Raw genomic sequence first — 52,798 nt, 5'->3', positions numbered from 1 at the left:
GTATTTTGAGGAAAAATACCACGTGCACCTTGCTGTATCTAACGCCATGATACGCTGCCTGAACGCTAACGACCAAAAGACCGTTGTCCCCAAAGCACGGGGAGAAGCCGCTATCAACGGCAAGGAACTCTTCGAACGGTGGAGAACCAATAACCTTAACAAAAGAAAGGAGCACTAAGCATGGGAGAGGTAATCAAAGCCACGGCAACCGAAAAACGGCAGGTGCTGAAAGAAATTGAGCAGTGCGCAGAAGCAGAATTGTACCTGGGTTCCAAAATACTGAGGATGCCTATCGAAGAATCGGCAGAAGACAGGCGGCGCGAAACAATGTACACAGAAAGACGTCTGACAAAGGAAACGCTTGCAAAGATGATGGGGATCCCGGCAGAGGGAATCACCGAAGCGCGCAAAAAAGGCTACGACAGAGCCAACGAAACAGTACAGGAAGCCGACAACAACGGCTGGTGGGATTAAGAAAGGAGTGCAAATCGTGCTGAACGCAGAAAAGGCAATAGAACGGCTGGAAGAGTTACGTAAATTCATCACAGACTGCCCGGAAAGCCAGCTGGTTCCGGTCTGTGAAAACGAAATCAAAATGTTGGAAAAAGAACTGGAAAACTACGGATGGTAAAAGAAAGGAGACCATAGCAATGAACGGATTAGAAATCAAGAGAATCATGGACGAATACGGAGGAAAAAGACAGACCCGGTACAAAATGGTAAGCGATAGCCTTGAATACCTCATCAAAGACCTGCAGAGACTGAAAGAAAAGGTAGACAGGGCAGTGACCGCAGAACCCGATGAATGTGTCAACGTATGGTCGCACCAGTTACCGGAAAACGGACTGAAACTGGTTCGCGACAATATGATATACGCGGAAAAATGTAGCGAAGTCTTGAGTGTGCTGAACGACATGCTCCCGGAACCTGACGCAGAGTAACGTAGCCTTCGGGCTTCGGTAATGCGGTTAGATAATCTTGTATAGCCTATTGTAAAATCAAGATAATATTGGTAAAATGAAAGGAGATTCACTATGTATAACGAAGTAATCAAAAGCACCGACGTAAACGCCACCGAGAAACTGGAAGCTAAAATTGCGAAGCTGAAGAACCTGCAAGAGCGCATGAGGAACGCCAACAAGGCCATTCGCCTGAAGGACGTGGAAAAAGGCAATGCACAATTGAAAGAACAGGGATTTACCGAACAGCAGATTAAGGACCTGCGCACGCCTGACTTTTGCGGGCGTCTCGGCTTCCCTTCCTACGCATTGCAGAACAACAACGCCAATATCCGCCGCCTGGAAGAACGCCTTGCGGAAATCCGGAGAACGAGAGATACGGATACCGAAGCACTGGAAAGGGAAACAGACCTGTACCGCTTTTTCGTGGACGATAACCGCTGTCAGTTTGAGTTCGACGGAAAGCCTGAAGAAAATGTGCGGAGCCTGCTCAAAAGCAATGGCTTCAAATGGTCGCACACCCGCTCCACGTGGGTACGGCAGTTCAATGATAACGGGATGCGCGCTTCCCGGTATGTTATGAGCGCACTGGACGCAAAGGCAGGTGCATGAAAGGAACGTGAGGAACCATGACCGGAAAAAAGAAAAACAAGAAACAGACGTATAATCCTAACTGGGGAGGGCCACGCCCGAACCAAACCGGCAGACCGTCAGACGGTCAGAGACGCCACACAAAAAGTTTTTGGGTAACGGATGCAGAAGCCGAAGCCCTGCAAAACTTCCTGGACGAGTTACGGAACGGCAAGCCCGTGCCTTCGGACGAAGAGTAAAAACAAAAAAAGCCTACCGGGAATATTACCCGGTAGGTAATTTTTTTATGTCTTTTAATAAAGTTTCCCAAACGGAGATATCAGGCCAATGTTGTAAGCATACTGGTGAGCATAAAACAAGATGCTGGACCGTGTGGTATAATATGTGCCTTTCGATATACGTGGCACATGTCTCATACACGTCTGCCGCCAGTTTTCCATATAATCGCCCATCAGGTAACGGCTACGATATATATGTTTTGTCACGCCATCCGCGCAGTCGTCATAGAAGCGTTTACGCGTCGCCGCTTCTACCAGTAACCACTTCTCCGGTTTTGGAATATACCGTTCGTCACGTTTGTTATTGATTGCCGGTCCATATGGGCAATGGATATAGGCTATCGGTTCCACAGCCCGGATAGCTTTCAACGCCGTCGGATCCGATACCCGCATGTGCCCGGTAGTCCCGCCGCCGGTATGGCCATGTCCGTTGTCGTCTTCCCTCTTCTGCTCCACGCAGACTCGGATATCTTCTGCATGGCACAGAATAAATTCGATTAAAGAATCTATATCCTGCTGGTATTCCAATTTCTTATCCTGCCTTACTGTGAGAGCAGATAGTTACTTCTAAACGGGGCTGTTCGCTATAATACTTGTGGCAACTCATATCTACGATACGTGCATCATCTGTCCACAAAATACCGTTGAGCGCGTCCAAAACGCCTTTAAGGTAGTTATCCCCGTCCGGGCGGGTAGTCGGCCTTATCAAGGCCGCCAAGGCCGCTTCCCTGGCTTTTTTGGAAAAGCTTTTGGGGATATTGCGGAACACATTCACATTGATGCTAATAGCATCGTCGAACGGTTTGAAACTCGGCATGTTGGCGTATACGTCTTTGGTATATGCCTTAATCAGGTTCTTATAGTCTACACTCTTCTTCGGGTCAAACGCTTTTACAAATCCACCGTGCGAAGAGAAGCGCGGCCTGCCTTGCGGTACAGGTTCTCCGTTGACAACAAGAGTGATTGTCATGCCCTGTTCGTTGGAAGCCACCGTAACCATTTTTGTCACCTCGCAATCCCTAAAAATTATCCAGTTCATCCATAGGCATTTCCGTACCCATTGCGCTGAATCCGTCGCCCTGCTGTGTCTGCTGCTTGTTCTCCACGAAGTTGAAATCATCCACGTACAGCCGCAGGGCAGATTTGTTCTGACCGGTCTTCTTGTCCTGCCAATGCTCCGTGCGCAAGGACCCTTTAACCAATATCTTGTCTCCCTTGCCGAAGTTATTGCCTATCAATTCCGCTTTCTTATCGAACGCAACACATGGGATGTAATCAGCATCATACTTGCCTTGCTGGTTCTTATAATTTCTCGTCACGGCGACAGTAAAACCGGTCACGGCCTTTCCGTTCTGCGCATACCGCACATCCGGGTCTTTCACAAGTCGGCCAAACTCGATACATTCATTCATTCCCTTTTGTCTCCTTTTCGATGATTTTTGCAATCACCTTCCCGATAATGTCAGGCCCCATCTTTTCAAAATCTTCCTTGCTGATTGCGAAAACTCCGACACTTCCCTGTTTCTTCGTTTCGCAGTCGTCACAACAGCATTTGCACTCGTTTTCTTTTGCACATGCTTCGTTTGTGGCTCCTTCGCGCCGTTCTTTGTCGGCATCTATCATAATCATGCCGATAATACTGTAAACGACGATATCGCCCAGGCTCTCCCTCACCTTCTCGCCGTCAATGCAGTTGTTGTAAACGTGGGCAACATGCTTATTCATATAGCCCTGAAGTACTTTGTACATGCCGGGAAAATCTGCCGGTCCGTTCGGGTACATAATCTGTGCGCCGGTTTTAAAATTAGCCAGTGCGTCCATATCCCCGTATTGCTGATTCTTCTTTTGAACCAGTTCCCACATATCATCCAAAATCTTTCTGAACTTGTTTAAAAACTCGTCTTTTCTCATATGCCTTACCACCTTTCTTTAAAATAATCTCTGCTCAAATGTAACCTTTGGGTTTAAAAACACTATTTCTTTTGCGCTGCCGCCTGCGTTGGTAGCGACTTGCATACACTTTTTATCCCAGTCTGATAATGCGGCTTCATAAATGGGATCATCATAAGCACTAATGATGCAGGGTCCCTTGTGCTGTAAACATAACTCTAAAAGCTGTTCATGTTCACTTACCGAAGAAAACTCGTGCCGGTAATGTAGGTTTGTTCTGTCTCTTTTCAGGTATGGCGGGTCCACATACAAAAGAGTGTTTTTGCTGTTGTACATGGGAATCAGTTCCAGCGCGTTCATGCACTCTATCTGTACTTGTTTCAGCCTGGTTACTACGTTTAAAATCCGGTCCGGTAATATCGACCAGTATTTTGGCCTGAATACTAAATTGGTTCTGTCGTGCGCCCATGATGCCTGCCGGTTTGTTTTGCCGCCAAAGCCCTGCCACGTTCTCACCAGGAACCGGCGGGCTGCTTCCACCGGGTCCACATACTCTAACGGTTCAAGTGACGCAAGATATTCATCTCGGCCATACGGAGTCATTTCAATGCGCTTTGCCAATTCTTCCGGGCAGTCCCGGCATACGGAAAACAGATTTATGATTTCCCCGTCAATGTCATTTATGGTTTCGGTACCGGACGGACTTTTATTAAAAAATACAGCCCCGCTGCCAAAAAACGGTTCCAAATATACTTCGTGCCGGGGAAACATGTTTACTATCCACGGCGCAATTCTCCATTTGGCTCCTGGCCAGCGTAATACCGGTTCTATCATGCCTGTTTCAACCTCCGCAGCCGTTTCTTCACGTACAGTAACCATCCGAACGGAAGCGGGTTCTCTTTATTGTCACTGGCCTTTACCCATTTCCGGTAGCATACCTTGTCACGTTTCAGAGGGCATAGCTTGAGAATCTGTGCATTGCGCCTGGTGTTTTGCATTTTCTTCCTCCCGTTTCATTTCCACCAACACATGAGCGATACGTTCAATCGCCCGCTCCATAAACTTATGCTTCAAGGAATTTTCATCTTCCGGCGCAAACGGTAAGAAGAGCGTGTGTAACAGTTCGTGCACAAGCACCACTTCCATATCATACGGGCATTGTCTTCCTCTTGCGTCTGCCGGATCCAAAAGGTTAATTGCAGCATCCACGCTTTCTATGCTGTGCCATATCTCGCCGTCGGTGTCCTCGCTGTCCATTCTGTTTTTAGGCAAAATATTCACGTTGATATTCCACTCCTGGAGATGTAACCTTTCCTGCCATTCCGCGCACAGCGTCTGTAATTCTTGTAACCGAGTTTCAACCATCACCAAAATCCGCCTTTCGCTAAAACGTAACACTCAAAAATGTTTACCAATGTGTGAATCACAAGATTTAATTCAGCTTCTTCTCGCTGTTTCGCAGCTTGTATGAGATATTTTTCCTTGCTTTGCGTCATTCTCATGCAACCAGCAGTAAATTGAAAAAGTATCATGCCAAGCATAAGCCATTGCGGCCAGTTCCAATTACTCATCTCCCACCTCCGTAACACTCTCAATAACAAAATCCTCTTTTTTGTAGTGCCGGAATATCAGGTCATTGAACACTATCTTCTTTGCTTCGTCAGCGTTCTCCGCCAAGACCGGCGTAACCGTCCTGCCTGGAATCTTTGGATGTTTCACTGTCACATTAAAAGTCTTCATAATCATCACCCGGGAAATCAAGACACGTGAAATGTAAAACAACCGCGAACGCCGCAATAGCGCCAAGTCCGTACACAAATCCTGTTGCAAAGACTGTAATGAATTTAACCAATAAATCCATCATCATTGTTTTCCCTCCAACTGTTCTAATAAATAATCTACTACCTTCATCATCTTCGGTTTTGTTAAAGACGTTTTAGAAACACTCTTCCAGGCTACCCGAATCGCTTCCAGTTTTTCCTTGTCCGTGTATTTGCTGGAAGAGATGTTTCCGCAAATAGATATTGCATCGTGGATCCGCATTTCTATTCTCCCCTTCCCTTTACATTTCGGGCACTCATAATCCACAAACCCGTTTATGACTGTTGAATAATATCCATAAAGCCCGCTGCCGTGGCATGTTGGGCATCTTATTGTCTTTTGCACGTTCTTTTCACCACCTCAAAGCTGACATTGCGGGTGCTCGGCGGAGTAAATCATATTGTCAATTTGTTCCGGTGATTCTTCGACGTAGAGATCCGCTTCGCCGGTATGGTTAAACGAAATATAACTTTTAGCATTAGCATAGTGTTTATCGTAGTAACTGCTACCGCTATTGCTAAACCGTTTTGACCCAAAACTGCATATTTTATCGGCATTCACATAGATAATCCTGTCTTTTAACTGCCTGTTGTCCGGCTGGTATGCGTTTGTGACTGTAATTATTGTCGCCATGTGCATCACTCCTTTCTTTAAAACAGACTGATGTTATCAATTTTGTTTTTGCGTTTCTGTTCCCTCTGCACATGCGGTTCGTTGTTCTCATTCATCCCGCAATAATCGTAGTATTTGCAATTGTTCGGGCGATATATGGACTTTTCTGACATCGTAACGCCCTTGTGGTTACAATACACGGCATCGCCCATACAGAGATTTGCGCAGTACCGGCAGTATTGTCTCATCTCTTCCACTTCCTTCTGAATCGCCAGTTTGGCCATTGCTTTCTGGGAACAAACACATGAATCAGTCCAGCCCGTAATGTTTCTTTCCTGATAAGGGTTAGTATCGTTTTTGTTCGTAGCGCCTCCTGCATAAAAAACTCTTCTCTAAATTTCCTTGCAATAGCCTGTTTTTTTTCTTCCTCCGCTCTTAATTGCTCGGCGTATGCTTGCCGTTCTTCGCACGTTTTTTCGTCACGCCACGCCTTATTCCATTGCAGGTATCCTTCGGGGATCGTCGACGTGGTGGTTTCCATGTGTGCGCCGCAGTTTTTACAAAAATACTTTATTTTTGCCATGTATGGCAGCATGACTTTCTTTGTTATGACCGGCATATCAGGATTTATTCCGCAATGGTTCAGACACATCACTCCTTCTCTTGTCGCCTGCGTAGCATCAATGACCATTTCAAAGCTGCCACATTTCATGCAGCGCGGTATTACCATCACGTCAGAGAAAAGGCATTGCGCCCGCAAAATTCGATTATCCAAAATGCTTTCGTAATCAATGTCCATTGGATTCATTGGAGTCATGGCATCCACTTCTTTCCGGTCAATTTTTCGGCCACGTTATATTTTTCACGTTCGGCTTCTTTCTCTGTGCAAAAACAGTTTTCACAGTATTTGTTCAAATAATCTATTGTGTAACCGTGCCACGTTAAATGTCCAATACACGGTTCTATATCATCCGCAAATTTAACAAACCAATAGGTGTCCCCTTCTTTTGGGCTAAAAGGTAATTTTATAATTTCCACGCAGTCACAAACCATTGCGTCTATTATGTGTGACATTCCCCAATTTAATAAAACATCACGATTATTTTCGGCAGTTACAAGGCGGTCTTTTTCAAATTTGTAAAGATTATCGTATTGAAAAACTCCGCTTTTATCTTTTACTCTAAAAACTTCCCCTATTTTTACGCCCAGCTTTTCGGCGATAAGCGGTATTAGGTTCATAATTTTTCCTCCACTTTGATATCGTCAAACACTACCGGAATAATCTCCTGAAACTTTTTCAGGATAGGAATTGCGACTTCCCGCATCTGCGGATGTGCGGCAGGACTGCAGCGCACTTTAAAGAAGTGTCGCCACTCTCTGATATTCATGGTAACGACGATCTCGGTTTTCAGGCTGTTCGGTAAAATGGCCCTGGCTTCTTGCGGGGAAGCGCCCAACTTTATTAACCGCATGTAGGTTTCCTCTGTCAGCTTCATGTGGCACAACCATGCTTCCATCTTTTCCGGTTCGTCGTTCCAGTAGAACGGGCGGATAAATGTCAGTTCGTTGCCGAACTTATCGTTGGCGTAGTTACAGTACCGGGTGCTTTCCTGCGAATAACTGGCAATACGGTGCCGAACAATCTCGTGGGTAACTCCCCGGTCGCAGATGATACGGACGGTAATCTTCTCATGTTCGATTACTGACTCGTGCCCGCTTTTGATGATGCCGGCGACAAACTTCCGGGCAGAATCAGCAGTTATTTTATCCTCGCTTTTGTAGCAGGTACGCCCTGCACGTTCAATGTTCTTCAGGATTTCTTCGCCGTTTACCGGCATAACTTCAAAACTCGGCTCAATGATTCTCATTTTTTCCCTCCTGTTCCAACTCATCAAATACCCAAAAATGTTCTTTCCCTGTCAGGCAGTTATAAGGCTTATTCACGTCGTTTTCTTCGTCATATTCACCTAATGTTTCCCAATTATCAGCATTTACGCTTGTTTGATTCCACCCTACGGCGATAATGTCAGGCTCACTTAACATTTTTTCTAAAATGTCAGCCTGTTCCGGTAGGCTGGTTTCCCCGCCAAATTTCCGAAATGCTTCAATGACATCAGGGATGTTTTCGCGCTTGACCAATGCCTTGTCAAGTGTCGTATATAAACAGATTCTTTCGTGCAAGGGGATTTCTTTGTTGTGTTGTAGTGCCCAAATGTCTTGCATTGGATCTCTTTTGGACTTAAAATGCGGAGTACAACGTGTTGGGCGAAAACCTATGTGCCGTATCATATCCTCGTCTGTCATCCCCGGCCTGTACCAACGTGTTGCGTCTACCCATTCAGGGATGTACATAGGCAAATGCCTTTCTTCCAACAGTTGCCAAATTGCCATTCCACCGCGCCACGCGTTTCTTGTTTCGCTATAAAGATAGGCGTACCCATCTTTTCCAAAAGCATAAATCTCTGTTGTACTCATTCTTCGCTCTTTCCCCCGTACTTCGCCCGGATAATCGGGCAGTTAAATTCCCACAGGTCGCAACCATCATCGCTGATGCCCTTTTCGCATTTCATGCAGTGTTCGTCCCGTATAAACTCTTGCACGTCGTCCCATATGAATTCTTGTTCTACCTCGGCGCAGTAGTGATCTAACATTCCCCGGCACGGAACACAAAGGATTCTCACGAAAAAGTCTCCGTTCCATTTCCCGGATTCACGGCTATACCGTTCGCCTTTTTGGATAACCTTGCCGCAGCACTCGCATTTGTATTCTTTGTGTGCTGTATGATAGGTTCCGTTATAAAACTCCATCATGTGGATGTGCTCCTCTCTCGCTTCTTTCTTTTAACCACTCCGCAATTATCTTATACACATCTTTCGTTAAAACGGCACCATCTTCATCACGAGGAATTGCGGCAATTCTTTTATGCAGATAATTTGCGTTAAGAGCAATGTTTAAAATTTCCTCTACTAACTCCTCGCTGGAACAATGCTGAATGTATTCTTCCCTGGTTTGGATTTCACCAGTTCCATTGCACCAACCGCACTCCGTATAATCACCGAAAATGGTTTTTCGTTTTGTGGTTCCATGACATACCGGACATTTCATTTTTCCCATTCACACTCCTCATTAAGCCAGCGTTCCATTTCTTCGTAATCGTCTGCCGGTGGATATTCGTTGTATTTATAGTGTCCAACATTACAACGTACATCTATCAGAAAATCAGCTAAACTGGCAGGCGATTCCGTTATTACTTCAAAGCGTGTTTTCTTTGCGTTTGCAGCTTTTTCTGCCATTTCCATAAGTTTTTTATGAAATGCTACCGCACTCTCGCCTTTTGCAATGACTGTGACATCTTCTTCCTGCCCGACGGCCTTACTTTCCATTTTCTTTCGTCACCCCGCCTAATATGTGTATGTTGTAAGCGTGTTCGATGCGTTCAAGAATTTCTTCCCTGTTTTCCTTGACTTTAATGAAAATGCCGCTGTCCAAAAGGATATCCGTTCTTTCGGGATGGGGAATAATAGCAGCGATTTTTGATACCGTAACACTGAACGGTATGTTTTGAGGGAAAAATGTCAGTTCCAAAAACGTATCAAAGTTTTTGTTGTTAAAAATCAGGTCTGTTCTCATTCTCTTACCTCTTCTTTCTTCCGTTTTGGCTCGATAGCCGCGTTTAAATCCATGGCACGAGTAATTTGTTGTATCGGCTCCTGTAATCGCTCTGAAATGGAATCAGGGCCTTGCAACAGGTTTCCATTTTTTCCTTTTGCGGTATCAAGCACAAAATCGTTAATTGCTTTTTCCTGGCTCCGGGCACAGGCGTCCTCGTAATAGCGGCGTAACTGTGCGTATGCCGTTCCCTGCCCTTCCACCGTGACTTCAAACAATTCACGCCACCCAAAAACCTTTACGGCGTATGCGATTTCCGGTGTACTCCATTTCGGAGGTTGTTCCGTAGGGTATCCGTTTTCAACACCCTTTTTGATTTCTTCCTTCGCTTCGGCCCATGTTTTCGTTCGTGTTCCGTTCGCTTCGCCCATGAGGTTGCGTCCGGCTTCTACAATTTCTGCGATACTGGGCAGAAACTTGTTTGTCAGTACCAGCTTATTCAGCACGGCTTTTAAAACGTCTATCGGTATGTTCTGCAGTTTCAGTTCATACGCTTCAATACGTCTCGTTTCTTTTTCCTGTCCGTACAGCAGGAAGAAATACTCCAAGGCATTGTAGTGCCTTGACTTCGTTTTCTTTTCCGCCATTACTCCTCCTAAAACGCTTCCGAGAATGGCAGGGCTTCTTCATCCTTGATTTCTGTACCGTCCCTTGCAAGGTAGTTGCCTTCCAAAACCTTCTGAAAGTTGTTCGGACGGACGAACCAGTCAAACGTGATCTGCCACCCGCTTTTATTGTTGCCAAGTAGGAATGGCGAGTTTTCGATATTGTGTATCGCCCGCATTACCTGTTCTTCGCCAAATTCTTTGATACGCGCCGTCAACGCTGCCTTTCTCTTCCCCCTGATGCTTAGTATGTTAGGCAAAGGAAGCCTGTTCCATACACTGATTATTATGCTGTCACTATAAAGCCTTACTGGCTGAGGTTCGCAGACGCCGGGGATTTCTTCTTGTACTTCTTCTTTTAATTCATCTCCATTATCATTATCATTGTCATTATCATTATCATTATCATGTACATTTGTATTCATATTGTCTTTTTGAATACAAATGTTACTTTTGTATTCATTTGTATCATTTGTATTCATATTGTCGTTTTGTTCGTATCTCGTATTTACTGCTCTGCGCCTTTTTTCCCCGACGCTATAATACGCCTGCGTGTTCTCATCCATGTATGGCTTGATTACGCCTTCCCATGTCAGCCAAATGGAATCATCAGAAAATTCCGGTTCCGTGCCGTCAATGTCATAGCGCAAAATAGCTATTGCCAACTCCGCAACAGCTTGTGTTTTTCCTTTTTTCGCCAGCGCGTCAAATATCGGCAGGAATTTATGGCTGACCAGGGTATCTTGTTTTTCTCTCTTAGCCATAGCAGCTTACTCCCGTTCCCTACCCCGGCAACATCCTGATGTGCTGCCGGGGTTTTCTTCCGATTCCAAAATTTATTTATCAGCAGGAACTCCTGCGAACATATCTGCGGGCATTGCGTCCATTTCCGGCATTGCCATCTCTGTCGGTGCAGTGTGCTCGGGAATCTGATTTACGTCTGCTGCTTCGGTGTCGATCGTCGGTGTTTCTTCGTCTCTCGGTGTTTCGTCAGGAACCAACGTCATATCGTCAGCGATATTGTTCTTAATCGTCGAATCGGAAGCAACCTGACGTTGGAATTCAGATTTCAACGGAGCATATTTCAGAGCAGCTTTAAGGACGGTTTTCTTTGCCATAGCATCAAAATCCGTCTGCCACGGTCCGTTGTTGAACGCTTTGGACTTGTCCTGCGCAAACTGAATAATGTCCTCTTTGCTGGCTACTTCAAAGCCGTACCCGCCACTGACTGTATGGTAGATGGCGTAGTAGAAAATAACCTTTCCACGGTCCTTGCGTGCCGGAACATGGCGGCAACTGGGATTCAGCCCATACTCATATTCGAACAGGTCATTTTCCCGGACTTCGTGCGCTTCAATGCTTTTAATCTCTCCTGAGCGCCATGCAAGGCTCATCAGGCCCTTGTATCCCAATTGGAACTGGCACTCGTAAACGCCGCCTTTTTTGTTGTTTTTATAGGGGATCAGATACGCTTCCCCTAACGGCGTATTGGGTTCAAGGCCCAGCTGCGCAGCGTTCAGGACAGCGCCCAAGAACGAGAGCGGCGTACACAAGCACAACTGCGGGTTAGCAGACAAAGCGGTCATGCACATGCGGGCGAAGCGTTCCGGCGTGAGCACGGACGGTAACGCTCTTGAAATTTGCTCTTTGTATTTATCCAACAAAATCTGCATCTGCAGTTTACCGGATTTCACTTCTTCATTCCTTTTCTGCGCAACGGTCATTTTCGTTACGCCTGTTTTTGTACTTGCCATATTTATTTACCTCCGTAAACTCCCCAGTCTTCCGCAAGCATATCTGCCTGTGATGCTAACCAGCCTACCTGCGTGCCGGACGTTCCTACAAACGCAATGGCAGCATTGCCCATGTCCTTATGGTCAGAATTAACAACCTTACCGTCCTGATCTACATAAGACAGGCAATTCACAACAACGATATACTGATTCTTTCCATTCCAGCCCTTCCGGGACAGCCTGAATCCTTTTTTAAGAAGCCGGATAGCATTGTCAAAGCCAAACTCGCCCAGCGATTTCGTGGCCTCCGGGTCCTCGTTCACGTTGAAAATGAAATTGGTATCTGCTTTGTGATACGCCTTTTCAAATACGTCTTTCGGGGACCATGAAGTATAACCGTCCGGGTACTCAACCATATAACCAGGTTCGCCCGTTTTGTGTTCGCCGTAATCGTGCGGTGCCGGAGCTTTTTCTGCTTTAATGATTTTTGCTCCTACATACAATTCCATAATTATCACTCCTTACTTGCCCCGGTGTACTTGTCCATAACAAAATCCATTTCCGGCAGGTTTACCTTTTCAATTTCGGCTCGGAGTTCCAAGTCGTACAAATACTGACCCATCAAAGATTTCTGATGTTTCAGCAATTCCAAAGAGCAGTTCGGCGTGAAGTCCAGTGTACCGGCTTCATACTTCACAACCATGTTATGCAGCTTAATGTAGCGGATTTTCGTCTGCATGTATTCCGCAACAAACCGCTCCTTGTAATCAGGGCTGTTCATCAGCGATACTGTTTGCTGTAATGTAATCATAAATTGCTCCCTTCTGTAATCTTGTAGTTTTCCCATTTTTTGTAAACGTCAACATAAGTTTCGCCCTTATCGCCATTGTGGGTGATTTCGTAGTACATGCCGTCAGAAACGGTGGTGCTAACCAGGGCTTTCCAGTTTTGCAAAGTTTTGCTGAACCACACAACGTAAACGTCGTCCATGGTGATCTGCTTTTTGTCGGTCACGTCAACGTGCGCATTAAAGTAGTCCATAACGATTTTCTTTGCTTTGTCCATAAACTCATTGCTGGTAATCATTTTTCCTTCTCCTTTTTATTTTTGATTTCAAAGCGTCGGCTCGGTGCTCCGACTTTCTTGTACTGCTCGTACACATCAGGCATTTCCTTCTGCAGTTTCTTTCCGTCAATGGTCGTCCTGCCTTTTACGTTCTTCCATGTGATCTTGTGCTGTGTATCTCCGTCTCCTACAATGCAGACTTCATTATCGCCCATCAGCACTTTGAGCCTGTTTTCGCACTCGGTCTTCAGCAGTTTGGAATCTTCGATTATGGCATCGTACCGTTCGTAATCGGCGAAAATCTTTTCCAGTTCGTCCGTGGACGGTAACTGCAATACGCTGTCAGCTTTGGCCTGCGGGTACATCTCTGCCAGTGCTTCGCTTGTGCTTTTCATACCGTCAACGTCCGGCATAGTGCGTTCCTCAACAGACTTCCAAAACTCCTGTTCTGCTTCAAACAGCATGGCAATAAAATCTTCGTTCCGGGGAACTTCTTTAATGATGCCCTCGTTGCCGCCGATTAAAACGGCAATGTACCACATGGGGAATCCTGTAACCAACATGTAATGCTGGCACTGGGCGTAATAAGCGTCAGGCACTTCGTCACCCTTCCATAATTCGTACTGGCTTACTCCAGCTGTCTTGATTTCAAGGCCAGCCTGTTCGCCGTCAACAAGGCGGTCAACATTGGCCAGCAGCCAGGGAAATTCCCCGTGTTGCATGGTGCCACAGCGGCGGACGTGCTTGCCCGTCTTCTCACAGAAATAATCTGCAATATTCCCTTCGTTTTTCACTCCCCAATAGACGCGCTCATTGTTGGAGAGGTCTTCCGGTTTGGCCTGTCCGGTTTTTTCCAACCATAAGGACAGCAGGCTTTTATAAGGATTCAGCCCCAAAATTACACCTGCGTCGCTTCCGCCTATGCCCTGATTACGGACTTGCAGCCATTTCTCGTGATCCTTTTCCGCTTCTGCCACGGTAAGGATTAAGTTGGGTTTAGTCATGTGTCTTTACTCCTTTCGTGATTTATGTTAAAATGTGAGTGACATAGCCAAGAGTTTGTTGGGTTCGGCTTTTGGCATGTTCCTTTCGTGAGCGGTTCTGCGTGCCAGCGCAGGGCCGTTTTATTTTTTCGGGAACATTACTTCCCTGCCATTCAGAAAATAATCCAGTGTGATGTTGTCCATTGCCACAAGGAAGGGTAAATCTATTACTGGAATTTCCTTGCTTCGCGCTATCAGGACTTCTATTTGGCAGCCTCTGCTTTGCATCCATTCCCCGGTCACTACCATAGCGTCACACCTGGAAAGTAACGTGATGCAGTGGCTCATGCCGTTAAAATATTCCTCTTCCGTGGTGTTCTCGTCGTATGCTTCGCGTATCGCATGTATGGGCGATACAAAGCAGTGCTCCGGGAACCTCTTCTGTAACATCCTTGTAACCACGTCGGCTGCAACCTCATTTTCTTTTTTGCCGCCGTAAGGATGTGCAACATATATCAATTTCACAGTCACGCAACTCCTCTAAATCTTTAATGGCTTCTTGAATCTGAACCTTAACGTCCAGCACCGACGGCCAGTCCCCTATCAGTCCGTTGTAATCGGTTTCCAGTGCGTCTGCCAGTCTTTTGAGATACTCCAGGCGTGGTGTGCGTATTCCCTTTTCGTATGAGTTGTAGACTTCACGTGTGATACCGGCCTTTTTAGCGACCTGATCTTGTGTAAGTCCCGCCTTTTTCCTTAACATGACCAGGCGCTCGCCGAACGTCATTTTCTTTGTCATATTGTCAACTTTCCTAAAGTACAAACGACCTGCATGGTTCCTGCCTTTGCATATTTGCAGCGGAAACAGTTTGTTTTCGGCGGCGGGGAACCTTTTTTATAGCGGGAAGTGTGTTTGCACGGATAGTAAACGCAGTCTTCGCAGTGCCGGTCGATGGCACAGCTTGCGTTTTGGTTTGCCGGACAGAGTTCCATGATAATCACCCTTCCACAAAAACGATACTGATAATGCCTAAGATGTACGGAATAGCAAAAAATACCAAGGCCAGCAGGAATCCGGCCAAATAATCATTATGATCTACCTGGTATTCCATCCACGCTCCGAACCGGTCCAGCCTTTCCCATATCCAGCCGGTTTTTTCTTTCATAAAATCAAAGAATACCCAGCAGCAGGCGAAGATGTAAGCGTAGATGTTCTCAATCCTTTTTAGCATCTTTGTCCTCCGCTTTCTTTACTGAGTCCGTAACTCTATTGAACATCATTTCGAAAAGTTCTTTAACACACTGCGCAATTTCTTCTTCGTCGGGTTTGTAGTCATCAAATTTTTTACCCTTATAGATAACATCAATTCTGATGTCCGGGCCGAACTCGCCTTGAATTGAATCGAAGCCAGCCGATAACTCCAAAGCCGTAGCAAATGCCGGTTTGTCGTCTTTAAAAAGTTCCATCAAAAGCATGAATACAGATTGTTTTAATAAGCCTTTTGGGCCATTGACCAAAGCGTGCATATTGCCCCCGTCGGGAGTGCAAATGATAACCGGTGTTTTATCATCCTGTAATTGCACCTTTACTTTTCCGATTTCGATTTCTTTCATTTTCTCTCTTCCTCTCTCCAATTTGGGTGTTCCTTTTCATACTTTTCCTTGCCGCCGTTCTCGAACCACTCCTTGTAAATCAGGTCGGCGAACCGCATCGCCATCATCCTGTACTGCGCTTCCGACGGAACCGGCCTTTTTGGTTTCATTCTCTTCTTCCCTCCTTTCACCACTTATTTTTGAATATGTATTTTGCTGCGGCATATACCAAAGAGTACATTGTAACCATTAAAATTACACATGCCGCCGTTGACATGATTAAAACGTCCTTAAACATGATTACTACCCCGGTATTTTTCTTTGCAACAGGCTTTCAGCAGCCCCCGCCGCCTTGCCAACCCGGCAGCTATGTGTAAGGAGGGGAATCGCCTTATGCCAAACGAATTCACTTTTATGTCACATGCTTCTTATCCGCCTAAATAATGTGCACGGAAACGGCGGAGGGAACCGGAAGCGACAGGGGCTTGTGAAAACCTGTTGCAACACTTCTTGTAAAGCATTACACTTTAATGCCGCCGCGCTTCATTGTCCGAAGCATTTTCGCTTCCATGCGGGCTTCCAGTTCTTCGTCAGAAACTTGTAGAACGATTTGCATCTGTTTACACATAACGCAAACATCAGCGAGTTCTTCGATGAATTTTTCTTGCCGTTCCATTCCGCGAAGCACCTTGCACGCTTCTTTAACCAGTTCGGCGCACTCTTCTATCAGAATTACGCACTGCGGACCATATCCCCATTTTGCAACGGCAAGTTCGCACATCTTTTGGATTCTCTCATTTACACGCACTTCTCTCACTCCTTCCCTTCTGTTGTCAGTCATTTGTTCATCCCGCTTTCTGCATCTTCACCGGCATCTTCATACTCCAATGGTCTTTCTACCGTTGCAAGTTCCGTTTTTAGCGTTTGGGCTGTCAGAGCATCCATGTTCACGTAAACAAACAATTCTCTACCACCGGGAGAATCACAGCCGCCGCGCTCACTTAACAAAATGTGTGTGACTTCAGTGTTCAGTATCTGTTGCGGAATGCTTGTCTTGTCAACATCCCATCCGTCTTCCCAAACTTTTGGTTCTTTTCGTTTTAGGCGATTATGTAAATTTATTTTCCGGTCAATAATGCTTAGTTCGCCTTTCTTCCTACTGTGCCATTGGTGGTAAGTTTCTTTTATACCTTCGCCAAAAATCCACTCATGCTGTAGCCGGTAGTTATCGTATGCCCATACTTCTAATTTCGTAACATCATGCAGAATTTCAAGCAAATCTCCAAGTATTACCATCTCACACCACCTTTGCTTCCGTCCCTTCTGTTGTCTGTGAACCATCTACGTGAATCACTACAATTTCCGATTTACCATCTGACATATGCAGCGTTACCGGAACGTCTTCTTTCTTATGCCTGGCCTTGCTGGCCGCCATACCCATGAGCGTCATCACGTTTTCCGACTTTAAGTGCCTGTTGCAAATTACTACTTCGGCACAAATCGCCTTCCTGATCTGCCCGCCTTCTTCTGACAGTTCCACAGGCTCGCCCTGTACTGGGAAGTGCTTATCCTTTTCCTTCTCCATTTCCGGGAATTGCTGCTGGTATTCAAACAGTTCTTCCGTATAGAGCGGTATGGTTTGTGCGGTTCTTATGAAAGCGCTTGTAATGCCTTTCGCTGATTTAATGAATTTTTTATCGGAGATTTCTTTGTAATGGAATCTGATAATCAATTCGCTAAACCGTCCCGGCAGCGCTTCCCGGGTAAACTTTTCCTGCTCTATTGTCTTCGGAAGCTGTACAAGCATTTTCTTCAGGAAAAAATAACGCTTTCTCCAATTCCATTCCCGGAGATATTCAAGTACGCGTTCCCCTGGGACGGAAGTAAGGACGGCATATATTCCTCTCTTCCCCTGAAAGAAAGGTACAATATCATCTCTGATTTCAGGGTATTTCTCTAAGTCCAGCCTGTAATTTACTTTCTTTGCGAAAAGTTTGTATTCTGTCACGGCCTGTTCAATTATGGCGTTAGCAAGCTTCTCGTAAGGGTCTATGCTTCGTTTTGCCATAACCAGTTACCCTCCAAACACATAGCATCCGATACGGTAGACTAAGTAAATCGCCAGGGCGACAAGTCCGTATTTCATCACCAGTGCTACAAGAGTAGTACCGATAACGATAAGAGTAGCTACCAACCACGTAAGTAGTTTGATTAAAAACTCCATGTTACACCCAACTTTCTCTTACCAACCCAAAATGAAGGCTACACTCACGTGAAACAATATTGATAATTTATTGATTTTCTCATATGGAATATTTTTGATTTTACCGCTTTCGTAGCGCTGGACAGTAGCCCTTGTAACGCCTATCGCGTTACCAACGTACTCAAGCGTGTAACCGGAACTTTTTCTTAACGCATGAAGCCGACAACAAACATCTTTAGGCATGTAAACGCTCCTTTCTTTCGTGCAGCCTTGCTTTTAAAATAGAATTTAATTCTATTTTTTAGCCAAAAAAAATACAATCGACGGGCATTTTGTACGCTTCGCTAATCTTTTTTTGAAAAATAGGATTAACCAAACCGGAGTTCTTTTCCCATTTAATTAGCGTATCCTTGCCTATGCCGATTGCTTTACATGCCTGTTCAATTGTCATTTGCGCATTGACGCGGGCGGCTTTTAGTGAAATTTGCACAGTCATGTTCCTGCTCCTTTCTTTTGAATTTTATAACCACTGTTATTGTAATAGAATTTGATTCTATTGTCAAGAATAAATTTCTATTTTAACAGAAATTTTGTTGCCTTGTTCAGAAATTTATTCTATAATTGTCTTGCAAGATTGGAGGACTGCTAAAATGACTACAAAAGATTATGATGACATGAAAACACTGTTCAGTAAAAGACTTACTGATATTATGGAAAAGCGCGGAAACGAAAATCAAAAGGAACTATCACAGGTGTTGGGCGTAAGTGAGTCAACAGTAGGAAAATGGTTATTAAAAAAAGCTATGCCGCGTATGGGTGTTATTCAAAAAATTGCAGACCATTATGGTGTAGGAAAAAGCTATTTTTTAGAGCAAAACCCTGTTGCCTATGAATATATCCTTTCAAATGAAGAAAGAATGTTGATTTCCGATTTCCGCAGGCTCAACGAACAAGGGCAGGAAGCGGCGATAGGGACTGTTCATGCTTATACATTAATGGCAATTTACGCAAAAAAAGACATGTCCGGGGCTGGATCTATATGATGTGCTGAAAGGAGTGTACAATATGACTTATGATGAACTGTCAACTTTATTAGCAAGGTTGGCCTTTACTACTTCTGACCCGGGTAGCAAATCTCTTTATAATGTTGCACCATCTATTGGTGTACAACGTGATACTGTTTTAAAAGAGTTTATTTATTTTAAAGCGTTTCTTGCTTATTACATTTGTGCAAATTCAGCGACAAGTAATAATATACGCGAAGCGGAGCAAGTAACAAAATCCATGCTTTTAAAATTAGGTAATGCTTTTGACAAAGACCCTTTTGGATATGGATGTAATTACGATGAATTAATGAACCGTTTTAGCACTTATTATAGAAATGTAAACATTAAAATAGAATCTTCTTTGACTAACGAGTTTGCAAAACGAGTTCTTTCTTATAATTTCCAAAACAACCCTGGCAAAAAAGTTTTATTGGCAACGGTTATTAAAGAAACAGAAGAATGGATGTTAAGCGAATTACAAAGACCGCAAACTTCCAATATTTCAAGCGGAAGTAACAACGGCAGCGTCTCATGGACAAAAATCATACTGCTTATTGTCGTCTGTATCGCCATCTATCACAGTTGTTTTTCAAAACCGACAGTTCAACAAAAAAAGCCTTACAAAAAAACTTACAATAGATATTCTTTTGTAATCGAAGCCCCATCTCAAACTCGTATATTGAAATGCCTAAATATGCCAAAATAATTGATTAAAGGAGCCAATATGAACGCAGTAATCTATGCCCGATATTCGTCCGTGGGGCAGCGTGACGTTTCCATTGAGGACCAGGTACGGGAGATACAGCACTACGCCTTAACGCACAAGCTGACAATAATCAACGTCTATGCGGACCGTGCAAAAACAGGCCGTAACGACAAGCGTCCACAATTCCGTAAGATGATACAGGACGCAGAAAAAGGCATGTTCAAAACCGTGCTGGTGTATAAGCACGACCGCTTTGCACGGAACCAGTACGACGCTATTGTATATAAGCACCGGTTGAAAGAAGCCGGCGTAAAAGTTATCGCTGTCATGGAACCGCTACCGGAAGGAAATGGCGCTAAAATATTAGAAAGTATTTACCTGGCCATGGCCGAAGAATATAGCGAAAACCTAAGCCAAAACGTAAAGCGCGGCCTGCGTGGTAACGCCCTGAAGTGTATCGCAAACAGTATGCCGTCCTTCGGGTACAGGGTAAATAAGGAAACAAAGAAATATGAGATAGAACCGGAAGAAGCGCCTATCGTCCGGACAATCTTTGAAATGACGCTGGCAGGAAAAACACTGAAAGAAGTACGACAGTATTTAGAAAGTCTCGGCAAACGGCACTCCAATTATTTTGCGTACCGCATACTGCGAAATGAGCGATATATTGGCACATACATCTGTGGCGACGTAAGGATAGAGGGCGGTATGCCGCAAATCGTCAGCAAGGAGGTTTTTGAAAAAGTGAGAAAGATCATGGAAAAACGAAAACATAACCCACAATTACGGCCTTACCAGTACGCTTTTTCCGGCAAAATATTTTGTGGCTATTGCGGAAGCCTTATGAGCGGGGAATATGCCGTCAGTCACACCGGGAAAAAGTATTCCTATTACGTCTGTATCGCCCACAAAAAACGGAAAAACGACTGCGAAGGTTGCCGGGTAGATGCAGAGATGTTGGAAGTGCTGGCCACCGAAGCATTGCGGAATACTATCTTTGTTCCCGATATTATCGAACGTCTTTCCAGTGATGTATATAACTGTCTTATGTCTTCACTGGATATAAAGACCGCTTCCCTGCGTGCGGAACTTTCCGACACAGAATCCAGGATACGGAACATTCAAAAAAACATAGAGAAAGTACCGGACGTACCGGAAATATTAATAGAACGTCTACGTGAACTTGATAAAATAAAAAAAGACCTGTCCGCCAAAATTGAAAGCGAACAGGTCAAAGTTGCTATCCCCATTGATTACATCAAGAGATTTATTTTAAGTTGTAAGGATAAAGGACCGGAAATTCTGCTGGAAACTTTTGTAACAAAAATCACCGTCTTCAGCGACCATGCGGTTTTGGAGTATGACGCCAGCGGTGATAATGAGATAAGTTTCGAGTTCGAACCATATAAGGAGTGGCGGAGAGGGTGGGATTCGAACCCACGGAGGCTTGCACCTCGCTGGTTTTCAAGACCAGAGCCTTAAACCACTCGACCACCTCTCCGAAAGTACAATATGGATTATAATAAAAAAATTAGTTTCTGTCAACCGCCGGCCCGGGAACGACTGAATAAGCGGAGCGCTATGAAGGCGTTACAAGGCCGGACCGGGGATGACTGAATAAGCGGAGCGTGCACCCCGCAGGGGCGCGAGGCTATTGGAAAAGTAATAACCTTTCTTACAGCCAGGCTTTCCTGACAAAACCGCACGCGACAACATCAGTGCAGGCGCCTCGCGTTAGCGGAGCGCTATGAAGGCGTCACCGGTCTGACTATTAAAGTACATCATAGTCTTTCGTCTACTTCTTTCAGCACCTTTGCCTGCAGCGCCTCACCTTCAGAAAGGTGACCCGCAAGCATTCGTTCCGCTTCGTCACGCACAGCCGCATCCTTCACCCCGCCCAGGTTGATGCGCACATTATAAGCCGCCACCTGCTGACAGGCCCGGGCCAGCAATGCCGAAGCCGAACCGTCCGTCACCATCATCTGGTTCCCTTCTGTCACGGTAATATAAGCCAGCTTCATGATCCGGACACAGGCGCCCGTCACTTTCAGGGATCCCACAACCGCCGTCTTGCTGGCTTCCTCAATGGCCTTTGCCCGCTGCGCCGCTTCTTCTTCCGTATTCTTAGGCAATTTATAAGCCTGCAACACCAGGGAATACATATCCGCGTCTTCCTGGGCCATGGCCAGCATTTCTTCCTGCAACAATTTTGTAGCAGTCATAATTTGCTGCATCTTGTCTTCCACGGCAGCGTATTTTTTCTTGCCCGCCGTCATGTGGGCCGACATCCCGGCCAGCGCTGCCGCCATAGACCCACAGATGGCCGCGGCACTGCCGCCTCCCGGCATGGGTTTGGTTGAGTTAAGGTCCTGTACAAAGGCTTCTATCTGTTGTTTCGCAAACTCCGTTGCCATTCGTTCTCTCCTTCTGCCATTACTGTCCGAACCGGTTACACCCGTTTTCCGGTAATGGTCAGTTCCTTTCCTGTGCCTGTCTCTTCCTGTTGCAGGAAACGCCGTACCTGCACCACGGCAGCATACCCGTCCAGTGGCTCCGGCGGCGTCTGCAGTCCCAGCGGGATCAGTCTGCGCCAGCCCTGGGGCGGAAACAGTTCCCAGTACAGTGCCCTGGCTTCTTCCGTAGAGTATTTTTCATCAACCACATGGAGAGGAAATCCCGGCAGGACTTTTTGCAGCCAGCCTATATGTTCTTCGCTGCCGGTTCCGTCACCGATTACAATGGCTTTCAGTTTTTTGCGGAGGCCCCAGGGATTGGATACCTGCAGTTGATCATATAAAAACTTCAGAACACTGTCAGAAAAGGCGCGGGTTCGTACAATCTGCACAGCAAAAACCGTTCCGGTCTTGTCAACCAGTGCCACCCCGGTCTTATCCCGGCCCGGGTCGATCCCCAGGTAATACCCTTCTGCTGTTTCATGTTGCATCGCTTGTATCTGTTTCAATTCGTCTAACCTTACAGATGACACCGGAATACAGGCGCCTCATTGACGTTCCAGCTTCAGACGAAGCTGTACCGGTCCCGCTGTGGTGATTTCCCCGTCTGCATAAGCGGTAAGCAGGAGCTTCCCGCCCATACGCTGCATTTTGTTGACGGTCTCCACCATGGTAACCGCACTCATATTCCCCACTTTTCCGGTCAGGGGATCGGGCAGTACCCCGGCTTTTACCGAGCGTTCATTGACTTCTTTAAGGAATTCGACAAAGAGCTGATCCGGATTCTTGTCTTTCTCATCCATATTAAACTGTTTCTGATGTATCTTTTCACCGTTTTTAAAGATGAGACGATTGGGAATCGCTTCAATCGCACAGAGGACGGGCTGACCTATCACGGTGTTGGCCAGGGAACGCATGCGCACCAGCACGTTGCCTTTCGCTTTATTCAGGATCTGCAGAAGGCGAACAGACTCTTCTTCCGGTACCCATACGAGATTCGCTTTGGACCCGGGATCCAGGTTAATACGATTCATAGCGGCAGTGTTGGCACTGTCCAGAAGCCATTTCACCTGTTTCAGGTTTTCTTCTTCCGAACGGCCAGCCTGAAGGACTCCGGTAAAGACGACCTCCCCGCTGCCGTACATCATCTGTCCGCCTCGCATCACGGCCAGGCCGCGCTCCAGTGCTTCCGTTTCCTGCTTCAGGTTTTTAATGTCTTCATTCAGCTTGTTACGCGCTTCCGTCAGCGAATGCACCTCATGTTGGGCATTGACCAGGGCGCCCTGGGTAGCCTGATACTGCCCGCGGACTTCCGCCAGATGACTGTTGGCATTCTTCAGGCTTTCTTCCGCAGCAGACTTGGCATGATTGGCTTCCTGAATCTTTTTATCCAAATCGGCAATGGCTTCATTCTTTTCTTTTAACGCGTTCATTGCCTTATCATACTCTTTTTCTGCCGTGGTTTTCTCTGTCGTAAGCCGGGACAGTTCTTTCTGCAGTTTTTCCATGCCGAACAACGCCGTGCGGGCGCTTTCCGAAGAAATGGCCAGGATGCCCACAGAGAGCAGGGAAATCAGCACGCCGGAAAGGACCGTCAGCAGCACCGAAGTGTCGTGGGGCCGAAGGCCAAACACACTGAGTTTCTTTTTCCCGATTTTACTGCCCAGCTTATCGGCAATAAAGGCGATGATACCGCCCATTACTGCCAGCAAAAACATTAAACGAATACCAAACATGGATAATTACCTTCTTTAACTATTTTTAACAAACTCTCTTTATGCAAATTGTCTCCACATAAAGAAGGAAAATGGGTTTTTATAACACCAGTACCGTGCAATTGAGGTTCCGGAGCCCCTTATCAATAGTCTGCCCTTTTCAGCATAAAGATGCCAGCAACAAAGCATATGATATTAGGCAGCATAGCCGCCAGCAACGGAGGAATGACCCCACCTTTTCCCAGACCGGTGGTGAAGGCCATAATTCCGTAATACACAAATATGACGATTACACTGATGCCCATACCGATAGAAGAACCGCTGCGTTGCCGCTGGGTTCCCAAAGGCGCTCCCAGCAGCGCGAACACCAAGCTGGCAAGAGGGATGGCAAAACGCATAAAAATTTCCGTCCATAAATCAGAGGTGGGAAGTTTCTGCCGTTCCAGAACCTTGACATAGCCCCGTAGTTCCCCCAGCGTCATCTCGTTTATACTCTTCTGTTCCCAACTGATTTCCCTAGGTGTTATATTCAGCGGGATCACCTGTTTACGGAAAGCAGCCTTACTGGTAACACCGTCTTTCTCATCCACGGTAAAAACGTTTCCATCCTCCAGTATCCAGGAATCATCTTTCCAAGTGGCTTTTTTCGCGGTCTGCACACGTGTCAGCTTTTCTTTCTGGAATTCTTCAATGGTAACTTTACTCATGACTCCTGTGCTTTCGTCAAAGGTCCGGGCGTAAGTGATGCGCTGAGTATCTCCGCTGAGAGTCTTGACGACCACATGATCCTGCGTTTTGGGTTTTACATTACCACGGATTTCCACAGCCAGGATCTGTTTGGCTATATGTTTGGAAGGCGGTACCACTTTCTCTGCCCAGATGACAGAGAAAATACTGACCACAAAGCCGACAGCAATGACAGGCGCTACGATCCGGTAATAACTGACGCCGCCGGATTTCATAGCCACAATCTCGCTGTTGCTGGAAAGCTTACCAAAAGCCATCAGCGTCGCCAGCAACACTGCCATGGGAAATGTATAATTGACAATTTCCGGAAGACTGTAAAAAAACAGCCGGGCCACCACCGGAATCGGAGCCCCATACGTGGTGATGTACTGTACGATTTTAAACAGCAGGCTGCTGGCAATAAAAATACTGGAAAAAGATGCTACACCAAAGATAAAAGGATACAGCAATTCTTTCAGCACATATTTGTCCAATAATCGTAAATGCATTGCTATCCCCCTACATCTTAAAGTTCTCGCCCAGGTAATATTTCCTTGCTATCGGATCGTTGGCAATGCTTTCGCTGTCGCCATGAAGCAGCACTTCGCCGCTTGCCAGGATATAGGCCTTGTCCACAATACTGAGCGTTTCCCGTACATTATGGTCGGTAATTAATATCCCGATGCCCCGCTTGGCTAGATGGGCAATCATTTTCTGAATATCTGCCACTGCGATAGGATCAATTCCGGCAAAGGGTTCGTCCAACAGTATAAAAGCCGGATCTGTAGCCAGGGAACGGGCAATCTCCACACGCCTCCGCTCACCGCCGGAGAGCGCGGTTCCCACACTTTTCCTTACATGACCAATGTCGAACTCTTCCAAAAGGTCCTCCATTTTTTCCAGTTGTTTTTCATGGGGCAACGAGGTTGTTTCCAGAATCGACAGGAGATTCTCTTCCACTGTCATTTTTCGAAAAATAGATGCTTCCTGCGGAAGGTATCCAATGCCCAACCGGGCACGCTGATACATGGAAAGCTGACTGATATCTTTCCCATCCAGAGTCACGGTACCGGCGTCCGGCTTTGCAATTCCTACCACCATATAAAAGGTTGTTGTCTTGCCGGCCCCATTGGGACCCAACAATCCTACGATGGTCCCCTGCTCTACCTGCAGGCTTACATCGTTCACCACTTTTCGTTGTCCGTAAATCTTTACCAGATTCTTTGTTTCAATAATCAAACTGTTTTATCCTCCGTAGCAAAATCATTTTTCTTTACACGATCCAACACATTGGATTCCGGATTAAAATTGGTCTGACCATTTGCCATCAGAACCGCTCCCTCTCCAAAAGCAGGATTGTTGATATTCTCGTTCTCTTCTTTCGGATAACATACAAGCGTTACATTACCCTGCGCATGAGTTTTGCTGTCCGGCCCTGAAACATTGGTAATACGGAGCTTATCCCCTGTTACGGTGTTTCCGTCCTGTGTCGCTTTGGCATTGCCTATCAGCTCTATATACCCTGTCTCATGGGAATTATAAACAGCTCTGTCCCCGGAACCGGTCATTTTCTGTGGCTTGTTTTCCATGGTAACACCGCCGGTCGCATTCGCCACACCGGATTTCATGTCATATACAATCTTGCCGGCAGAAAGCCAGCTTCCGTCAACCGAAGACAGGTGCGCAAACCCTCCCATCGTCTCCGCAAATTGCTTATCATCATGGTAATCCACGCGATGTGCTTTCAGCGTTTTGTCCCCCTTTACCAGAATCGCGTTGCCCACAGCGGAAATAAACTTATCCGTGTAAAAAATCAACTCTTTGCTCTTCAGGTGATTGTCTTCTTTATCTGCCACCACACCGCCGTACAGACGCCCTGTCCGATTCTTGCTGTTAAAGGTGGAGCCGCCTTGCCCAACCGCTACACCACCATCATATTTAATCGTGGTTTTACCGGTGGTCGTACCGTCTCCGCTTTTCATATCATATTCTATTTCTGCAGCATCTACACTGTACTTTGCATCTTTGGCAGGCGCTGCAAAAGCTGCAATACTGTACAGCATAACTACCGTCATACATCCGATCACAATTGTCAGTAACGCTTTATTTTTCTTCATATTTACCGCCTCTTTCCACATGCGCCTTGTCTTTCAGTTTAAAATGCTCCAATTTACTGGAAGTGATGATTTTTTCGGCTGTTGCCATCATGTCCTCTTTAATGACTTTGACTGCGCCGGTAGCTGTTAAAATATCTTTTTTTTGTATCCATTCAACTTTTTTTGCTTTTAAAAATCCACCCTGTTTTAACCGTGCAATTACACCATTGGTTAAGGTAAATTCATTACTTTTGATTTTAATATCGGCGCCATTGGCTGTTACATACATTTCATCCCCATTACTGAGATAAATGGTACCTTTCAGTTGTTTTGCCCTGATCAGGTTATCATTCAGCTGTATCGCCTCGCCAACATTCATTTCCCAGAGACGTTTCCCGTCTGCATCCCGGTGAAGCACTGTATTATGCACAGTCGCTTTCGTTGTATCTGTTTCCACTTTTTTTGTTTTGTCTGTGGGTTCCGGAACCGTACTGCCCCAAAACAGCCAGGCAAATACAAGGAACAAGGCAATGAGCCCGGCTGCAGCCATCAGTATTGTGTTTTTATTTTTCACTGCTATCCTGCTCCTTTTCCTTCACTTCTTCATACGGTGTATTCCAGCGGTGCTGGAACCACAGCCAGTTATCCGGATACGCTTTGATGATCCGTTCTACCGATTGTGTCATCTTCAGGGTCAGATTATAGTCATCCGCTTTCCTGTCGCCGGTGTCTTCGTAGTAAAACGGCTCTTCTACGATTACCTGATGCCCGTATCCATCCGGTTTACGCACGATATAAATCGGAATGCAGGGTGCCTTGAACTTACGGGCAAAGTAGGCCGGGCCGGACGGCGTGGCAGCCATCTTCCCCAGAAACGGAACAAATACGCCCTCATACCCGCCATCCTGATCGGCGATGAGGCCTAACATGCGGCCTTTTTTCATGGCCCGGGCACAGCCTAAAATTTCACTGCTGCCCCGTGCGAAGATTTCCTGCCCTACCCCTCTTCGCAATTCGTTCATAAAATCGGAATACACTCTGTTGGGCTGCGGTTTTTCCACGGCGCTGAGGGGAAATCCGTTCAGCGCCAGCGCAGCTCCCAGCCATTCCCAGTTGTCTATATGGCAGGCCAGCATGACGACACCTTTTTTCTGTTTCAGGGCCTCCCATAAAATTTCCGGATGGTCAAAGGTGACCAGCCCCCGGATGTTATCTTTGTTCAGTGCAGGCATGTACAACATTTCCATGACGGAGATGCCCAGATTGACAAATAACCGCCTGATTGTCTCTTTGGCTTGCAGCCTGCTGTATCCCAGCCGCTCCCGAATCGTTTCTTCCGCGCGGATGCGCTGCTTTTTCGCAATATGCCAATACAGGTGACCCAGGCCTTTTCCTATCTTCACCAACACCTTGTATGGCGTATGGGAAGCCAGCCAGCTCAGTGTCTTCAGAACTGCATATAACATTATTGTCGGTCCTCTTTTCCTTCTTCTGTATATTCTTCCACAATGTCATCCCAGATGCCCCGGGCTTTCAGGATCAGTTCCAGCAGATCCCGCACGGCGCCCCGTCCGCCCTTATGAGGCGTGATGTATTCCACTCTCTGCTTCACGTCCTCTGTCGCGTCTGCCGGCGCCGCAGACAGACCTGCAATCTGTAAGGCCGGCAGGTCGTTCAGGTCGTCGCCCATAAAGGCGATTTCATCTAATGAAACATTATATTTTTCCGCCAACGCCTGCAGCGCTTTCTTTTTTGCTGAAATCCCGGTCATTACGTCTTCCGCAATGCCCAGTTCTTCCGCCCTCCGCTGCACGATGGCTCCTTTGCGCCCGGTGATCACAGCGACGCGTAGACCGTGCCGCCTGGCAGCGGTAATTCCCAGCCCGTCTTTGGCGTTGAACCGTTTGAACAGCTCGCCCTCCCCGCCGATATTGATGCTCCCATCCGTAAGGGTACCGTCCATATCCAGGGCCACGAGTTTTATCTTTTTCGCTTTTTGCTGCAATGCTTCCGGTGAAAGATTCTCTGATGCCATGTCGTATTACTCCGAAATGTATTATGCTGCGGCGGCTGTCACCGCCTGCACAAGCGACGCACTCCCGAAGGGCGCGAGGAACTGTTCGTTAAAAGCCCTTCTGACAATTCTCGAAACAGTTCTTTAAGGCACAGGACGCAACGCAGGACAAAGCCGAAGCGTTTGCGTCGCGCTGTAAAGGCGGTGACAGCGCCGCTATACCACACCCTGCCTTACCAAATCCGTCATATGCAGCAGCCCGATTACATGCCGTTCTTCATCAAGTACAGGCAGCACCGTAATGGGTTTGGGCTTATGACTTTCCATAATGTGCAACGCCTGAGCCGCCAGTTTTTCCTGTGTAATAAACTTGGGCTCCTTCGTCATCAGCTCTGTAACAGGCCGTTTCAGGAAATCCACACCTTTGGACAGGCCCCGGCGGATATCCCCGTCGGTCAGCAGACCGACCATAATATCGTTCTCGTCCACTACGGAAACCGCGCCCAGCCCCTTGTCGGTAATGATAAACAAAGCTTCCGTTACGGTAGCGGTTCCTCTGACCACCGGGTTCTCACTGCCGCCGTGCATGATATCCCCCACCGTAAGCAACAGCTGCCGGCCCAGGCTGCCGCCGGGATGGAACACCGCAAACTGTTTGGAAGTAAAATTATGTTTCCCCATGAGCGCCATGGCCAGCGCGTCACCGAAAGCCAGGGCCGCGGTGGTACTGGAGGTGGGAGCGAGCCCCAGGGGGCAGGCTTCTCTTTTCACGCCCACGTTCAGAACCACGTCTGCGTTTTTTGCCAGGGTGGAATCGGTATTGCCTACCATGGCGATAAGCTTCGCCCCGATCCGCCGCAGGGAAGGCAGTATGTTCAGCACTTCCCCTGTCTCGCCGCTGTTGGACATGGCGATGATCACGTCATCCGCCGTAACCATGCCCAGATCCCCATGGATCCCTTCTGCCGGGTGCAGATAAAAGGAAGGGGTGCCGGTACTGGCCAGGGTCGCAGAAATCTTATGGGCGATGATACCGGACTTTCCCATACCGGTCATGATGACACGGCCCTCGCAGGACAGGATCATATCCACCGCCGCGTCAAAATGCTCGTCAACACGGGGAATCAGATCCAGAATGGCTTCGGCTTCCATCTGCAACACTTTCTGGGCGTCCGTCTCCAGTTCGTTCATGGTTCTTCGTATCCTTTCCATCTTTATTTGCGGATAATCTTATCTATGGCCAGCACGTCTTTCAGCAGCGCTTCCAGACGGTCCAGACGCACCATGTTGGGTCCGTCGCTTAAGGCCTTGGAAGGATCGTCGTGTACTTCCAGGAACAGCGCGTCAATGCCGATTGCCGCCGCTGCTCTTGCCATGTGAGGCACATACTGGCTCTGGCCGCCGCTGCTGGTTCCCTGCCCTCCGGGAATCTGCACGCTGTGGGTAGCGTCCATCACCACCGGGTAACCCAGCTCACGCATGATGGCGAGGCCCCGCATATCGGTCACCAATGTATTGTATCCGAAGCTGGAGCCCCGTTCTGTCAGCAGGATATTCTGATTCCCTGCCGCTTCTATTTTCGCGATGACATTTTTCATGTCCCAGGGCGCCAGGAACTGGCCTTTCTTCACATTGACGCAGCGGCCTGTCTTCGCTATGGCGCAGACCAGATCGGTCTGGCGGCATAAAAAGGCAGGAATCTGCATTACATCCAGCACTTCCGCCGCTTTTTCCACCTGGATGGTTTCGTGCACGTCGCTGATGACGGGCACACCTAATTCTTTTTTTATGGCGGCCAGCTGTTTCAGTCCTTCTTCCAGCCCGGGACCCCGGAAGGAAGTGTGGGACGACCGGTTGGCCTTATCATAGGACGCCTTGAATACATACGGCATACCTAATTTTTCACAGATCCGTTTTACTTCCTGCCCGATGGCCAGACTGTGTTCATAGCCTTCCAGCACGCAGGGTCCGGCAAACAGCAGCATGGGCTGCCCCGGTCCCACTTTATAGGGTCCTACATTGACGATATGCATTACTTTCCTCCCAACAGTTTGTTCACTGCATCCAGATCTTCCTGGGTATCCACGCCGATCCCCCGGAAATCGCTTTCCAATACTTTTATCTTATATCCGTTTTCCAGTACCCGCAACTGTTCCAGGCTTTCCACCTGTTCCAGGGGCGTGGAGGCCATGGCGGCGTACTGCATGAGGAAGGTTCTCGTATACGCGTAGATACCTACGTGTTTGTACACTTTAAACAGCTCCGTTTTGTTCCGGGGATAGGGAATCAGGCTGCGGGAAAAATACAGAGCGTAGCCGTTTTTATCCGTTATCACCTTCACCGCGGAGGGATCGCCGTACTCGCTTTCCTGCATCAGGGTCTTCATGGTGGCCATCTGAAGTTCAGGCTCCGCCTGAAACGCTTCTGCCAGCCTGTCTATGATCTCCGGCGGGATCATGGGTTCGTCTCCCTGCACATTCACAATAACGTCGGCGTCAGGATATTTTTCCGCTACTTCCGCCAGCCGACTGGTGCCGTTGGGATGGTCCTCCCGGGTCATGCAGGCGCTGCCCCTGAAGGCAAGCACGGTATCATACACCCGTTTGTCATCCGTTGCCACTATTACCTCTGCCGGCCTCTTTGCCTTTTTTGCCTGCTCATACACACGCTGGATCATAGGTTTTCCAGCAATCAGCTTCAACGGCTTGCCGGGCAGCCGGGTGGAGGCATACCGGGCCGGGATCACACAGATTACTTTCATGAAAGCATCTCCTTTGCTGCTGCTATGGATTCATAAAACACGATGATTTACGTTATGTTATGTTTATGTGTTTAAGACTCTTTTTATCTCAGGTACTTTACTTTTCTTGTTTTTTCTCTTCAGTACGGTTTCCACTGTTTCTTTCAGTTTTTTGTCAAATGTTTCCTCGTTCCGGGTAATCATGATATCCATGTTCATAACATACAGAGGAATATCCCGGTTGAAGTAAATGAATTCCGTAGGAATCTTTACTGCATCCTTACCGGTAGTGATCAGGGCGTCCGCTTTCAGTTCGGCAGCCCGTTCGCCGATATACTGCATTTCCAGCATACCGTAATCATGGTGGTCCGGGTAGCGGATGGCTTCCACAATATCCAGTCCGCAGCCGGAAACATTCTGTTCAAAGGACGAAGGGTTACCAATGGCCGAGAAGACCATGACCTTCTTGCCTTTTAATTCTTCCAGAGGAATGGGATTCTGCTGGATACCTTTGTACCAGTCTGCTATTTCTACAAACTCTTTGGCGTGATGGATACTCTCCACAACAGGCGCTTTCGTATTATACTGCCGGATATTTTCCATCAGACTGCTCCGGGTCAGCTGGGAACTCTGATCCGATTTGGTAAACAGGAACATATCCGCCCGGTCCAGGTGGCTCAGGGGTTCACGCAGAATACCCCGGGGCAGCAGATTCCCGTTGCCGAACAGATTCAGCGTATCCACCAGCACGATGTCCAGATCCCGGTCCAGCTGCCAGTGTTGGTAACCGTCATCCATGATGATAACTTCGGCATTCAGTTTTTCTACTGCATAACTGCCGGTCACGTCACGGTTCTTACCGATGACTATGGGCACGTCGGGCATCATTTTTGCCATCAGGTAGGCTTCGTCACCAGCCTCGTAGCTGGTCATGAAAATTTTCTTTCCGTCTGATACCACGCCCAAAGGCTTATCCCAGTGGGAACGGTACCCGCGGTTCAGGATTACCACACGGTACCCCATATCTTTGATCATCATGGCTACACGCTGGGCGGTCGGTGTCTTGCCCGTGCCGCCTACGGTAATATTGCCGATGGAAATAACGCAGCAGTCCAGCTTTCGCCTTGACAGAATGCCTGCTTCATACATCCACAGGTTCACCCGGGCACCAAAACCGTAAATATAGGACAGTCCGCGCAGAAATCCTAACAGGATAAAAGCGTACCAGGGACGTTCCGGGGCGTGGGCCAGGTGGAAAATATACTGGATAATAGCTGCGCCGTGTTTCAGACCGCCACCGCCCGCATCGTTAAAGTTACGGGTGTTGACTGGATATTCCTTCGTATAAGCACGGGGAACAGAAGCTTTCTCCAGCAGGTCAGTCAGGTAGTGCATGGTATGAAGGGCAGCGCCCCGGTTTTCCCGGATCACCTGCATGGAGGCATCCCCCATCTGTTTGCGCAGAAAACGATCTCCCGCAATTTGCAGCAACTCTTTCGCGAGCTCTCGGGCATCGTGTACCGTATGCAAAGCGCCGGCCTTTGTCAACAGAGAATAAGAATCCTTGAAGCTGAGCATGTCGGGACCCACCAGGATGGGTTTTGCATGGGCTGCCGGTTCCAGCACGTTATGCCCGCCGTAGCCCTTTGTCATGCTGCCGCCCACAAAGACCATATCGCCTACGGCGTAAATACGGCCCAGTTCACCGATAGTATCAATCAACACCACGGGACATTTCGGACGGGATTCTTTCATATTCTTCAGTTCGGAACGAAAACCGGTCTGGTAACCGAACCTGCCGCTCAACCGTCTGATTTCATCTACCCGGTCAGTCCTGCGGGGAGCTATGACAAGTCTTGCTTTGGGATACTGTTTGCGCAGTTCGGTAAAAGCGGTGAACAAAAAATCTTCTTCCGGTGCATGGGTGGAACCTGCCACGATAACCGGAAACGCATCGTCTCCCAGTCCCAGTTCGGTTTTATAGTTTGCCAGGTCTTCCGGTGTCACTTCCGCATAAGTCTGGTCAAATTTCGTATTGCCGGTTACAAAAATCTTTTGGGGATCCGCGCCCAGATGGGTAATGTAATTGGCATCAATACTGGACTGCATACAGAAACGGCTTACAGTTCGCAGCATGTCACGCCAGATACTGAACAGATACTTGTATGTCTTGACCGATCTTTCAGAAATACGGCCGTTAACCATCATTACGGCAATGTTCCGTTCCCGGATCGCCCGCAGAAAGTTAGGCCATAATTCCGTCTCTACCGGCAGGAAAATACCGGGTTGAATGCGTCGCACAACCGATTCCGCCACCCAGGGCAGATCCAGCGGGAAATAGATGTACCCGTCTGCTTCCGGGATGATCTGCTTTGCCATATCGTAACCGCCCACGGTAAAAGCAGATACCAGCACTTTCCTCTCCGGCATGATTTTTTTTATTTCTTTTACAATCGGACTGGTCGCTACAATCTCGCCTATCGACGCGCCATGGATCCAGATACAGTCAGTATTCATCACATCCGCAATCTCTTCCCTGCGGATCAGCCCCATGCTTTGCCGGAACCGGGTGCTGAAGCCCTTTTCCGTAAGAAGACGGTAAATGCAAAATGGCAGTATCAGGACGAAAAATGCCAGCAGTCCTAAAACATTATAAAGAATATACATCATAGGCTGTAATCAACTCTCTTCCGTATTCGTTCGGTACTGAATCTGATACAGGTGTGCATATAACCCGTTCTTTTCCATCAGCTCATCATGGGTACCGTCTTCCACCAGTTTCCCTTTATCCAGCACAAGGATCCGGTCGGCATTTTTTATGGTAGACAGACGGTGGGCAATGATGATAGAAGTACGCCCGACCATCAGGCGGTTCAAAGCTTCCTGTACCACCCGTTCGCTCTCCGTGTCCAACGCGGAGGTAGCTTCATCCAGAATCAGGATACGGGGGTCCTTCAGAATGGCCCTGGCTATGGCAATACGCTGCCGCTGCCCGCCGGAAATATTCACGCCCCGGTCTCCCAGCATCGTATTATAGCCATCCGGCAGCTCCATGATGAAATCGTGGGCATTGGCCGCTTTGGCAGCCTCCTCGATTTCCTCTTTGGTAGCATCCAGCCGGCCATATAAAATATTATCGTACACCGAACCGTTGAACAGGATGGTCTCCTGAGGTACGATGCCAACCTGATTCCGCAGGGAGTCCAGTGTGACATGCTTTATATCCGTTCCGTCAATGCGGATCGTGCCTGCATCACAGTCATAAAACCGGGGCAGCAGACTGGCAATCGTAGACTTGCCGGCGCCGGACGGCCCAACCAGGCCTACTGCCTGGCCTGGCTCTGCCTCAAAGGAAAGGTCGTGAAGAATCTCATCCCCTTCGTTATACGAAAACGTCACATGTTCAAAACGGACACTGCCGGTCACCGCCGGAAGCGCTTTTGCGTCAGGAAGATCTTTTACTTCTTCCGGCAGATCCATCACATCAAAAACACGCTGGGCCGCTGCCAGAGCTCTCTGGATATTTCCGGTGGTACGGGTAATACGCTTGATGGGGTTGGAAATATTGACTGCATAAGCCAGAAAGGCGACCAGCGAACCAGCTGTGGTATCACCGGCAATCACGTTATTACCGCCGAACCAGAGGATCATGGTCACCCCCAGGGCCGCCACAAACTCAATTGTGGGAGTAAGGGTTGCCATGTATCTGGCATTTTTCAGATTAGCATTAAGGTTCGCCTCATTTTCCCTTTCAAACCTGTCTATTTCATACTGTTCCCGTACAAAAGACTTGACCACCCTGGCAGAAGAAACCGATTCCTGCAGCACAGAAGTGATATCGGCCGCAGCTTCCTGGATCATCCCGCCGGAGCTGCGGATTTTTTTCCCAAAGAAATTCATAAAATACAGAACGACCGGGAAGGTCAGAATGGTAAACAGGGTCAGCTTCCAGTCCAGATAGATCATGGCGCAGACAGAGCCCACCAGAATGATGCTTTCCGTAACCAGCTCAATCGTATTGTCAACCATGGCGCCCTGCAGCGCATTGACGTCATTCGTCACATAACTCATGATGGTGCCGGTCTTGTTCTTATCATAAAAGGACATGGACAGGCGCTGAAGTTTACGGAACACCTCACCGCGGATATCAATGATCACATGTTGTCCCACATAACTCATGAGGTAATTCTGTCCATACAGAAAGATTCCGCGGAGAAAAAAGATAATAACAATACTGACCGAAATCATATTCAGCATATATGCATCTTTGGCAGAAAGAACCTTGTCGATCATATCCCTGAAAATCCAGGGAAGATACAGGTTGCCTGCTGCTGCCAGCATGGTACATACAAGTGCGGCAAAGAGCACATGCAGATATGGTTTGATATAACTTAGAATCCGTTTGTATAAATTCATCTGATCTCCTCACAGATTATGTTTCGGTTTTACCGGACAGGAGATGCTCCCTGCGGTTTTCCCCGGCCATACGCAGCACCAGCTCTGCGACCCGTTTAACCGCACCGGGTTCTCCCAGTTTTTCCTTCACTTCCTGCAGGTCACGCTGCAATTGGGCAAAACGTTCCGGCTCCAGCAGTTCCAGTACCGTACCCGCTATTTTTTCCGGTGTGCAGTCATCCTGCAGCAGTTCCGGTTCAATCAGTCTTCCTGCCACAATGTTGGGCAACCCGATGTGGGGAATCTCCACTACCTGTTTCGCAATCCAGAAGCTGACAGGAGAAGCTTTGTACAAAATTTCACAGCCCAGTCCGCACAATGCAGCTTCCAGCGTAACCGTACCGCTGGTGGCAATGGCAAAATCCGCTGCGCTCATGATATCGTACGTATGCCCTTCGGTCAGTTTAATATCCAGGCCGGCCTGTTTGATTGGCCGTTCCAGCATGTCCCTCTCTATGGTCACAGCCCGCGGCATGGCAAAATCGATGTCCGGGCGTTTCTGCTTCAGAATCTTTGCGGCTGCCAGCATGTCCGGCAACAGCCGCTGTATCTCCATGGCCCGGCTGCCGGGCATCAGCAGGATAAGAGGATGTCCGTTCCGTTTTCCCGCCAAACGTTCTGCTTCTTTACGGGGCAGGGACGGCCTGACCGTATCCACCAGCGGATGGCCTACGAATTCGATGTCCGCCCCATAGGATTTATATAAATCATATTCAAACGGAAAAATGGATGCAATTTTGTCCACTACCTTTACCACGCCGGCAGCCCGGCTGGGACGCCAGGCCCAGGCCGAAGGGGCGATAAAGGAGACCACTTTGATCCCCCGCTCTTTCGCCAGCTTTGCCAGCCTCATATTAAACCCGGGATAATCTATGGTCAGGAGCACATCCGGTTTTCGCCTGTCCATGAGTTCGATAAATGCATTTCGCAGCTTCCAGATATCCGGAAGCCGTTTCAGCACTTCCACAAAGCCCATTACACTGTGGTCTTTGATATCGAACAGCACCTCGCCGCCTGCTTCACGCAGACAGTCGCCGCCCATACCAAAGACTTCCGCCGTGGGCTCCAGTTGTTTAATGGCACGGGTGACGGCTCCGGCATGCAAATCACCGGAAGCTTCCCCCGCAGAAATCAATACTTTGACCATGATACCCCTATGTAACACCGGCAGCACGGGGAATATAGGACACGCAGTCCCTCCCACTGTCAGAGATTATTCCTGACGCAGCCAATACTTACCCATTTTTATACATATTAAATCATCTTATTATAACATAAAAATGCAGCTGAATAAACCTTTCAGCTGCCAATTCCATAAATATTTCATTTTTATTATCCGTTTTGGTTTCTATTTTAGTTTCTATTGAATCTCTGCCACATATTAAACCAATTCCGATTCGCTCATAGATACAATGGTGATTCCTTTTTCTTCTGCCATAGCCAGTGTGCGTTTTCGATCCACCAGCAAGGTCCTGCCCGCTTCAATGACGATACCGGTAGCGCCTGCATGGATCATCGAGGTCAGTGTGGTAGTTCCCACGCTGGGCATATCAAAACGGTTGTCCTGCGCCGGCTTGGCTGTTTTGGCAACCACGACGCCGCCTTTGCCGAGAAACCCGCCCCGTAAAATACAGGCATCCGTTCCTTCAATGGCTTCCAGCGCCATGACCGCCCGGTTCTTCACCACGACCGTCTGCCCGATATCCAGACGCCCCAGCTCCTTGGCCATCCGGAACCCGAAACGCATATCCTCCCATTCCTGTTCTGTGGGTTTCCGTTTCGTCAGCACACCCGGTTCCGGCAGAAGAGGCTGGATCAGCACCGTCTGGTCCATCACATGCATACCCTCATCCTCAATCAGCTTCACAATGGCATTCATGATGGTATCATCCTTCCGGTCCGGAAGGGATGCCAGCACCCGGATGGTAGTCAGATCCGGAATCATGACGCCGTTTTTGTACAGCACTTCTTTCGTAACCTTGCCGATCATGGTTACGTTTTTTACATCATGCTGTTTCAGCGTCTGCAAAATCTTTCCCACTTTTCCAACATTGATCGTATAGAATACATCTGCATTTTCCGGCAGTTCCGGATCCGTATCCGCAACCACTGCAATTGCCACGACCTTATAGCCCAGCTTTTTTGCAGACTGCGCCACATCTACCGGCAGATGACCGATGCCAGCCAGTAAGCCCAAGGTTTCCATATATGTACCGTCCGTTCATAAGTTAAAGGCAGCGAAACGAACCGCTGCCTTCTTTTATTATACCATAAATTGTCTTGCTGCTGTTTTATTTCCGGGTATGGATGATACCCCGTTCCGCATTGCGCAGGAAACGCATCAGATGTTCAACCGGCTCGCTGCTGTCCAGCTCCTGTTCCATGGTGGCTACGGCTTCTTCCAGCGAAAGGCCGCTGCGATACAGGATACGGAACGCTTTTTTCAGCTGGGTACGAATTTCCAGCGGTACCCCCGCCCGGGCCATGCCCACGCTGTTCAAACCTGCCACGAAAGCAGGGTCTCCGGCTACCAGCATAAACGGCGGGATATCCTGGGATATGCGGCTCATACCGCCCGCCATGGCGTTCCGACCGATACGGCAGAACTGATGGACAGCAGCCAGACCACCGATGACCGCCCGGTCTTCTACTACCACATGACCCGCCAGCGTCGCCACGTTGGACATGATCACATTGTTGCCCACGATACAGTTATGGGCAATATGGGTATACGCCATCATGAGAATATCATTGCCGATGCGGGTCTCATTTCCTTCCCCGCAGGCACGGCTTACGGTGACGCATTCACGGAAAACGCCGCGGTCACCGATGACCGTATGGCTTCGTTCTCCCTTAAATTTCAGATCCTGCGGTACACTTCCGATGGAAGCGCCCGGGAAAAACTTACAGTCTTTTCCAATGGTGGTGTATGGATGAATCACTACATGCGGACCCACAATGCAGCCATCCCCCAGTACCACGTCATGTTTAATTACTGCATACGGACCAATTACTACATTTTTACCAATCTCCGCGCCTTTTTCAATGATTGCGGTTTCATGTATCTTGTGTAATGGTGTCACTACCGATGCCATTCTCTCACTCCCCCGCAGCCAGACTGGTATCCGGTTTCACCCTTTCTGACTGCAAAACCTTTTTATACCACATTTATACAGGATGTGATTTAACTACCCTGTACAGTTACAGTAGCACTTTACAAAATATATTCCCAAAACAGCTTTATTTTTCACTCCCAGAAAATGCAATTATTCGGTTCTATTTTCTTGTTATGGTAAAATATACTAAGTTTAAAGAAGGATCTTACTCTTTTTCTTTGGTTTTCTCTGTTTTTCATATAAAGTTAAATGTATATTACGCTTTGTATGATAAAACAGCCCTGCTTTTCACTTTAAACTATTCTGCTTTATCTTGCAGCGAGAAGAAGCAGTCGCATTCACAGGCCGGTTCGTCATTAACCTTTCCTTCGCAGTGGATCACACCCATATTGCCGTGAATCTTCACTACTTCCGCACGGGTCACCACCTGATCGCCGGGAATTACCTTTCTGTGGAACCGAACTTTGTCAATCTTGGCAAATACGGCAATCTTGCCCCGGTTTTCCGGCGGATACAACATAGCGACCCCTCCTACCTGCGCCATGGCCTCAATAAGCAATACGCCGGGCATGATAGGATCATTGGGGAAATGCCCCAGAAACTGTATTTCACCTACCGTAATATTTTTTACGCCCACTGCCCATTTCATAGGCTCCAGATCCAGGATCCGGTCTACCAGCAGCATGGGAAAACGGTGCGGCAGAATCTTTTTGATTTCAGTAATATCCAGTGTAATAGCCATTATTTACCCTCCCTGTACGCGATAATCTGTTTTGCTAACTGCGAATTGTAGGAATGTCCTGATTTAACTGCGATAATATGCCCTTTCCATGGGCCGATAAGGGACATATCCCCTAATACATCCAAAATTTTATGCCGTACCAGTTCATCCGGGAAACGGGGTACGGAAAGACATTTGGTATCGTCATACACCAGCGCGTTTTCCAGATTGCCCCCCAGTCCCAGGCCCATCTTCCGCATCTGCTCCACTTCATGCATGAAGCCGATGGTACGGGCCGGCGCTATTTCTTTTAAAAAAGTTTCTTCGTCCAACAGTACATCATAATACTGGGTCCCAAGCAACGGATGGGAATTAACGGAAGTAAAGGAAACGCGTGTCCCGTCATAGGGCAGCATAAGTAAAAATTTATCTCCGTCATACACAGAGAAAGACTTATCCACCACATATATCTTTTTCTCTGCGTCCTGTTCTTTACGGCCCGCTTTTTGCACCAGCTGTGCAAACACAAGACCGCTTCCGTCTGTGACCGGCGGTTCCGGCGCATCCATCCTGATCCGGCAGTTATCGACCCCCATCGCAAAGAGGGCTCCCAGCAAATGCTCCACCGTAAAGACCTGGGCTCCGTTTTCACTCAGGGTAGTGGCTTTCAGTGTGGAAGTCACCAGTTCCGCCCGTGCATGGATCTCCGGCTGCCCCGGCAGGTCCGTGCGGACAAATACGATACCGGTTCCCGGTTTTCCGGGCTGCAACGTCATGGTCACGTCTTTCCCGGAATGCAGCCCTATACCGGAATACGTCACCTCAGTTGCCAATGTTACCTGTTTTTCCATATACGTTTCCTCAGCATTCTATTTTTTTGAAGCAAAGCGTGCCTCGCCATCTTTCCACCGGTCATGAACCCAGAACCACATAGGCGGATTACTGCGGATCTCCTGTTCCAGAATTGCTATCAGCTTTTCCGTAACCTGATAGAGATCCCTGTCTTTATCCTTTGTTTTTTCCGCATATATAGGAGGATAGATTTTAGCCCGGCAGCTGCCGTCCGGATCATAATGCATAAAAATCGGCAGAATCGGGCAGCCAAAGGTACGGCTGAATACCGCAGGGCCAGACGGCGTGATCACTTCTTTGCCGAATAAATTAATCGTTACACCGGTATCATTGGTATCCTGGTCAAAAAGGATGCCCAGCAAGTGTTTTTCCTTCAGGTACCGGCCCATGGCCAACACCCCTTCCCTGCCTTCGTTATAGGCAACCTTCTGCCTGACAAGTTCCCGGTATTCGTTAATAAAACGATCCATGGCACTGTTGTTCTGTTTTCTGGCTATACTCAGCATAGGATAGCCGTGCAAAGCAACGTCAGCTCCCAACAGTTCCCAGTTTCCGAAATGGCCGGTGCACATCAGGGCACCTTTCCCCTTTGCATACGCTTCTTCCAGATATTCAAGGCCATCTGTTTTTACAACACTTTGAATCGTTTCACCGGTAAGCAGAGGAAAACGCAGTACCTCTATGACCATGCGGCCAAACTTGACCACGCTCTGAACCGCGATTTTTCGGGCTTCTTCCTGTGATACATGAAGACATTCCTGTACATTGGCCGCCGCCATCTGCATACGCCATTCCGGCACAAAAAACAGGGCTATCCTCCCCAGAACATTGCCAAAAGCCCGGCCCACACTCCAGGGAAGCAGACAAAACACTTTGCTGATCAGCTTCATTACATAATAAACAAGCATATATTCTCCGGATTATTTTTCTTTTTTCAGTTCCCCGATTTCCTTTTGCAACGCTTTTACGGTTTTCATCAGCTCGCCGATCTTACGCAGCTTCGACTGCTGCCGCAGCCATTCCACATGGGACATCTGCGGAAAGCCTGCCAGGATCTGATTGTCCCCCACATTACCGATCACACCGCAGCGGGCCGCTATTGTATTATTATTACCAATCGTAATATGACCCACCGTCGCAGACTGGCCGCCAAAAGTATTATTGTTACCGATCGTTACGCTTCCGGGAATCCCCACCATCGCTACAAACAGATTGTTTTCCCCGACCACATCGTTATGCCCCAGATGTACCAGATTATCCAGCTTGGTCCCATTGCCCACGACTGTACTGCCTACCGTCGCTCTGTCGATGCAGGAATTGCAGCCGATCTCCACATCATCGCCCAGTACCACATTACCGGTCTGCTGCACCTTATTATGCTTTCCGTTATTGGTAACAAAGCCGAAACCGTCACCGCCGATGACGCAGCCGGACTGCAGTATATTTCGGTTGCCGACGATGCAGTTTTCCCGTACAGTAACGTTGGGATAGATTACACAGTCATTGCCGACTTTGACATGACGGCCAATATACGCATGGGCATAGATTACCGTATTATCCCCGATTTCCGCGCCGCCTTCCACAACCGCAAAAGGCTGAATCGCAACATTTTTACCAATGCAAGCATCCTCCGCCACGTAAGCCAGCGGGCTGATTTCACGGGCCACCTCTTCCCGGGGGCGGAACAGTTCCAGCAGTTCGGCAAAAGCCTGCTTGGGATTGCTGACCCTGATAACAGGGCGATCCAGTTTTCGGTCTTCCGGAGCCAGTATCATAGCACCGGCCCGACTTTTATGGCAGAACTCCACGTACGGCGGTATGGCAAATGAAATCTCTGTAGGCCCCGCTTCCACCAACCCGTTTACACCGGTGATACGCAGCGCAGGATCTTCATTCTCCAGCGTACCGTGTAAGAAATCCGCCAGTTCCTGCAGCGTTTTTTCCATAATCCTTACAACCCCTTGTATTTATTATCATAGAACAAGTAGTTATGATACTTTTGAAATGAAAAAAGCGGACGGACGAAAATCCGCCCGCTATGGGTGATACAAAAATATGGTTTTCTAAATGATCACTGACGGGTTTTCTTCTCGCCAAGACCCGCATTATTTCATCTTTTTAATCACTTCATCAGTCACGTCCACACCGCCGGACGGAACAGCATCTTTGATCAGGACAGCGCTGAGGTTCTTCTCTTTGGAAATTTCCGCCAGCGCGGTTTCCAGGCTGGCCTTTAATTTAGACTGCGCCTCCGAAGAAGCCACCTGCATCTGCGCAGATTTATCCTGTACGATCTTTTCCGCCTCTTCCCGGCTCTTGCCCGCGGTTTCCTTCTGCATCTGGTCCTGCAGTTCTTTCGCTTTCTTCTGTAAATCTTCTTTAATGGTCTTTACAGCCGGCGCCTCAGCTTCCACTTTTTTAATATCCACCACGCCAAACGCTGCGTTGCGTCCGCTGCAGCCAAATGCCAGCAATGAGCAGGCAATCATCAGACAAGCCAAAACTTTTTTCATGTTAATCAGTCATCCTTCCCGTAATCGTTTTTTATAATAAAAAAATTATTTGCTTTTATCGCCCACCGGAGCGCCTGCAGCCTTCTTATTTAACGCTTCTGCTGCTTTTGTCCGGAGTTCCAGTTTCTTTAACCCGGCAATCACATCTTCGGTTATATCGTCTGCGGAAACATTCGTACGGTATTTATGGAAAACAACGGAGTAGCCTCTTTCTTTGGCAAGTTTTGCAACCACACTTTCCATGTCTTTTTTTATCGCTGTTTCCATCGTTTCGATAGCCTGCTGCTGTTTATCCAGTTCCTCATCGACTGTACCCAGCAGTTCTTTCAGCGCAGCCGGAACTTTTTGCAAAGCCACATCGTCTTTGCCCGAATCCTTTTTCATTTCTGCTCTCATCTGGGTCTGCAGCTGGAGAGCATAGGCATCCAGGCGTTGCTGCATAGCTTTTACATGCGGTTCCATCCGCTGATTGACCAGCCCGAACTTATGCTGCATCAGCAGCATCCGGTCACTGTCTCTTTCCGCCTGCACAGCCTTCAGTTCCGCTTCCACCTTTTTGCGTTCTTCCGGAACCATACGGACGGTATCCAGCTTCAGGCGCAGGTTAAATAACCGCAGCCGGTAATGTTCATTCAGCTTCTTTTCTTCTTCAGCCAGTTCCCTGTCTATCTCATCTGCAATCTGATTGCTCAGTTGCTTCAGCTTTTCCTGTTCCGCCGTTTGCTTTTCCATCATGCGGGTCATGAAATCAGCAGAAAAGAAACTCTGTCTGCTGTTCTGTTTCAGCTGGTACAGCTTCGCCAGATTGCTCATCCGGGTCTTTCCGATAATTTCCTGTTCTCTGCGCTTATCCAGAAGCAGGCTGTACTCTTCCTTCAGCTTTTGCAAACGGCCATGCTGCGGATGTTCCTGCAGCACCTTATCCCAGTTTACAACTGCAATCTTTTCTCCGCCTCCGATTTTGCCGCAGGCCGAAAGCATCAGCGCCAGAACTGTAAAGACAATCAAAAGCCAGCGCATCATGTTTCCTCCTTCAGCAATGGAAAATGAGGCTCCTGCAGAGCCTCATCTCATGCGTGATCATTTTTTCGGATTCTGCAATGCTTTGGCTACTTCATCCGTAATATCCGTCCCGCCATATACTACGGTGGCTTTATCAACAACAACCTTCAGGCCTTTTTTATCCGCAATCTTTTTAATGGTATCGTTGATATCCTTCAGCAACGGATCCATCAAGTCCTTTTCCTTATTGGCCAGACGCTCCTGAAGCTGTTTGTAATACCGTTCTTTTTCTTCATCATTCATGTTCTGGCTGTTGTTATCAAATTCTTTACGGGTATCAGCAATCGCTTTCTGCATATCGCTCCGAATCTGTTCCAACCGGGGGGACTGGGAGACCAGAACCTGATAATTGACCACTCCGATAGCGGATTCACTGGACGCGGCGGAAGCCACGGCGCTGCCAAACCCGCCGGCACTCATCGCCAGTGTAAAACAGCCGATGACAAAAATAGCCGCAACAATCAGAGATATTGTTTTGACATTTTTCGGATTACGCAATTTTTCCATCATAATAATAGTTACCTGCTTTCTTAAAAAATTTTTACTTATTAATTATACCAGTCTGTACCGGTACTTTCAACAATAAACCAAAGATTTCACAGATTTCCAACAATTCGGAAATACGACTTATTGGTAGAATAGACATATTCACCGCTCAGGAATTCGTGGATCCGGTACCGGACTGCATACTCGTTTTCCTTGGTATTCCCGAAATGCTCATAGCGGAAACGCCATTTAGGAGTGAAATCATACTCAAAACGGTATATATTGGCATCCGCTGGAATACGGCGCATATAAGACAAGGTCGCCTTACCCCAGTGATAGGCATAACCGGCATTGAAATCCCATTTCACATGTTTCAGATCCACACCTGCTTCACCGAAGATCTCATCCCTGCGGGAAATAAACTTACCGATATGGGCACGGCCGGACAGATTATGGTCTTTACGCCCTATATCCCCGTATCCTTCAAACCAGATTTTATATTCATCGGATTCCAACAATAATTCCACCTGGGTTTCCGGCCCGGGATGTATGATCACCTGCGGTTGAAGATGATGACGCCTGACCTGCGGTTCTTCTGACAGCTCCTGAAGCAGCCGTTCGGCCATCACTTCATGATTTGTCTCCAGGCAGGAAACCGGCAACCCCTGCAGGGATTTTGCCTTATCCGCATATTTATACTTCAGCTGCATCAGCAGGATATTCGGAATAGATCTGGAAATCATACTGTACTCTACAGAACGCACCAGTTCCCCTACAGGATAGATGACGACCTGCACCAGCGCACTTCCGTCCTTCGTGGTCAGGTCCACTGCCGCCTTGAAATCAGGCAGAGCCTTTTCCACGCAGCTTTTCACCTGGCCCCGGAGAATTCCTCCTGCCCAGTCGGCAGCGTCCAGGGAAGCGCCCTGCAGCGTTTCCTGAAGCTGTTCTTTCAGAGCCGGAATCTTTTCCTGCAGAATTGCGGAAGCAAAGGGGCTGACACCGGAAAATTGTATATCCACGTCGACCAGTTGTACTGTCTGCGCCCAGGGGGCAACAGAAAATGCTAGATTGACCGCCGTACCCTCCGGCTCATGTACTACGGAAAGAAGGACACGGTTCGTCTGGTATCCGGTAATGACACGGTCGGATATTTCCGACAGCAGATGCTCATACCCGGATCGGTCAGCCATAATGAATTCCGAGTCCCTGCTGTTAAACAGCTGGGAGGCTACCACCTGCATGCTGTCTTCCATCTTGTGAAGCAGGACGGGGCTGGTTTTCCCCGCCTCGTCACGGATGGTCACATTCACTTTTGTTACCGGCGCGGCCAGGATACATTCCGTCCACAGCAGGCACACCAGAAACAAAATTGCTGTTCTCAACATGATGATCAGAACTGTCCGCCAAAGCTAAAGTGGAAGCGGCTGCGCTGCTTTCCTTTACCCCAGTCAAGCTTGATCGGTCCTAACGGTGAATTGATTCGCAGGCCAATACCATAACCGGATTCCATCAGACCCAGATCAAATTTTTTCTGGTCCCGTTTATCCCACGCATAACCGATATCGTAGAAGATAACGCCCTGTACTTTTTTCCGGATTGGGAAACGATATTCTGCAGTACCCCGAAGCATGCTGTTGCCCCGGAACTGATCGTCCTTGTAACCGCGCAGGCTGTCGCCGCCGCCTACTGCAAACCGCTGGGACAGGGGCATGTCTCCCCAGGCGTAACCGGCTGCCAGATCAAAAGCCAATACTCGATCCCGTTGCATCGGGATATAATACCGATAGTTTACTGTAATCTTTTCGAACTTAAAATCACCGCCCAGGCCGGCCCATTCAAACGTATAGGAATTCCGTTTGCCGGCATGGGGATCGTAAATGTTGTCCCGGGAGTCATACACGCGGGAATATGTGATACTGTTGGTCGTACCAAAGTTTTCGTCACGGCGTTGCTGCGCAGTAGCCGGCCACTTGTCCTTATATTTATAATACTTGCCGCCCGGCTCTAATTCCTTGTCAAAAGACTTCTCATAATATTGCATGTTATATCCGCCAACCCGTTCCACATATTTGTCATTACGATGCTTCAGCGTGATTGAATGCCGCACAAACTCACCCTGTGGACGGCCGAGGGTAATTTCCTGCCCTACGCGCTTCTTGTCATATCGGGCAAGCTCATCGCCTTCACGGTCATAGTCAGCCGTTTCATTGGTGACATCATACAGCGCGATGCCTAATGAAGTTTCCTTTTTGTCCAGCCATGGCTTCCGGTACACCAATTCGTAGTTCTTATTGTCCGCGCCTCCGAATTCCCAGCGAAGCAGAATGCTGTCACCGGTACCCCGCAGGTTCTTGTCGCCGACCGAAATCATACCGACAAAGCCGTCCGCGTCACTGTAACCGGCGCCAATACCAAAGGTACCGGTATTCATCTCCACCACATCGATTTCCATTTCCACTGCGTTGGGCTGACGACCGGGATTCAGCTTCATATTAACATCTTCAAAAAATCCCAGGTTCTGGATTCGGTTCAGAGAACGGCGGGCCAGGGTCGAATTGAAGGGCTCTCCTTTTTTCAGGCGGATCTCCCGTAAAATAACCTTATCTTTTGTTTTTTTATTACCTTTAACCTTAAAGTCCTCTACAATCCCTTCATTGATTGTAATGGCCAGAACACCGTCAGGCATAAAACGGACATCCGTGATACGGGCAAGGATATAGCCGTCTCTCTTATATTGTTCTTCCACAAAACTCAGTTTCCGGTTGGAATCCCGGATGTTGACGATCTTTCCTTTCGGAAGGTTCACGATCTGACGGATTTTATCGGTAGATACCTTGGTATTTCCTGTAACCTCCAGATGATCGAATTTCGGATTTTCCTGCACATGATAAGTAACCTGTACGCCTTCCGGTACCGCCTGGAACGAAGGCTGGATCTCATAAAACCATCCCATGCCATAGATGGCCTGCATATCCCTTGAAATATCCTCTTCTGTCAACGGCAGGCCCGGTTTGCTGTAAACAGCTCTCAGAATATCTTCTGAGGGAACCTCTGTATTTCCTTCTACACTGATTTTCGTAACCGTTTTATTAAGATACGGAGCCAGCTCATTTTCTGCTTCGCCCCGAACACCGATATCCTGACCGGGAATCGGACTTTCCCTGGGAGGGAGATTTAACCGGTTTGGCCTGGATGCCGTCCCTGCTGTACCACTTCCCTGTGCCGGAGGCACATCTTCCTTTTTACTGGTTGTGGAGACAGGTTTCTTTTTCAGTCCGATGGTATCTGACACTGTCGTTGTTGTTTCCGCAAACACCGGACTGGCTACCAGCATGGCTGCCAGCAAACCGACAGTTATCTGCTTTTCAAAAGCATGTTTCATAATATCAATAAACCTCCCTGTAACGTTAGAAATCTGAAATTATTTGTAACTTAACTAATATATTATACACCTTACGGCGGTGAAAACCAAATCTTTTTATTCAAATTACCGTATATTTCCCAATTCCTGCCTGCCGGAACGGATCAACTGACGCATTTGTCCGGCCGAAAGACGGACTCCCGCATCTCGGTTCCCGGCTTGCTGCGGCGTTGGAACAGCAGCCTGCGCCGGCACATCCGGTTTTTCTTTTTTCACCGGTTTCTGTTCAGGCACAGCAACTGAAGAAGCATTATTTTGTTGGGAAACAGATAGTTTCTTATCCGCGCCTGTCGTACTGTCTTTTTTATCTGCCATTGTCGGTCCCTGTAATCCAGCGGCGTTCGTGGTGTTTCCTCCATACGCAGAAGCCCACCACCAGCCCAGACATCCGGAGGCCAGCACCAGAACAGCAAAACAGGCCGCCAGCGTATGACGGGTCCAGGAAATTCCCGGGCGTTTCTGCCGCAGATTATCCAATTCTGCTTCTGCCAGCATCAGGTCCAGTTCGCCCCGAACCTCCTGGTTACTGCGGAAACTGCGCTCCGCATTATCCAGACTGGCCCGTGCATTCCGGATACGGCTGCAGACAGACCGGCTCTGAGTCATATGGTTACACCTCCAAACTTACATATGATTATATATAATCTGAATAAACTTGGCAAATTAACTTGTAAAAAAGTAACGAATTTTAATCTTTTTTATGGTTTTTCTGTCGTTATCTCTGTTTTTTACCCGGATACAACTTCTTTTCTTTATATTTTGTAACAACATGAAAACACAACACATGCACTGTATAACTATTTTTTAAAATCCCGCATAAACCGGGACAACATTCCCCGTATTCTGCGCACTCCCTGTTTTTCAAGGCGATAGATGTGCCCAGGCGTTACCTTAATATCTGCAGCCAGAACCGAAGGCGTCTTATTTTCCAGAAAAATCCCCTGTAAAACCTGCTTTTCCTTTTGCGGCAGCCGGTCAATCGCCTGAGAAACACGACTGGATACGGCATGGCGTTCCGCCACTTCTTCCGGAAGCAGCTGCAGACCGGGGATAAATTCCGCCAGACTCCAGCCTTCTGCCGTTTCTCTATCCAGCGACAACTCATCACGGGAAAATTCCCGGTTCATAAAGTCACACATCCGGCCCCGGATACGGTGAACCGCATACAGGCTGAATGCGACGCCTTTCGTATAGTCATAACTCTCTGCAGCCTCCAAAAGACCAACCGTGCCTTCCTGAATCAGCTCCAGGGTAATCTCTTCCGGCATATGGAACTGAACCGCCGTTTTAAACACCAGCGGCTGATAGGAGCTGATCAGTTTCTGATGGGCCGCCTCGTCACCTTCTTCTTCACGGATCCACAGTTCTCTTTCTTCTTCCGGGGAAAGCATCTTTATTTTCTTCAGCTCTGTAAGATATTGCTGTAACATAGTTGCCCCTCTCTGTTCAGAATGTAATACGATATTCCACGCTGTACCTTCTGTCATGATTTTCGTCCTGGGAAAGTGTAATATTCATGTGCTCGGTAAGCCGATACTGTGTGTAAATATTATCATGCTTTCCGTCAAAACTTCTAGTATACCCGATTTTCCAGCGTTCCGTCAGATTCTTCGCAATCAGGAAATTATACTGTTCCTTTTCATCTTCCGTCAGTTCACGGTTAATCCCACTGTACAGATCCACACCGTTTTCAACCTTTCCGACATAGACACGGAATTCATCGATGCCCAATGCCTTCCGGATCGTCTGCTCTACATCGCCTAACAGCCCGGTTTCCAACCCTGCAATCAGAAGGTTATGCATATCCTCATTGGTAATATCATCACTGCCGGCCGACGTACGCTGCAGTGTCAGCATACGGACGATTGCATTCTTTGACAGATATGGATTCGACTGCAGTTTCATATTCAGATTCTCTTTGTTCAACGAACCGTCAACCTGGAGCGCGATCCGGTAGCGGCTGAATTTCGTATTTGCAGCCAGCTTCACATTAGGCAGGAAAGTACCCGATTGGGACCATCGCAGAGAACCTTTGTCAATTTTGAAACGGGTCCTGAGATAAGTCACGGTTCCTCTATCCGTATCAATACCTCCGCTGACCCTTGGGAAAACTGTACTGCCTTCCGCCTTTACGGCGCCCTTCAGCCACAGGTCATACAAATATTTGTTATACAGATGTACTTTGGGCCCCAGGTTGACAGCCACATTCAGGCCGAGATTGGAGCTTCCTTCTCCCAGAGACGGAACGGTAGGCATATTTACCGTCACGTCATCCAAGGTGATATCTGCTGCAATTTTAGGGCGCCAGCCTTCCTTCATGCCTGATGGGGCCGGTGCATTTTTGCCGGAAGACTCCGGAACATTGGTCTGTTTTTGCAGAAGGCGCAGGGGAACCCGGTAATGTTCCGGAGATATAGCAAAGGAACCGTTAATACGGCCTTTAAAAATCGCCGAATCGATTTCTGCATTTTTCGCCACGCCTTTGAACAAATAGGACTGTTCATCGGCAGCCCTGAAATCATAACTGCCGCTTCCTTCCAGCGTACCCTTGCCCAGTATGGCGGAAATCTGTTCCACCTGGACCCGGCTTCCGCTGAATGTCACTTTCAGGTTGACCTTGTCTATCAGTGTATAAATATCTTTCAGCTTCAGACATCCCTCTACAACTGAAAGAGTACCAAATAACTGCGGTTCATCCAACGTACCGGTTATGGTAACGATCCCTTTTGCGTCCCCGACACCCCAGTCTATGCTGGGATGCGCTCCAAAAACCGCCAGGCTTGCCTTATTAAAATCTACCTTTACATCCATCTGAGCATTGGGATTTTTCCGGTTCGCCTTTGCGCGGAACACATCCACCGGGATCCGTCCGGCAGCTGTCAGTTTATAAACATCCTGTTCCGCAGAAACCTGGGACAATGTAATGATGTCATTGTTCAGAACAAAGTCGGCAGATGCCCTGTCAAACGCAACGTCCTCCAAACTTCCCTGCACAATTTGTACAGAACCGTTTCCTTTTAGTGTATCCCAGGGTCCTTCCACCTGTGCTGTCATATTTAACGAGCCGGCAAGTACCGCCGGTTTCTGCATAAACGCTGTCAGGATAGCCGGATTTGCATCCACCGCATGAGCCTGCATATTCATCGTCTTTTTGCGAAGATCCATTGTGCCGCGGAGGACAATCGTTCCTTCCTGGAAAAAGGCTCTGTCTTCCTGCAGCCTGATATTCTCAACCGTCAGAAGTCCTTTGTTAAGCCGGGCTTTTAAAGCCATCTGGTCATACTTTACCCCGTTAACATCCAGGTTATACCCCCAGAAATCTGCCACGGTATCCGCATTGGGGCCGTTAAACTCCAGCGTGCCGGCCACCAGTCCCTTAACAGGGAAATCGACCCTGGTCATCTTCAGGATATTCTGCAGATCGCCATACATGATTCCCATTTTGCCCCGCAAATCCCGCTGCGGAATATTCAGGCTCAGATCTATCATATAAGCGGAAGTCAGTCCATCCGTATTGACCTGTTCGCACTCCCCTTTTAATGAATTGATATCATCTCCATTGCTGACCAGAATGCCTTTCAGATTTTGAACCGGTACTGTATTGATAAAAAATTCTTTGCTGGTGACATCCCCGGCAAATAACGGTTTTTTTACCGTTCCGGACAAATGTCCTTTAGCAGAAGCGTACCCTGCCAAAGCCACGTCATCTTCCCGTATCGGAAGGCGGCTCAAATCCACATTGGCAGCCTCTGCCTGAAAATCCAGGTTCTGATCCGCATCCATGATACCATGCAGCTTCAGGGTTGCGGATAAGGCCTTTACGACAATATTATCCAGTCTCAGGGCGCCCTGGTGATAATAATACCGGCCGGTAACGGAATCTATCAGATAGCCTTTCACACTGCCGTCGGACATATCTACATCCCCCTGTACACCGGGGTCAGACAAGGTACCCGTGATATGCATGCGGTTCGTCAGATTTCCGGTTGCAGCTACTGTTTCTTTCAGACCTGCTGCCGCCAGCAGCGGTTCAATACGAACTTTTTCCGTATCAACAAGCAAATCCAGCCGCGGTTCTTCCCCCCGCAGATCGACGGTACCGTTTGCTATATGGCTGCCCTGATCCATGGTCAGTTCATAATCCTGAAATTCCACCACATTATCATGCACGGTAACATAACCGGATCCTTTTTCCAAAAACAGCTCCCGAACCGAAGTCTGCTGAAGCTGCACGGGACCTTCAAAATTAAACCGGCTTCCCTGACCGTACAAATGATACGAAGAAGAAACAAGCCCGCTTCCCTCCTGTCCGGCCACAGCCAGCACCGGAGCCAGCGGCATGGAAGTCATCCGCCCCTGCAAATCATACACGCCGTCAAAGGATACATTTCCGGTGGCCTGCAACGCCCCGCTTTCCGCAAAAGCAGAAAACGTACGAATGTCCACGCCTTCGTTGGTCACATCCGCATCAAAGTCCATCACATTAAGCACGGTGTCCCTCCATTGCAGGTTCATCGTGTTCGCTGCCACATTCACATTCAGTTTTCCATCTTCCTGCTTATAGGTACCGCTGCCGGCCAGCGCAGCATTCAGCAGGAATTTTTCTCCATTGATTTGTTCGCCGTCAAGCGTCACCTTACGGATATCTGCAGTTCCTGTCAGCTTCCCGGA

Annotated in this window: 73 protein-coding genes, 1 tRNA gene and 1 pseudogene (2 of these 75 only partly in view); 9 read left to right on the top strand and 66 right to left on the bottom strand. The window is 47.9% G+C overall.

What is annotated here, in order from left to right; translation table 11 throughout:
* From QZV31_RS00905 to QZV31_RS00880, 6 genes are all read left to right on the top strand, one after another.
* Positions 1 to 178: the 3' portion of a hypothetical protein gene (locus QZV31_RS00905; RefSeq protein WP_295356851.1), read on the top strand. The gene continues 116 nt to the left of window position 1, outside the view; the window shows 178 of its 294 coding nt (coding positions 117-294); its start codon lies off the left edge, out of view; it ends in the stop codon at positions 176 to 178.
* Positions 179 to 180: 2 nt separating this feature from the next.
* Entirely contained in the window at positions 181 to 474 is a 294-nt protein-coding gene (locus tag QZV31_RS00900; protein ID WP_295356848.1) for a hypothetical protein, read from the top strand.
* A gap of 16 nt (positions 475 to 490) precedes the next feature.
* Positions 491 to 631: a hypothetical protein gene (locus QZV31_RS00895; RefSeq protein ID WP_295356845.1), complete on the top strand. Its 141-nt coding sequence runs from the start codon at positions 491 to 493 to the stop codon at positions 629 to 631.
* A gap of 19 nt (positions 632 to 650) precedes the next feature.
* Positions 651 to 941: a hypothetical protein gene (locus QZV31_RS00890; protein ID WP_295356842.1), complete on the top strand. Its 291-nt coding sequence runs from the start codon at positions 651 to 653 to the stop codon at positions 939 to 941.
* A 93-nt stretch (positions 942 to 1,034) separates the two neighbouring features.
* On the top strand, positions 1,035 to 1,571 hold the full coding sequence (locus tag QZV31_RS00885) for a hypothetical protein (RefSeq protein ID WP_295356839.1): 537 nt from the start codon (positions 1,035 to 1,037) through the stop codon (positions 1,569 to 1,571).
* A gap of 17 nt (positions 1,572 to 1,588) precedes the next feature.
* The gene (locus QZV31_RS00880) at positions 1,589 to 1,789 is read left to right on the top strand and encodes a hypothetical protein (protein WP_295356836.1); all 201 of its coding nucleotides are present in this window, start codon (positions 1,589 to 1,591) and stop codon (positions 1,787 to 1,789) included.
* A 54-nt stretch (positions 1,790 to 1,843) separates the two neighbouring features.
* On the opposite strand, the gene QZV31_RS00875 is transcribed toward QZV31_RS00880, so the two are convergent.
* The 36 genes from QZV31_RS00875 to QZV31_RS00700 all read right to left on the bottom strand — a co-directional run bounded on the left by QZV31_RS00875 (position 1,844) and on the right by QZV31_RS00700 (position 18,498).
* Positions 1,844 to 2,356, bottom strand: coding sequence for a hypothetical protein (locus QZV31_RS00875; RefSeq protein ID WP_295356833.1), 513 nt, complete (start codon positions 2,354 to 2,356; stop codon positions 1,844 to 1,846).
* Positions 2,357 to 2,360: 4 nt separating this feature from the next.
* A complete protein-coding gene (locus QZV31_RS00870; protein WP_295356830.1) occupies positions 2,361 to 2,867 on the bottom strand; it encodes a RusA family crossover junction endodeoxyribonuclease in 507 nt (168 codons plus the stop codon).
* Positions 2,848 to 3,240, bottom strand: a complete 393-nt coding sequence (locus QZV31_RS00865; protein ID WP_295356827.1) for a single-stranded DNA-binding protein — start codon at positions 3,238 to 3,240, stop codon at positions 2,848 to 2,850. Before QZV31_RS00865 ends, QZV31_RS00870 begins: the two co-directional genes overlap by 20 nt.
* A complete protein-coding gene (locus tag QZV31_RS00860; protein WP_295356823.1) occupies positions 3,233 to 3,739 on the bottom strand; it encodes a hypothetical protein in 507 nt (168 codons plus the stop codon). The genes QZV31_RS00865 and QZV31_RS00860 overlap by 8 nt, the downstream gene beginning before the upstream one ends.
* Before the next feature lie 18 nt (positions 3,740 to 3,757).
* Positions 3,758 to 4,552 (bottom strand): DNA adenine methylase, encoded by a 795-nt coding sequence (locus QZV31_RS00855; protein WP_295356820.1) that lies wholly within the window; start codon positions 4,550 to 4,552, stop codon positions 3,758 to 3,760.
* A gap of 108 nt (positions 4,553 to 4,660) precedes the next feature.
* Complete coding sequence (locus tag QZV31_RS00850) at positions 4,661 to 5,086, bottom strand: hypothetical protein (RefSeq protein WP_295356818.1); 426 nt, start codon at positions 5,084 to 5,086, stop codon at positions 4,661 to 4,663.
* Positions 5,083 to 5,289: a hypothetical protein gene (locus QZV31_RS00845; protein ID WP_295356815.1), complete on the bottom strand. Its 207-nt coding sequence runs from the start codon at positions 5,287 to 5,289 to the stop codon at positions 5,083 to 5,085. Before QZV31_RS00845 ends, QZV31_RS00850 begins: the two co-directional genes overlap by 4 nt.
* A complete protein-coding gene (locus tag QZV31_RS00840) occupies positions 5,282 to 5,458 on the bottom strand; it encodes a hypothetical protein (RefSeq protein WP_295356813.1) in 177 nt (58 codons plus the stop codon). Before QZV31_RS00840 ends, QZV31_RS00845 begins: the two co-directional genes overlap by 8 nt.
* Positions 5,445 to 5,585: a hypothetical protein gene (locus QZV31_RS00835; protein ID WP_295356810.1), complete on the bottom strand. Its 141-nt coding sequence runs from the start codon at positions 5,583 to 5,585 to the stop codon at positions 5,445 to 5,447. The genes QZV31_RS00840 and QZV31_RS00835 overlap by 14 nt, the downstream gene beginning before the upstream one ends.
* Positions 5,582 to 5,761 (bottom strand): hypothetical protein, encoded by a 180-nt coding sequence (locus QZV31_RS00830; protein WP_295356807.1) that lies wholly within the window; start codon positions 5,759 to 5,761, stop codon positions 5,582 to 5,584. Before QZV31_RS00830 ends, QZV31_RS00835 begins: the two co-directional genes overlap by 4 nt.
* A 138-nt stretch (positions 5,762 to 5,899) precedes the next feature.
* A complete protein-coding gene (locus QZV31_RS00825) occupies positions 5,900 to 6,172 on the bottom strand; it encodes a hypothetical protein (protein ID WP_295356804.1) in 273 nt (90 codons plus the stop codon).
* A gap of 223 nt (positions 6,173 to 6,395) precedes the next feature.
* Positions 6,396 to 6,959, bottom strand: a complete 564-nt coding sequence (locus QZV31_RS00820; protein WP_295356801.1) for a hypothetical protein — start codon at positions 6,957 to 6,959, stop codon at positions 6,396 to 6,398.
* A 5-nt stretch (positions 6,960 to 6,964) separates the two neighbouring features.
* A complete protein-coding gene (locus QZV31_RS00815; protein WP_295356798.1) occupies positions 6,965 to 7,390 on the bottom strand; it encodes a hypothetical protein in 426 nt (141 codons plus the stop codon).
* A complete protein-coding gene (gene thyX, locus QZV31_RS00810; protein ID WP_295356796.1) occupies positions 7,387 to 8,019 on the bottom strand; it encodes an FAD-dependent thymidylate synthase in 633 nt (210 codons plus the stop codon). The genes QZV31_RS00815 and thyX overlap by 4 nt, the downstream gene beginning before the upstream one ends.
* Positions 8,006 to 8,626 carry a hypothetical protein gene (locus tag QZV31_RS00805; RefSeq protein WP_295356792.1) on the bottom strand — a complete coding sequence of 207 codons (621 nt, stop codon included), beginning with the start codon at positions 8,624 to 8,626 and terminating at the stop codon, positions 8,006 to 8,008. Before QZV31_RS00805 ends, thyX begins: the two co-directional genes overlap by 14 nt.
* On the bottom strand, positions 8,623 to 8,961 hold the full coding sequence (locus QZV31_RS00800) for a hypothetical protein (protein ID WP_295356789.1): 339 nt from the start codon (positions 8,959 to 8,961) through the stop codon (positions 8,623 to 8,625). The genes QZV31_RS00805 and QZV31_RS00800 overlap by 4 nt, the downstream gene beginning before the upstream one ends.
* Positions 8,945 to 9,265, bottom strand: a complete 321-nt coding sequence (locus tag QZV31_RS00795) for a hypothetical protein (RefSeq protein WP_295356786.1) — start codon at positions 9,263 to 9,265, stop codon at positions 8,945 to 8,947. Before QZV31_RS00795 ends, QZV31_RS00800 begins: the two co-directional genes overlap by 17 nt.
* On the bottom strand, positions 9,253 to 9,534 hold the full coding sequence (locus QZV31_RS00790; RefSeq protein ID WP_295356783.1) for a hypothetical protein: 282 nt from the start codon (positions 9,532 to 9,534) through the stop codon (positions 9,253 to 9,255). Before QZV31_RS00790 ends, QZV31_RS00795 begins: the two co-directional genes overlap by 13 nt.
* Positions 9,524 to 9,781: a hypothetical protein gene (locus QZV31_RS00785; protein ID WP_295356780.1), complete on the bottom strand. Its 258-nt coding sequence runs from the start codon at positions 9,779 to 9,781 to the stop codon at positions 9,524 to 9,526. The genes QZV31_RS00790 and QZV31_RS00785 overlap by 11 nt, the downstream gene beginning before the upstream one ends.
* A complete protein-coding gene (locus QZV31_RS00780; protein WP_295356777.1) occupies positions 9,778 to 10,407 on the bottom strand; it encodes a hypothetical protein in 630 nt (209 codons plus the stop codon). Before QZV31_RS00780 ends, QZV31_RS00785 begins: the two co-directional genes overlap by 4 nt.
* Positions 10,408 to 10,415: 8 nt before the next feature.
* Positions 10,416 to 11,189, bottom strand: coding sequence for a hypothetical protein (locus QZV31_RS00775; RefSeq protein ID WP_295356774.1), 774 nt, complete (start codon positions 11,187 to 11,189; stop codon positions 10,416 to 10,418).
* Between the two features lie 72 nt (positions 11,190 to 11,261).
* On the bottom strand, positions 11,262 to 12,179 hold the full coding sequence (locus QZV31_RS00770; RefSeq protein ID WP_295356771.1) for a recombinase RecT: 918 nt from the start codon (positions 12,177 to 12,179) through the stop codon (positions 11,262 to 11,264).
* Between the two features lie 2 nt (positions 12,180 to 12,181).
* Complete coding sequence (locus tag QZV31_RS00765; RefSeq protein WP_295356768.1) at positions 12,182 to 12,667, bottom strand: DUF2829 domain-containing protein; 486 nt, start codon at positions 12,665 to 12,667, stop codon at positions 12,182 to 12,184.
* 5 nt (positions 12,668 to 12,672) lie between these two features.
* Complete coding sequence (locus QZV31_RS00760; RefSeq protein ID WP_295356765.1) at positions 12,673 to 12,969, bottom strand: hypothetical protein; 297 nt, start codon at positions 12,967 to 12,969, stop codon at positions 12,673 to 12,675.
* Positions 12,966 to 13,241: a DUF6275 family protein gene (locus tag QZV31_RS00755; RefSeq protein ID WP_366508668.1), complete on the bottom strand. Its 276-nt coding sequence runs from the start codon at positions 13,239 to 13,241 to the stop codon at positions 12,966 to 12,968. Before QZV31_RS00755 ends, QZV31_RS00760 begins: the two co-directional genes overlap by 4 nt.
* Complete coding sequence (locus QZV31_RS00750) at positions 13,241 to 14,227, bottom strand: lambda-exonuclease family protein (protein ID WP_295356759.1); 987 nt, start codon at positions 14,225 to 14,227, stop codon at positions 13,241 to 13,243. Before QZV31_RS00750 ends, QZV31_RS00755 begins: the two co-directional genes overlap by 1 nt.
* 120 nt (positions 14,228 to 14,347) lie before the next feature.
* On the bottom strand, positions 14,348 to 14,731 hold the full coding sequence (locus QZV31_RS00745) for a DUF4406 domain-containing protein (protein WP_295356757.1): 384 nt from the start codon (positions 14,729 to 14,731) through the stop codon (positions 14,348 to 14,350).
* Entirely contained in the window at positions 14,682 to 15,005 is a 324-nt protein-coding gene (locus QZV31_RS00740; protein ID WP_295356754.1) for a helix-turn-helix transcriptional regulator, read from the bottom strand. The genes QZV31_RS00745 and QZV31_RS00740 overlap by 50 nt, the downstream gene beginning before the upstream one ends.
* A gap of 199 nt (positions 15,006 to 15,204) precedes the next feature.
* Entirely contained in the window at positions 15,205 to 15,438 is a 234-nt protein-coding gene (locus tag QZV31_RS00735) for a hypothetical protein (RefSeq protein ID WP_295356751.1), read from the bottom strand.
* Complete coding sequence (locus QZV31_RS00730; protein ID WP_295356749.1) at positions 15,422 to 15,820, bottom strand: hypothetical protein; 399 nt, start codon at positions 15,818 to 15,820, stop codon at positions 15,422 to 15,424. Before QZV31_RS00730 ends, QZV31_RS00735 begins: the two co-directional genes overlap by 17 nt.
* Positions 15,817 to 15,969 (bottom strand): hypothetical protein, encoded by a 153-nt coding sequence (locus QZV31_RS00725; protein ID WP_295356747.1) that lies wholly within the window; start codon positions 15,967 to 15,969, stop codon positions 15,817 to 15,819. Before QZV31_RS00725 ends, QZV31_RS00730 begins: the two co-directional genes overlap by 4 nt.
* A 350-nt stretch (positions 15,970 to 16,319) precedes the next feature.
* Positions 16,320 to 16,640 carry a hypothetical protein gene (locus QZV31_RS00720; RefSeq protein WP_295356744.1) on the bottom strand — a complete coding sequence of 107 codons (321 nt, stop codon included), beginning with the start codon at positions 16,638 to 16,640 and terminating at the stop codon, positions 16,320 to 16,322.
* The gene (locus QZV31_RS00715; protein WP_295356734.1) at positions 16,637 to 17,095 is read right to left on the bottom strand and encodes a hypothetical protein; all 459 of its coding nucleotides are present in this window, start codon (positions 17,093 to 17,095) and stop codon (positions 16,637 to 16,639) included. Before QZV31_RS00715 ends, QZV31_RS00720 begins: the two co-directional genes overlap by 4 nt.
* A 1-nt stretch (position 17,096) precedes the next feature.
* Complete coding sequence (locus QZV31_RS00710) at positions 17,097 to 17,867, bottom strand: hypothetical protein (protein ID WP_295356732.1); 771 nt, start codon at positions 17,865 to 17,867, stop codon at positions 17,097 to 17,099.
* Positions 17,868 to 18,041: 174 nt separating this feature from the next.
* Positions 18,042 to 18,245 (bottom strand): helix-turn-helix transcriptional regulator, encoded by a 204-nt coding sequence (locus QZV31_RS00705; protein WP_295356730.1) that lies wholly within the window; start codon positions 18,243 to 18,245, stop codon positions 18,042 to 18,044.
* A gap of 58 nt (positions 18,246 to 18,303) precedes the next feature.
* A complete protein-coding gene (locus QZV31_RS00700) occupies positions 18,304 to 18,498 on the bottom strand; it encodes a helix-turn-helix transcriptional regulator (RefSeq protein ID WP_295356727.1) in 195 nt (64 codons plus the stop codon).
* Positions 18,499 to 18,652: 154 nt separating this feature from the next.
* Here QZV31_RS00700 and QZV31_RS00695 point away from each other — a divergent pair, with 154 nt between their 5' ends.
* From QZV31_RS00695 to QZV31_RS12945, 3 genes and pseudogenes are all read left to right on the top strand, one after another.
* A complete protein-coding gene (locus QZV31_RS00695; protein WP_295356725.1) occupies positions 18,653 to 19,045 on the top strand; it encodes a helix-turn-helix transcriptional regulator in 393 nt (130 codons plus the stop codon).
* A 22-nt stretch (positions 19,046 to 19,067) separates the two neighbouring features.
* Positions 19,068 to 19,754: a hypothetical protein gene (locus tag QZV31_RS00690; protein WP_295356722.1), complete on the top strand. Its 687-nt coding sequence runs from the start codon at positions 19,068 to 19,070 to the stop codon at positions 19,752 to 19,754.
* Between the two features lie 18 nt (positions 19,755 to 19,772).
* Positions 19,773 to 20,726: pseudogene (locus QZV31_RS12945) on the top strand (recombinase family protein); the annotation flags it as partial.
* Positions 20,727 to 21,167: 441 nt separating this feature from the next.
* On the opposite strand, the gene QZV31_RS00685 reads toward QZV31_RS12945, so the two are convergent.
* The 30 genes from QZV31_RS00685 to QZV31_RS00540 form a co-directional block, all read right to left on the bottom strand.
* Positions 21,168 to 21,255: transfer RNA gene (locus QZV31_RS00685), tRNA-Ser, on the bottom strand.
* 280 nt (positions 21,256 to 21,535) lie between these two features.
* Entirely contained in the window at positions 21,536 to 22,168 is a 633-nt protein-coding gene (locus QZV31_RS00680; protein WP_295356719.1) for a cyclodeaminase/cyclohydrolase family protein, read from the bottom strand.
* A gap of 35 nt (positions 22,169 to 22,203) precedes the next feature.
* Positions 22,204 to 22,698, bottom strand: coding sequence for a pre-16S rRNA-processing nuclease YqgF (locus QZV31_RS00675; protein WP_295356716.1), 495 nt, complete (start codon positions 22,696 to 22,698; stop codon positions 22,204 to 22,206).
* A gap of 57 nt (positions 22,699 to 22,755) precedes the next feature.
* Entirely contained in the window at positions 22,756 to 23,943 is a 1,188-nt protein-coding gene (locus QZV31_RS00670) for a DUF3084 domain-containing protein (protein ID WP_295356711.1), read from the bottom strand.
* A gap of 122 nt (positions 23,944 to 24,065) precedes the next feature.
* Entirely contained in the window at positions 24,066 to 25,157 is a 1,092-nt protein-coding gene (lptG, locus tag QZV31_RS00665) for an LPS export ABC transporter permease LptG (protein ID WP_295356709.1), read from the bottom strand.
* 10 nt (positions 25,158 to 25,167) lie between these two features.
* The gene (gene lptB, locus QZV31_RS00660; RefSeq protein WP_295356706.1) at positions 25,168 to 25,887 is read right to left on the bottom strand and encodes an LPS export ABC transporter ATP-binding protein; all 720 of its coding nucleotides are present in this window, start codon (positions 25,885 to 25,887) and stop codon (positions 25,168 to 25,170) included.
* Positions 25,884 to 26,765: an LptA/OstA family protein gene (locus QZV31_RS00655; RefSeq protein ID WP_295356703.1), complete on the bottom strand. Its 882-nt coding sequence runs from the start codon at positions 26,763 to 26,765 to the stop codon at positions 25,884 to 25,886. The genes lptB and QZV31_RS00655 overlap by 4 nt, the downstream gene beginning before the upstream one ends.
* Positions 26,752 to 27,318 carry an LPS export ABC transporter periplasmic protein LptC gene (gene lptC / locus QZV31_RS00650; protein ID WP_295356700.1) on the bottom strand — a complete coding sequence of 189 codons (567 nt, stop codon included), beginning with the start codon at positions 27,316 to 27,318 and terminating at the stop codon, positions 26,752 to 26,754. The genes QZV31_RS00655 and lptC overlap by 14 nt, the downstream gene beginning before the upstream one ends.
* A complete protein-coding gene (locus QZV31_RS00645; RefSeq protein WP_093729077.1) occupies positions 27,308 to 28,210 on the bottom strand; it encodes a lysophospholipid acyltransferase family protein in 903 nt (300 codons plus the stop codon). The genes lptC and QZV31_RS00645 overlap by 11 nt, the downstream gene beginning before the upstream one ends.
* The gene (locus QZV31_RS00640) at positions 28,210 to 28,779 is read right to left on the bottom strand and encodes an HAD-IIIA family hydrolase (RefSeq protein WP_295356696.1); all 570 of its coding nucleotides are present in this window, start codon (positions 28,777 to 28,779) and stop codon (positions 28,210 to 28,212) included. Before QZV31_RS00640 ends, QZV31_RS00645 begins: the two co-directional genes overlap by 1 nt.
* Before the next feature lie 195 nt (positions 28,780 to 28,974).
* Entirely contained in the window at positions 28,975 to 29,949 is a 975-nt protein-coding gene (locus QZV31_RS00635; protein WP_295356693.1) for a KpsF/GutQ family sugar-phosphate isomerase, read from the bottom strand.
* A 23-nt stretch (positions 29,950 to 29,972) separates the two neighbouring features.
* Positions 29,973 to 30,791 (bottom strand): 3-deoxy-8-phosphooctulonate synthase, encoded by an 819-nt coding sequence (gene kdsA / locus QZV31_RS00630; protein ID WP_093729075.1) that lies wholly within the window; start codon positions 30,789 to 30,791, stop codon positions 29,973 to 29,975.
* Positions 30,791 to 31,519, bottom strand: coding sequence for a 3-deoxy-manno-octulosonate cytidylyltransferase (gene kdsB, locus QZV31_RS00625; protein WP_295356690.1), 729 nt, complete (start codon positions 31,517 to 31,519; stop codon positions 30,791 to 30,793). The genes kdsA and kdsB overlap by 1 nt, the downstream gene beginning before the upstream one ends.
* A 63-nt stretch (positions 31,520 to 31,582) precedes the next feature.
* Positions 31,583 to 34,168 carry a tetraacyldisaccharide 4'-kinase gene (gene lpxK, locus QZV31_RS00620; RefSeq protein ID WP_295356688.1) on the bottom strand — a complete coding sequence of 862 codons (2,586 nt, stop codon included), beginning with the start codon at positions 34,166 to 34,168 and terminating at the stop codon, positions 31,583 to 31,585.
* A 9-nt stretch (positions 34,169 to 34,177) separates the two neighbouring features.
* On the bottom strand, positions 34,178 to 35,914 hold the full coding sequence (gene msbA, locus QZV31_RS00615) for a lipid A export permease/ATP-binding protein MsbA (RefSeq protein ID WP_295356686.1): 1,737 nt from the start codon (positions 35,912 to 35,914) through the stop codon (positions 34,178 to 34,180).
* A 16-nt stretch (positions 35,915 to 35,930) separates the two neighbouring features.
* On the bottom strand, positions 35,931 to 37,100 hold the full coding sequence (gene lpxB / locus QZV31_RS00610; protein ID WP_295356683.1) for a lipid-A-disaccharide synthase: 1,170 nt from the start codon (positions 37,098 to 37,100) through the stop codon (positions 35,931 to 35,933).
* A gap of 234 nt (positions 37,101 to 37,334) precedes the next feature.
* A complete protein-coding gene (gene lpxI, locus QZV31_RS00605; protein ID WP_295356680.1) occupies positions 37,335 to 38,159 on the bottom strand; it encodes a UDP-2,3-diacylglucosamine diphosphatase LpxI in 825 nt (274 codons plus the stop codon).
* Positions 38,160 to 38,244: 85 nt separating this feature from the next.
* Positions 38,245 to 39,048 (bottom strand): acyl-ACP--UDP-N-acetylglucosamine O-acyltransferase, encoded by an 804-nt coding sequence (gene lpxA / locus QZV31_RS00600; RefSeq protein WP_093729070.1) that lies wholly within the window; start codon positions 39,046 to 39,048, stop codon positions 38,245 to 38,247.
* Between the two features lie 319 nt (positions 39,049 to 39,367).
* Positions 39,368 to 39,811: a 3-hydroxyacyl-ACP dehydratase FabZ gene (fabZ, locus tag QZV31_RS00595; protein ID WP_093729069.1), complete on the bottom strand. Its 444-nt coding sequence runs from the start codon at positions 39,809 to 39,811 to the stop codon at positions 39,368 to 39,370.
* The gene (lpxC, locus tag QZV31_RS00590; RefSeq protein ID WP_295356674.1) at positions 39,811 to 40,641 is read right to left on the bottom strand and encodes a UDP-3-O-acyl-N-acetylglucosamine deacetylase; all 831 of its coding nucleotides are present in this window, start codon (positions 40,639 to 40,641) and stop codon (positions 39,811 to 39,813) included. Before lpxC ends, fabZ begins: the two co-directional genes overlap by 1 nt.
* Before the next feature lie 18 nt (positions 40,642 to 40,659).
* Positions 40,660 to 41,550 (bottom strand): lysophospholipid acyltransferase family protein, encoded by an 891-nt coding sequence (locus QZV31_RS00585; protein ID WP_295356671.1) that lies wholly within the window; start codon positions 41,548 to 41,550, stop codon positions 40,660 to 40,662.
* Positions 41,551 to 41,562: 12 nt separating this feature from the next.
* Entirely contained in the window at positions 41,563 to 42,588 is a 1,026-nt protein-coding gene (gene lpxD / locus QZV31_RS00580) for a UDP-3-O-(3-hydroxymyristoyl)glucosamine N-acyltransferase (protein ID WP_295356670.1), read from the bottom strand.
* Between the two features lie 159 nt (positions 42,589 to 42,747).
* Complete coding sequence (locus QZV31_RS00575; RefSeq protein ID WP_295356667.1) at positions 42,748 to 43,155, bottom strand: OmpH family outer membrane protein; 408 nt, start codon at positions 43,153 to 43,155, stop codon at positions 42,748 to 42,750.
* A gap of 45 nt (positions 43,156 to 43,200) precedes the next feature.
* Complete coding sequence (locus QZV31_RS00570; protein WP_295356664.1) at positions 43,201 to 44,178, bottom strand: OmpH family outer membrane protein; 978 nt, start codon at positions 44,176 to 44,178, stop codon at positions 43,201 to 43,203.
* A gap of 57 nt (positions 44,179 to 44,235) precedes the next feature.
* A complete protein-coding gene (locus tag QZV31_RS00565) occupies positions 44,236 to 44,727 on the bottom strand; it encodes an OmpH family outer membrane protein (protein WP_093729064.1) in 492 nt (163 codons plus the stop codon).
* 86 nt (positions 44,728 to 44,813) lie between these two features.
* Complete coding sequence (locus tag QZV31_RS00560) at positions 44,814 to 46,091, bottom strand: hypothetical protein (protein ID WP_295356659.1); 1,278 nt, start codon at positions 46,089 to 46,091, stop codon at positions 44,814 to 44,816.
* Positions 46,092 to 46,096: 5 nt separating this feature from the next.
* A complete protein-coding gene (locus QZV31_RS00555) occupies positions 46,097 to 48,088 on the bottom strand; it encodes a BamA/TamA family outer membrane protein (protein WP_295356656.1) in 1,992 nt (663 codons plus the stop codon).
* 105 nt (positions 48,089 to 48,193) lie between these two features.
* Positions 48,194 to 48,733, bottom strand: a complete 540-nt coding sequence (locus QZV31_RS00550) for a hypothetical protein (protein ID WP_295356653.1) — start codon at positions 48,731 to 48,733, stop codon at positions 48,194 to 48,196.
* Positions 48,734 to 48,924: 191 nt separating this feature from the next.
* Positions 48,925 to 49,557: a sigma-70 family RNA polymerase sigma factor gene (locus QZV31_RS00545; protein WP_295356651.1), complete on the bottom strand. Its 633-nt coding sequence runs from the start codon at positions 49,555 to 49,557 to the stop codon at positions 48,925 to 48,927.
* Positions 49,558 to 49,573: 16 nt separating this feature from the next.
* Positions 49,574 to 52,798, bottom strand: partial view of a translocation/assembly module TamB domain-containing protein gene (locus tag QZV31_RS00540; protein ID WP_295356648.1) — the 3' portion only. Its footprint extends 1,092 nt past the window's final position; 3,225 of the gene's 4,317 nt are visible here — the last part of the coding sequence; its start codon lies beyond the right edge, outside the window — the gene reads right to left on this strand; its stop codon occupies positions 49,574 to 49,576.

The sequence above is a fragment of the uncultured Succiniclasticum sp. genome (genome assembly GCF_902793885.1).
In the GTDB taxonomy this organism is placed as follows: domain Bacteria; phylum Bacillota; class Negativicutes; order Acidaminococcales; family Acidaminococcaceae; genus Succiniclasticum.
This window is presented reverse-complemented; position numbering and strand designations above follow the sequence as displayed.

What these genes read in the sequence shown, in the direction of transcription:
- lpxK (WP_295356688.1), bottom strand. Translation starts at nt 34,168, where the DNA reads ATGATGTATATTCTTTATAATGTTTTAGGACTGCTGGCATTTTTCGTC.
- QZV31_RS00785 (WP_295356780.1), bottom strand. Translation starts at nt 9,781, where the DNA reads ATGAGAACAGACCTGATTTTTAACAACAAAAACTTTGATACGTTTTTG.
- QZV31_RS00700 (WP_295356727.1), bottom strand. Translation starts at nt 18,498, where the DNA reads ATGACTGTGCAAATTTCACTAAAAGCCGCCCGCGTCAATGCGCAAATG.
- QZV31_RS00770 (WP_295356771.1), bottom strand. Translation starts at nt 12,179, where the DNA reads ATGGCAAGTACAAAAACAGGCGTAACGAAAATGACCGTTGCGCAGAAA.
- QZV31_RS00855 (WP_295356820.1), bottom strand. Translation starts at nt 4,552, where the DNA reads ATGATAGAACCGGTATTACGCTGGCCAGGAGCCAAATGGAGAATTGCG.
- lpxB (WP_295356683.1), bottom strand. Translation starts at nt 37,100, where the DNA reads ATGGTCAAAGTATTGATTTCTGCGGGGGAAGCTTCCGGTGATTTGCAT.
- lpxD (WP_295356670.1), bottom strand. Translation starts at nt 42,588, where the DNA reads ATGGAAAAAACGCTGCAGGAACTGGCGGATTTCTTACACGGTACGCTG.
- QZV31_RS00760 (WP_295356765.1), bottom strand. Translation starts at nt 12,969, where the DNA reads ATGATTACATTACAGCAAACAGTATCGCTGATGAACAGCCCTGATTAC.
- QZV31_RS00840 (WP_295356813.1), bottom strand. Translation starts at nt 5,458, where the DNA reads ATGAAGACTTTTAATGTGACAGTGAAACATCCAAAGATTCCAGGCAGG.
- QZV31_RS00560 (WP_295356659.1), bottom strand. Translation starts at nt 46,091, where the DNA reads ATGTTGAGAACAGCAATTTTGTTTCTGGTGTGCCTGCTGTGGACGGAA.
- QZV31_RS00715 (WP_295356734.1), bottom strand. Translation starts at nt 17,095, where the DNA reads ATGGTAATACTTGGAGATTTGCTTGAAATTCTGCATGATGTTACGAAA.
- fabZ (WP_093729069.1), bottom strand. Translation starts at nt 39,811, where the DNA reads ATGGCTATTACACTGGATATTACTGAAATCAAAAAGATTCTGCCGCAC.
- QZV31_RS00790 (WP_295356783.1), bottom strand. Translation starts at nt 9,534, where the DNA reads ATGGAAAGTAAGGCCGTCGGGCAGGAAGAAGATGTCACAGTCATTGCA.
- thyX (WP_295356796.1), bottom strand. Translation starts at nt 8,019, where the DNA reads ATGAGAATCATTGAGCCGAGTTTTGAAGTTATGCCGGTAAACGGCGAA.
- QZV31_RS00565 (WP_093729064.1), bottom strand. Translation starts at nt 44,727, where the DNA reads ATGATGGAAAAATTGCGTAATCCGAAAAATGTCAAAACAATATCTCTG.
- QZV31_RS00725 (WP_295356747.1), bottom strand. Translation starts at nt 15,969, where the DNA reads ATGAAACCAAAAAGGCCGGTTCCGTCGGAAGCGCAGTACAGGATGATG.
- QZV31_RS00815 (WP_295356798.1), bottom strand. Translation starts at nt 7,390, where the DNA reads ATGAACCTAATACCGCTTATCGCCGAAAAGCTGGGCGTAAAAATAGGG.
- lpxC (WP_295356674.1), bottom strand. Translation starts at nt 40,641, where the DNA reads ATGGAAAAACAGGTAACATTGGCAACTGAGGTGACGTATTCCGGTATA.
- QZV31_RS00720 (WP_295356744.1), bottom strand. Translation starts at nt 16,640, where the DNA reads ATGACTGACAACAGAAGGGAAGGAGTGAGAGAAGTGCGTGTAAATGAG.
- QZV31_RS00635 (WP_295356693.1), bottom strand. Translation starts at nt 29,949, where the DNA reads ATGAACGAACTGGAGACGGACGCCCAGAAAGTGTTGCAGATGGAAGCC.
- QZV31_RS00800 (WP_295356789.1), bottom strand. Translation starts at nt 8,961, where the DNA reads ATGATGGAGTTTTATAACGGAACCTATCATACAGCACACAAAGAATAC.
- QZV31_RS00585 (WP_295356671.1), bottom strand. Translation starts at nt 41,550, where the DNA reads ATGCTTGTTTATTATGTAATGAAGCTGATCAGCAAAGTGTTTTGTCTG.
- lpxI (WP_295356680.1), bottom strand. Translation starts at nt 38,159, where the DNA reads ATGGAAACCTTGGGCTTACTGGCTGGCATCGGTCATCTGCCGGTAGAT.
- QZV31_RS00860 (WP_295356823.1), bottom strand. Translation starts at nt 3,739, where the DNA reads ATGAGAAAAGACGAGTTTTTAAACAAGTTCAGAAAGATTTTGGATGAT.
- kdsB (WP_295356690.1), bottom strand. Translation starts at nt 31,519, where the DNA reads ATGAAAGTAATCTGTGTGATCCCGGCCCGGTATGCCTCCACCCGGCTG.
- QZV31_RS00780 (WP_295356777.1), bottom strand. Translation starts at nt 10,407, where the DNA reads ATGGCGGAAAAGAAAACGAAGTCAAGGCACTACAATGCCTTGGAGTAT.
- QZV31_RS00670 (WP_295356711.1), bottom strand. Translation starts at nt 23,943, where the DNA reads ATGTTTGGTATTCGTTTAATGTTTTTGCTGGCAGTAATGGGCGGTATC.
- QZV31_RS00820 (WP_295356801.1), bottom strand. Translation starts at nt 6,959, where the DNA reads ATGAATCCAATGGACATTGATTACGAAAGCATTTTGGATAATCGAATT.
- QZV31_RS00765 (WP_295356768.1), bottom strand. Translation starts at nt 12,667, where the DNA reads ATGGAATTGTATGTAGGAGCAAAAATCATTAAAGCAGAAAAAGCTCCG.
- QZV31_RS00730 (WP_295356749.1), bottom strand. Translation starts at nt 15,820, where the DNA reads ATGAAAGAAATCGAAATCGGAAAAGTAAAGGTGCAATTACAGGATGAT.
- QZV31_RS00550 (WP_295356653.1), bottom strand. Translation starts at nt 48,733, where the DNA reads ATGACTCAGAGCCGGTCTGTCTGCAGCCGTATCCGGAATGCACGGGCC.
- QZV31_RS00845 (WP_295356815.1), bottom strand. Translation starts at nt 5,289, where the DNA reads ATGAGTAATTGGAACTGGCCGCAATGGCTTATGCTTGGCATGATACTT.
- QZV31_RS00645 (WP_093729077.1), bottom strand. Translation starts at nt 28,210, where the DNA reads ATGTTATATGCAGTTCTGAAGACACTGAGCTGGCTGGCTTCCCATACG.
- QZV31_RS00795 (WP_295356786.1), bottom strand. Translation starts at nt 9,265, where the DNA reads ATGGGAAAAATGAAATGTCCGGTATGTCATGGAACCACAAAACGAAAA.
- QZV31_RS00825 (WP_295356804.1), bottom strand. Translation starts at nt 6,172, where the DNA reads ATGGCGACAATAATTACAGTCACAAACGCATACCAGCCGGACAACAGG.
- QZV31_RS00805 (WP_295356792.1), bottom strand. Translation starts at nt 8,626, where the DNA reads ATGAGTACAACAGAGATTTATGCTTTTGGAAAAGATGGGTACGCCTAT.
- QZV31_RS00880 (WP_295356836.1), top strand. Translation starts at nt 1,589, where the DNA reads ATGACCGGAAAAAAGAAAAACAAGAAACAGACGTATAATCCTAACTGG.
- QZV31_RS00750 (WP_295356759.1), bottom strand. Translation starts at nt 14,227, where the DNA reads ATGACTAAACCCAACTTAATCCTTACCGTGGCAGAAGCGGAAAAGGAT.
- msbA (WP_295356686.1), bottom strand. Translation starts at nt 35,914, where the DNA reads ATGAATTTATACAAACGGATTCTAAGTTATATCAAACCATATCTGCAT.
- QZV31_RS00835 (WP_295356810.1), bottom strand. Translation starts at nt 5,585, where the DNA reads ATGATGATGGATTTATTGGTTAAATTCATTACAGTCTTTGCAACAGGA.
- QZV31_RS00740 (WP_295356754.1), bottom strand. Translation starts at nt 15,005, where the DNA reads ATGACAAAGAAAATGACGTTCGGCGAGCGCCTGGTCATGTTAAGGAAA.
- QZV31_RS00870 (WP_295356830.1), bottom strand. Translation starts at nt 2,867, where the DNA reads ATGAACTGGATAATTTTTAGGGATTGCGAGGTGACAAAAATGGTTACG.
- QZV31_RS00885 (WP_295356839.1), top strand. Translation starts at nt 1,035, where the DNA reads ATGTATAACGAAGTAATCAAAAGCACCGACGTAAACGCCACCGAGAAA.
- QZV31_RS00695 (WP_295356725.1), top strand. Translation starts at nt 18,653, where the DNA reads ATGACTACAAAAGATTATGATGACATGAAAACACTGTTCAGTAAAAGA.
- QZV31_RS00570 (WP_295356664.1), bottom strand. Translation starts at nt 44,178, where the DNA reads ATGATGCGCTGGCTTTTGATTGTCTTTACAGTTCTGGCGCTGATGCTT.
- QZV31_RS00675 (WP_295356716.1), bottom strand. Translation starts at nt 22,698, where the DNA reads ATGCAACATGAAACAGCAGAAGGGTATTACCTGGGGATCGACCCGGGC.
- QZV31_RS00710 (WP_295356732.1), bottom strand. Translation starts at nt 17,867, where the DNA reads ATGGCAAAACGAAGCATAGACCCTTACGAGAAGCTTGCTAACGCCATA.
- QZV31_RS00735 (WP_295356751.1), bottom strand. Translation starts at nt 15,438, where the DNA reads ATGCTAAAAAGGATTGAGAACATCTACGCTTACATCTTCGCCTGCTGC.
- QZV31_RS00830 (WP_295356807.1), bottom strand. Translation starts at nt 5,761, where the DNA reads ATGCGGATCCACGATGCAATATCTATTTGCGGAAACATCTCTTCCAGC.
- QZV31_RS00680 (WP_295356719.1), bottom strand. Translation starts at nt 22,168, where the DNA reads ATGGCAACGGAGTTTGCGAAACAACAGATAGAAGCCTTTGTACAGGAC.
- QZV31_RS00640 (WP_295356696.1), bottom strand. Translation starts at nt 28,779, where the DNA reads ATGGCATCAGAGAATCTTTCACCGGAAGCATTGCAGCAAAAAGCGAAA.
- QZV31_RS00775 (WP_295356774.1), bottom strand. Translation starts at nt 11,189, where the DNA reads ATGGCTAAGAGAGAAAAACAAGATACCCTGGTCAGCCATAAATTCCTG.
- QZV31_RS00690 (WP_295356722.1), top strand. Translation starts at nt 19,068, where the DNA reads ATGACTTATGATGAACTGTCAACTTTATTAGCAAGGTTGGCCTTTACT.
- QZV31_RS00705 (WP_295356730.1), bottom strand. Translation starts at nt 18,245, where the DNA reads ATGCCTAAAGATGTTTGTTGTCGGCTTCATGCGTTAAGAAAAAGTTCC.
- QZV31_RS00555 (WP_295356656.1), bottom strand. Translation starts at nt 48,088, where the DNA reads ATGAAACATGCTTTTGAAAAGCAGATAACTGTCGGTTTGCTGGCAGCC.
- QZV31_RS00655 (WP_295356703.1), bottom strand. Translation starts at nt 26,765, where the DNA reads ATGAAGAAAAATAAAGCGTTACTGACAATTGTGATCGGATGTATGACG.
- QZV31_RS00545 (WP_295356651.1), bottom strand. Translation starts at nt 49,557, where the DNA reads ATGTTACAGCAATATCTTACAGAGCTGAAGAAAATAAAGATGCTTTCC.
- QZV31_RS00890 (WP_295356842.1), top strand. Translation starts at nt 651, where the DNA reads ATGAACGGATTAGAAATCAAGAGAATCATGGACGAATACGGAGGAAAA.
- QZV31_RS00865 (WP_295356827.1), bottom strand. Translation starts at nt 3,240, where the DNA reads ATGAATGAATGTATCGAGTTTGGCCGACTTGTGAAAGACCCGGATGTG.
- lpxA (WP_093729070.1), bottom strand. Translation starts at nt 39,048, where the DNA reads ATGGCATCGGTAGTGACACCATTACACAAGATACATGAAACCGCAATC.
- QZV31_RS00900 (WP_295356848.1), top strand. Translation starts at nt 181, where the DNA reads ATGGGAGAGGTAATCAAAGCCACGGCAACCGAAAAACGGCAGGTGCTG.
- QZV31_RS00575 (WP_295356667.1), bottom strand. Translation starts at nt 43,155, where the DNA reads ATGAAAAAAGTTTTGGCTTGTCTGATGATTGCCTGCTCATTGCTGGCA.
- lptG (WP_295356709.1), bottom strand. Translation starts at nt 25,157, where the DNA reads ATGCATTTACGATTATTGGACAAATATGTGCTGAAAGAATTGCTGTAT.
- kdsA (WP_093729075.1), bottom strand. Translation starts at nt 30,791, where the DNA reads ATGCATATCGTCAATGTAGGACCCTATAAAGTGGGACCGGGGCAGCCC.